Origin of the sequence: Burkholderia sp. IDO3 (genome assembly GCF_003366075.1) — a bacterium.
Taxonomy (GTDB): domain Bacteria; phylum Pseudomonadota; class Gammaproteobacteria; order Burkholderiales; family Burkholderiaceae; genus Burkholderia; species Burkholderia anthina.
Window position 1 is genome coordinate 854634 of sequence record NZ_CP028962.1, and the last position, 56440, is coordinate 911073.

General features: G+C 67.3%; 53 protein-coding genes (1 of these 53 running past the window's edge). 34 read left to right on the plus strand and 19 right to left on the minus strand.

Annotated elements, in window-relative coordinates; translation table 11 throughout:
* On the minus strand, nt 1-839 hold the start of the coding sequence (locus DCN14_RS39110) for a hypothetical protein (protein WP_346265274.1). The gene continues 1519 nt to the left of window position 1, outside the view; 839 of the gene's 2358 nt are visible here — the first part of the coding sequence; its start codon is at nt 837-839; its stop codon lies off the left edge, out of view.
* On the opposite strand from DCN14_RS39110, the gene DCN14_RS39115 reads away from it, so the two are divergent.
* The 12 genes from DCN14_RS39115 (at nt 802) to DCN14_RS04020 (ending at nt 11770) form a co-directional block, all read left to right on the plus strand.
* Nucleotides 802-2073 (plus strand): YadA-like family protein, encoded by a 1272-nt coding sequence (locus DCN14_RS39115; RefSeq protein ID WP_239007881.1) that lies wholly within the window; start codon nt 802-804, stop codon nt 2071-2073. The genes DCN14_RS39110 and DCN14_RS39115 overlap by 38 nt on opposite strands.
* Before the next feature lie 436 nt (nt 2074-2509).
* Complete coding sequence (locus DCN14_RS03975) at nt 2510-3283, plus strand: ABC transporter substrate-binding protein (RefSeq protein WP_096505658.1); 774 nt, start codon at nt 2510-2512, stop codon at nt 3281-3283.
* 175 nt (nt 3284-3458) lie between these two features.
* On the plus strand, nt 3459-4148 hold the full coding sequence (locus DCN14_RS03980) for an ABC transporter permease (RefSeq protein ID WP_096505656.1): 690 nt from the start codon (nt 3459-3461) through the stop codon (nt 4146-4148).
* Nucleotides 4145-4858 (plus strand): ABC transporter permease, encoded by a 714-nt coding sequence (locus DCN14_RS03985; RefSeq protein ID WP_096505654.1) that lies wholly within the window; start codon nt 4145-4147, stop codon nt 4856-4858. The genes DCN14_RS03980 and DCN14_RS03985 overlap by 4 nt, the downstream gene beginning before the upstream one ends.
* Nucleotides 4859-4891: 33 nt before the next feature.
* Nucleotides 4892-5659, plus strand: a complete 768-nt coding sequence (locus DCN14_RS03990) for an ATP-binding cassette domain-containing protein (protein WP_096505652.1) — start codon at nt 4892-4894, stop codon at nt 5657-5659.
* A gap of 289 nt (nt 5660-5948) precedes the next feature.
* Nucleotides 5949-6086: an HHHH-motif protein gene (locus DCN14_RS38360; RefSeq protein WP_006488624.1), complete on the plus strand. Its 138-nt coding sequence runs from the start codon at nt 5949-5951 to the stop codon at nt 6084-6086.
* A 69-nt stretch (nt 6087-6155) separates the two neighbouring features.
* Entirely contained in the window at nt 6156-6611 is a 456-nt protein-coding gene (locus DCN14_RS03995; protein ID WP_096505650.1) for a DUF3761 domain-containing protein, read from the plus strand.
* Nucleotides 6612-6894: 283 nt separating this feature from the next.
* The gene (locus DCN14_RS04000) at nt 6895-8757 is read left to right on the plus strand and encodes a methyl-accepting chemotaxis protein (RefSeq protein WP_096505648.1); all 1863 of its coding nucleotides are present in this window, start codon (nt 6895-6897) and stop codon (nt 8755-8757) included.
* A gap of 101 nt (nt 8758-8858) precedes the next feature.
* Complete coding sequence (locus DCN14_RS04005) at nt 8859-9647, plus strand: hypothetical protein (protein WP_096505646.1); 789 nt, start codon at nt 8859-8861, stop codon at nt 9645-9647.
* A 214-nt stretch (nt 9648-9861) separates the two neighbouring features.
* Nucleotides 9862-10323 (plus strand): TIGR02594 family protein, encoded by a 462-nt coding sequence (locus DCN14_RS04010; RefSeq protein WP_240327267.1) that lies wholly within the window; start codon nt 9862-9864, stop codon nt 10321-10323.
* An 83-nt stretch (nt 10324-10406) separates the two neighbouring features.
* Nucleotides 10407-11039: a glutathione transferase gene (gene yfcF / locus DCN14_RS04015; RefSeq protein ID WP_096505642.1), complete on the plus strand. Its 633-nt coding sequence runs from the start codon at nt 10407-10409 to the stop codon at nt 11037-11039.
* Nucleotides 11040-11146: 107 nt separating this feature from the next.
* Entirely contained in the window at nt 11147-11770 is a 624-nt protein-coding gene (locus DCN14_RS04020; RefSeq protein ID WP_096505640.1) for a LysE family transporter, read from the plus strand.
* Between the two features lie 112 nt (nt 11771-11882).
* On the opposite strand, the gene DCN14_RS04025 is transcribed toward DCN14_RS04020, so the two are convergent.
* From DCN14_RS04025 to DCN14_RS04045, 5 genes are all read right to left on the minus strand, one after another.
* Nucleotides 11883-13319, minus strand: a complete 1437-nt coding sequence (locus DCN14_RS04025; protein WP_096505638.1) for an efflux transporter outer membrane subunit — start codon at nt 13317-13319, stop codon at nt 11883-11885.
* Nucleotides 13320-13334: 15 nt separating this feature from the next.
* Nucleotides 13335-14909, minus strand: a complete 1575-nt coding sequence (locus DCN14_RS04030) for a DHA2 family efflux MFS transporter permease subunit (protein WP_096505636.1) — start codon at nt 14907-14909, stop codon at nt 13335-13337.
* 13 nt (nt 14910-14922) lie between these two features.
* Nucleotides 14923-16017 carry an HlyD family secretion protein gene (locus tag DCN14_RS04035; protein ID WP_096505634.1) on the minus strand — a complete coding sequence of 365 codons (1095 nt, stop codon included), beginning with the start codon at nt 16015-16017 and terminating at the stop codon, nt 14923-14925.
* A 67-nt stretch (nt 16018-16084) separates the two neighbouring features.
* On the minus strand, nt 16085-16516 hold the full coding sequence (locus DCN14_RS04040; protein ID WP_096505632.1) for a MarR family winged helix-turn-helix transcriptional regulator: 432 nt from the start codon (nt 16514-16516) through the stop codon (nt 16085-16087).
* 107 nt (nt 16517-16623) lie between these two features.
* Nucleotides 16624-17544, minus strand: coding sequence for a LysR family transcriptional regulator (locus DCN14_RS04045; protein ID WP_096505630.1), 921 nt, complete (start codon nt 17542-17544; stop codon nt 16624-16626).
* 103 nt (nt 17545-17647) lie between these two features.
* Between DCN14_RS04045 and DCN14_RS04050 the strand changes: the two genes are divergently transcribed.
* From DCN14_RS04050 to DCN14_RS04060, 3 genes are all read left to right on the plus strand, one after another.
* On the plus strand, nt 17648-18082 hold the full coding sequence (locus DCN14_RS04050) for a MarR family winged helix-turn-helix transcriptional regulator (RefSeq protein WP_096505628.1): 435 nt from the start codon (nt 17648-17650) through the stop codon (nt 18080-18082).
* Between the two features lie 300 nt (nt 18083-18382).
* On the plus strand, nt 18383-19630 hold the full coding sequence (locus DCN14_RS04055; protein WP_096505626.1) for an aconitase X: 1248 nt from the start codon (nt 18383-18385) through the stop codon (nt 19628-19630).
* Nucleotides 19623-20072, plus strand: a complete 450-nt coding sequence (locus tag DCN14_RS04060) for a DUF126 domain-containing protein (RefSeq protein ID WP_096505624.1) — start codon at nt 19623-19625, stop codon at nt 20070-20072. Before DCN14_RS04055 ends, DCN14_RS04060 begins: the two co-directional genes overlap by 8 nt.
* Before the next feature lie 18 nt (nt 20073-20090).
* Here DCN14_RS04060 and DCN14_RS38365 read toward each other — a convergent pair whose 3' ends face one another.
* From DCN14_RS38365 to DCN14_RS04075, 3 genes are all read right to left on the minus strand, one after another.
* Complete coding sequence (locus tag DCN14_RS38365; protein WP_172441908.1) at nt 20091-20693, minus strand: hypothetical protein; 603 nt, start codon at nt 20691-20693, stop codon at nt 20091-20093.
* Nucleotides 20690-21235, minus strand: a complete 546-nt coding sequence (locus tag DCN14_RS04070; protein WP_096505622.1) for a hypothetical protein — start codon at nt 21233-21235, stop codon at nt 20690-20692. The genes DCN14_RS38365 and DCN14_RS04070 overlap by 4 nt, the downstream gene beginning before the upstream one ends.
* 110 nt (nt 21236-21345) lie before the next feature.
* Nucleotides 21346-22401 carry an AraC family transcriptional regulator gene (locus tag DCN14_RS04075; RefSeq protein ID WP_096505620.1) on the minus strand — a complete coding sequence of 352 codons (1056 nt, stop codon included), beginning with the start codon at nt 22399-22401 and terminating at the stop codon, nt 21346-21348.
* 104 nt (nt 22402-22505) lie between these two features.
* Between DCN14_RS04075 and DCN14_RS04080 the strand changes: the two genes are divergently transcribed.
* Nucleotides 22506-24539 (plus strand): NADPH-dependent 2,4-dienoyl-CoA reductase, encoded by a 2034-nt coding sequence (locus DCN14_RS04080; protein ID WP_096505618.1) that lies wholly within the window; start codon nt 22506-22508, stop codon nt 24537-24539.
* Nucleotides 24540-24716: 177 nt separating this feature from the next.
* On the opposite strand, the gene DCN14_RS04085 is transcribed toward DCN14_RS04080, so the two are convergent.
* Both DCN14_RS04085 and DCN14_RS04090 read right to left on the minus strand, forming a co-directional pair.
* On the minus strand, nt 24717-25121 hold the full coding sequence (locus tag DCN14_RS04085; RefSeq protein ID WP_096505616.1) for a DUF2471 family protein: 405 nt from the start codon (nt 25119-25121) through the stop codon (nt 24717-24719).
* 175 nt (nt 25122-25296) lie between these two features.
* Nucleotides 25297-26190, minus strand: coding sequence for a LysR family transcriptional regulator (locus DCN14_RS04090; protein ID WP_096505614.1), 894 nt, complete (start codon nt 26188-26190; stop codon nt 25297-25299).
* 86 nt (nt 26191-26276) lie between these two features.
* Between DCN14_RS04090 and DCN14_RS04095 the strand changes: the two genes are divergently transcribed.
* On the plus strand, nt 26277-27062 hold the full coding sequence (locus tag DCN14_RS04095; protein WP_096505612.1) for an NAD(P)H-dependent oxidoreductase: 786 nt from the start codon (nt 26277-26279) through the stop codon (nt 27060-27062).
* Nucleotides 27063-27183: 121 nt separating this feature from the next.
* On the opposite strand, the gene catC is transcribed toward DCN14_RS04095, so the two are convergent.
* Genes catC through DCN14_RS04110 form a run of 3 tightly spaced genes read right to left on the minus strand, consistent with a single transcriptional unit; the run spans nt 27184 to nt 29590 of the window.
* Nucleotides 27184-27474: a muconolactone Delta-isomerase gene (catC, locus tag DCN14_RS04100; RefSeq protein WP_027790983.1), complete on the minus strand. Its 291-nt coding sequence runs from the start codon at nt 27472-27474 to the stop codon at nt 27184-27186.
* Between the two features lie 43 nt (nt 27475-27517).
* Nucleotides 27518-28420, minus strand: a complete 903-nt coding sequence (gene catA, locus DCN14_RS04105) for a catechol 1,2-dioxygenase (RefSeq protein WP_096505610.1) — start codon at nt 28418-28420, stop codon at nt 27518-27520.
* A 36-nt stretch (nt 28421-28456) separates the two neighbouring features.
* On the minus strand, nt 28457-29590 hold the full coding sequence (locus DCN14_RS04110; RefSeq protein ID WP_096505608.1) for a muconate/chloromuconate family cycloisomerase: 1134 nt from the start codon (nt 29588-29590) through the stop codon (nt 28457-28459).
* Nucleotides 29591-29681: 91 nt separating this feature from the next.
* Here DCN14_RS04110 and DCN14_RS04115 point away from each other — a divergent pair, with 91 nt between their 5' ends.
* Nucleotides 29682-30572: a LysR family transcriptional regulator gene (locus DCN14_RS04115; protein ID WP_096505606.1), complete on the plus strand. Its 891-nt coding sequence runs from the start codon at nt 29682-29684 to the stop codon at nt 30570-30572.
* 151 nt (nt 30573-30723) lie between these two features.
* On the opposite strand, the gene andR is transcribed toward DCN14_RS04115, so the two are convergent.
* On the minus strand, nt 30724-31680 hold the full coding sequence (andR, locus tag DCN14_RS04120; protein WP_096505604.1) for an anthranilate 1,2-dioxygenase regulatory protein AndR: 957 nt from the start codon (nt 31678-31680) through the stop codon (nt 30724-30726).
* 214 nt (nt 31681-31894) lie between these two features.
* Here andR and andAc point away from each other — a divergent pair, with 214 nt between their 5' ends.
* The 5 genes from andAc (at nt 31895) to DCN14_RS04145 (ending at nt 36676) form a co-directional block, all read left to right on the plus strand.
* A complete protein-coding gene (gene andAc, locus DCN14_RS04125) occupies nt 31895-33166 on the plus strand; it encodes an anthranilate 1,2-dioxygenase large subunit AndAc (RefSeq protein ID WP_096505602.1) in 1272 nt (423 codons plus the stop codon).
* Nucleotides 33167-33179: 13 nt separating this feature from the next.
* Nucleotides 33180-33668, plus strand: a complete 489-nt coding sequence (andAd, locus tag DCN14_RS04130) for an anthranilate 1,2-dioxygenase small subunit AndAd (RefSeq protein WP_059601577.1) — start codon at nt 33180-33182, stop codon at nt 33666-33668.
* 16 nt (nt 33669-33684) lie between these two features.
* Nucleotides 33685-34011 carry an anthranilate 1,2-dioxygenase ferredoxin subunit AndAb gene (gene andAb / locus DCN14_RS04135; protein ID WP_044847551.1) on the plus strand — a complete coding sequence of 109 codons (327 nt, stop codon included), beginning with the start codon at nt 33685-33687 and terminating at the stop codon, nt 34009-34011.
* Nucleotides 34001-35221 carry an anthranilate 1,2-dioxygenase system ferredoxin--NAD(+) reductase gene (gene andAa / locus DCN14_RS04140; protein WP_096505600.1) on the plus strand — a complete coding sequence of 407 codons (1221 nt, stop codon included), beginning with the start codon at nt 34001-34003 and terminating at the stop codon, nt 35219-35221. The genes andAb and andAa overlap by 11 nt, the downstream gene beginning before the upstream one ends.
* 168 nt (nt 35222-35389) lie before the next feature.
* Complete coding sequence (locus DCN14_RS04145) at nt 35390-36676, plus strand: DUF445 domain-containing protein (protein ID WP_096505598.1); 1287 nt, start codon at nt 35390-35392, stop codon at nt 36674-36676.
* A gap of 48 nt (nt 36677-36724) precedes the next feature.
* Here the strand turns inward: DCN14_RS04145 and DCN14_RS04150 are convergent, their stop codons facing one another.
* Both DCN14_RS04150 and DCN14_RS04155 read right to left on the minus strand, forming a co-directional pair.
* A complete protein-coding gene (locus DCN14_RS04150) occupies nt 36725-37024 on the minus strand; it encodes an addiction module antidote protein (RefSeq protein WP_096505596.1) in 300 nt (99 codons plus the stop codon).
* A gap of 3 nt (nt 37025-37027) precedes the next feature.
* Entirely contained in the window at nt 37028-37345 is a 318-nt protein-coding gene (locus DCN14_RS04155; RefSeq protein ID WP_346265271.1) for a type II toxin-antitoxin system RelE/ParE family toxin, read from the minus strand.
* A gap of 382 nt (nt 37346-37727) precedes the next feature.
* Between DCN14_RS04155 and DCN14_RS04165 the strand changes: the two genes are divergently transcribed.
* From DCN14_RS04165 to DCN14_RS04220, 10 genes are all read left to right on the plus strand, one after another.
* Nucleotides 37728-39368: an acetolactate synthase large subunit gene (locus DCN14_RS04165; RefSeq protein ID WP_096505592.1), complete on the plus strand. Its 1641-nt coding sequence runs from the start codon at nt 37728-37730 to the stop codon at nt 39366-39368.
* A 28-nt stretch (nt 39369-39396) separates the two neighbouring features.
* On the plus strand, nt 39397-40830 hold the full coding sequence (locus tag DCN14_RS04170; RefSeq protein ID WP_096505590.1) for an aldehyde dehydrogenase family protein: 1434 nt from the start codon (nt 39397-39399) through the stop codon (nt 40828-40830).
* Between the two features lie 251 nt (nt 40831-41081).
* A complete protein-coding gene (locus DCN14_RS04180) occupies nt 41082-42665 on the plus strand; it encodes a Na+/H+ antiporter (RefSeq protein ID WP_096505588.1) in 1584 nt (527 codons plus the stop codon).
* 512 nt (nt 42666-43177) lie between these two features.
* Nucleotides 43178-44311: a hybrid sensor histidine kinase/response regulator gene (locus tag DCN14_RS04185; protein ID WP_096505586.1), complete on the plus strand. Its 1134-nt coding sequence runs from the start codon at nt 43178-43180 to the stop codon at nt 44309-44311.
* Nucleotides 44312-44435: 124 nt separating this feature from the next.
* Entirely contained in the window at nt 44436-46112 is a 1677-nt protein-coding gene (locus DCN14_RS04195) for a methyl-accepting chemotaxis protein (RefSeq protein ID WP_096505584.1), read from the plus strand.
* A complete protein-coding gene (locus DCN14_RS04200) occupies nt 46109-46621 on the plus strand; it encodes a chemotaxis protein CheW (RefSeq protein WP_096505582.1) in 513 nt (170 codons plus the stop codon). The genes DCN14_RS04195 and DCN14_RS04200 overlap by 4 nt, the downstream gene beginning before the upstream one ends.
* Complete coding sequence (locus DCN14_RS04205) at nt 46618-48042, plus strand: protein-glutamate O-methyltransferase CheR (RefSeq protein ID WP_096505580.1); 1425 nt, start codon at nt 46618-46620, stop codon at nt 48040-48042. Before DCN14_RS04200 ends, DCN14_RS04205 begins: the two co-directional genes overlap by 4 nt.
* 52 nt (nt 48043-48094) lie before the next feature.
* Nucleotides 48095-48808 (plus strand): chemotaxis protein CheW, encoded by a 714-nt coding sequence (locus tag DCN14_RS04210; RefSeq protein ID WP_096505578.1) that lies wholly within the window; start codon nt 48095-48097, stop codon nt 48806-48808.
* Nucleotides 48805-51114, plus strand: coding sequence for a hybrid sensor histidine kinase/response regulator (locus DCN14_RS04215; protein ID WP_096505576.1), 2310 nt, complete (start codon nt 48805-48807; stop codon nt 51112-51114). The genes DCN14_RS04210 and DCN14_RS04215 overlap by 4 nt, the downstream gene beginning before the upstream one ends.
* Nucleotides 51111-52130 (plus strand): chemotaxis response regulator protein-glutamate methylesterase, encoded by a 1020-nt coding sequence (locus DCN14_RS04220; protein ID WP_096505575.1) that lies wholly within the window; start codon nt 51111-51113, stop codon nt 52128-52130. Before DCN14_RS04215 ends, DCN14_RS04220 begins: the two co-directional genes overlap by 4 nt.
* Before the next feature lie 107 nt (nt 52131-52237).
* On the opposite strand, the gene DCN14_RS04225 is transcribed toward DCN14_RS04220, so the two are convergent.
* On the minus strand, nt 52238-52951 hold the full coding sequence (locus DCN14_RS04225) for a riboflavin synthase subunit alpha (RefSeq protein ID WP_096505573.1): 714 nt from the start codon (nt 52949-52951) through the stop codon (nt 52238-52240).
* A gap of 205 nt (nt 52952-53156) precedes the next feature.
* Complete coding sequence (locus DCN14_RS04230) at nt 53157-55019, minus strand: ABC transporter ATP-binding protein (RefSeq protein ID WP_096505571.1); 1863 nt, start codon at nt 55017-55019, stop codon at nt 53157-53159.
* 520 nt (nt 55020-55539) lie between these two features.
* Here DCN14_RS04230 and DCN14_RS04240 point away from each other — a divergent pair.
* Entirely contained in the window at nt 55540-56421 is an 882-nt protein-coding gene (locus DCN14_RS04240) for a Dyp-type peroxidase (RefSeq protein ID WP_096505569.1), read from the plus strand.
* Nucleotides 56422-56440 lie beyond the last annotated feature (19 nt).

Consider the following 56440-nt stretch of genomic DNA (forward strand, 5'->3'; position numbering starts at 1 on the left):
AACGACACGGTGACGAGCCTGTCGACGTCGACCGCGACAAGCGTTGATTCGTTGTCGACGGGTCTGAGCACGACCAACGATACGGTGACGAGCCTGTCGACCTCGACCGCGACGAGCGTCGGTTCGCTGTCGACGGGTCTGAGCACGACGAACGATACGGTGACGAGCCTGTCGACCTCGACGGCCACGAGCGTTGGCTCACTGTCGACGGGCTTGAGCACGACGAACGACACGGTGACGAGTCTGTCGACGTCGACCGCCACGAGCGTCGGTTCGTTGTCGACGGGCCTGAGCACGATGAACGACACGGTGACGAGCCTGTCGACGTCGACTGCAACGAGTGTTGGCTCGTTGTCGACGGGTCTGAGCACGACGAACGACACGATCACGAGCCTGTCGACGTCGACGGCAACGAGTGTTGGTTCGCTGTCGACGGGTCTGAGCACGACGAACGACACGATCACGAGCCTGTCGACCTCGACGGCCACGAGCGTCGGTTCGTTGTCGACGGGCCTGAGCACGACGAATGACACGGTGACGAGTCTGTCGACCTCGACGGCCACGAGCGTCGGTTCGTTGTCGACGGGTCTGAGCACGACGAACGATACGGTAACGAGCCTGTCGACCTCGACGGCCACGAGCGTTGGTTCGCTGTCGACGGGCCTGAGCACGACGAACGACACGGTGACGAGTCTGTCGACGTCGACGGCCACGAGTGTCGGTTCGTTGTCGACGGGTCTGAGCACGACGAACGACACGATCACGAGCCTGTCGACGTCGACGGCAACGAGCGTCGGTTCGTTGTCGACGGGCCTGAGCACGACGAACGACACGATCACGAGCCTGTCGACGTCGACCGAAGCCGGCCTCGGCTCGCTGTCGACCGGCCTCAGCACCGTAACCGGTTCGGTCAGCAGCCTGAGTACGAGCCTGTCCAGTATCCAGGCAGCAGTCGGCAATACCGTGTCGTACGACAGCGCGGCGATGGACAGCGTGACGCTTGGCGGCGTGGGGGCGGCCGCGGCGGTGCGTCTGACGAACGTCGCGGCGGGCGATCTGTCCGCGACCAGCACCGATGCGGTGAACGGCAGTCAGTTGTATGCGCTGCAGAGCCAGTACGACGCGCTCGGCACGCAGGTTTCGGCGATCAACACGACGATCGCCGCGATGCAGACCGTGTCGGGCTCGGCATCGAACGAAAACAGCACGGCGATGGGCGTCGACTCGACGGCGTCGGGGGCAAACAGCACCGCGACGGGCGGCAACGCCACGGCGACAGGCGACAACGGAACCGCGACGGGCGGCAACGCGCAGGCAACGGGCGACAACAGCACGGCAACCGGCGGCAATGCGCTGGCATCGGGCGGCAACAGCACGGCAACCGGCGGCAACGCGCAGGCGTCGGGCGACAACGGCACGGCAACCGGCGGCAATGCGGTGGCATCGGGCAGCAACAGCACGGCAACCGGCGGCAATGCGATCGCCTCTGGCGAGAACGGCACGGCGACGGGCGGCAACGCGATCGCATCGGGCAGCAACAGCACGGCGACCGGCGGCAATGCGATCGCCTCCGGCGAGAACGGCACGGCGATGGGCGCCAACGCGGTGGCGAGCGGAGCGAACAGCACCGCGATCGGCCAGAACGCGACGTCGTCGGGGGCGAACTCGGTCGCCCTGGGTGCGGGCTCCGTCGCGAGCGCACCGAACACGGTGTCGGTCGGCTCGCCCGGCAACGAGCGGACGATCAGCAACGTTGCGCCGGGCGTCAACGGCACCGATGCGGTCAACGTCAACCAGTTGAATCAGGCAATGGGCACCATGCAAGGCCAGATCAACGAGGTCGCGAAGAACGCGTATTCGGGCATCGCCGCGGCGACCGCGCTGGCGATGATCCCGTCCGTCGACCCGGGCAGGACGCTGTCCGTCGGCATCGGCGGCGGATCGTATCGCGGGCAGCAGGCCGTCGCGCTCGGGGGCACCGCGCGGATCACGCAGAACATGCAGGTCCGCGCCGGAGTCGGCTTGAGCGGCAACGGCACGGCGGTTGGTGTCGGCGCGTCCTATCAGTGGTGATCGCCCGCCCCGCCCGCGGCGGGGCGGCCGCGGCAGCAGGCAGATGCCGCGGCTCGGGCTGCTGACGAACCCCGCGTTTTTCGAAACGCGGGGTTTCGTTTTTCCGGAACCCGGGCGGGAGGCGGCCGCATCGGTCATCTCGGCCAGGAAGTATAGACAGGCTCGCCGACCGTGCCGCCAGCCGGCCTGCGCACCGGGAAAGCCGGAATTCAGCGCGGCGTAATCTGTAATTAATTGAAATGCATGACTATTCCTGACCCACGGTCATAATCCGCCGACAATTAGAGATAAACACGGATTGCTGGCACCGGCCCGGAAAAGGCAAAGTTGTATGTACAACTTGGGTGCCGTCAAACGGACGGCTCCCGGGTTGGAAGGGTTCACGGCGGCGACGCCCGGCGGGACCCGCGCCCAGTTTGCCTATGACAGGAACGCCATGAAGAAACTCGCGCTCAGTATTGCCCTTGCCTGCATCGCGGTCGGTGCCCACGCCAAGGATTGGTCGACGATCCGGTTCGGCGTCGACGCCAGCTATCCGCCGTTCGAGTCGAAGGACGCAAGCGGCAAGGTCGTCGGCTTCGACGTCGATCTCGGCAACGAAATCTGCGCGCGCCTGAAGGCGAAATGCGTGTGGGTCGAGAACGACTTCGACGGAATGATCCCGGCGCTGAAGGCGAAGAAGTTCGACGGCGTGCTGTCGTCGATGTCGATGACGCCGGCGCGCGCCGAGCAGATCGCGTTCTCCGACAAGCTGTTCAACACGCCGACGCGCCTCGTCGCGAAGAGGGGCTCGAATCTCCAGCCGACGGCCGAATCGCTGAAGGGCAAATCGGTCGGCGTCGAGCAGGGCACGATCCAGGAAACCTATGCGAAGACCTACTGGGCGCCGAAGGGCGTGCAGGTCGTGCCGTATCAGAACCAGGACGGCGTGTACCAGGACCTGATGTCCGGCCGTCTCGACGCCGCGCTGCAGGACGCGGTGCAGGCCGACCTCGGTTTCCTGAAGACGCCGCGCGGCGCGAACTTCCAGTTCGCGGGCGGCGACATCGACGATCCGAAGACGCTCGGCAACGGCGCCGGCATCGGGCTGCGCAAGGACGACGCCGACCTGAAGGCGAAGCTCGACCACGCGATCGCCGACATCATCAAGGACGGCACGTACAAGAAGCTCGAGAAGAAGTACTTCGCATTCGACGTCTACGGCGGCTGATCGCCGATGCGGCGCGCATCGGCTGCGGCGCGCGCCGCGTCAGTTCCCGGGTGCCACTTGCTTCGCATGGTGCGTCTGGCTTGATGAGTGGACGGCATCAGGTCGTGCGCAGATATCGTTTGATGCGTGGTTAATGGCTATTGACAATCCAGCCACATCGTTCTGGACCCCTTACATGATCTTCCAAGGATTTGGCCCGCTGCTGTGGGCCGGCACGGTCGAGACCGTGAAGCTCGCGGTGCTGTCGCTGGCCGCGTCGCTGATACTGGGTCTCGCCGGCGCCGCCGCGAAACTGTCGACCAACCGCGTGCTGAAGTCGGTCGGCACGTTCTACACGACGCTGATCCGCGCGGTGCCCGACCTCGTGCTGATGCTGCTGCTGTTCTACGGGATCCAGATCCTGCTGAACAACGTGACCGACATGCTGGGCTGGGACCAGATCGACATCGATCCGTTCGTCGCCGGCGTGATCACGCTCGGCTTCATCTACGGCGCGTACTTCACCGAGACGTTTCGCGGCGCGTTCCTCGCGGTGCCGCGCGGCCAGCTCGAAGCGGGCTTCGCATACGGGATGAGCGGCTGGCGCGTGTTCCACCGGATCCTGTTCCCGCAGATGATGCGCTTCGCGCTGCCGGGCATCGGCAACAACTGGCAGGTGCTCGTGAAGGCCACCGCGCTGGTGTCGATCATCGGCCTTGCCGACGTGGTGAAGGCGTCGCAGGACGCCGGCAAGAGCACGCTCGATTTCTTCTTCTTCACGCTCGCGGCCGGCGCGATCTACCTCGCGATCACGACGGTGTCGAACGTCGTGCTGCACCACCTCGAGAAGCGTTATTCCGTCGGCGTCCGGAGGCTTGCACTGTGATCGAAATCATCAGCCAGTACTGGCAAAACTATCTGTACACCGACGGCTACCGCTTCAGCGGCCTCGCGATCACGCTGTGGCTGCTGGTCGTGTCGATCGCGCTCGGCTTCGCGCTGGCCGTGCCGCTCGCGATCGCGCGCGCGTCGTCGAACCGCTGGATCTCCGGCCCGGTGTGGCTCTATACGTACGTATTCCGCGGCACGCCGCTCTACGTGCAGCTGCTGATGTGCTACACCGGCATCTACAGCCTGCAGGTCGTGCACAACCACGTGCTGCTCGACACGTTCTTCCGCAACGCGATGAACTGCACGCTGCTCGCGTTCGTGCTGAACGAATGCGCGTATGCGACGGAGATTTTCGCGGGGGCGATCAAGGCGACGGCGGCCGGCGAGATCGAGGCCGGCATGGCCTACGGGATGTCGCGCTTCAAGCTCTATACGCGCATCATCTTGCCGTCCGCGCTGCGCCGCTCGCTGCCGAGCTACAGCAACGAAGTGATCCTGATGCTGCACGCGACGACGCTCGCGTTCACCGCGACCGTGCCCGACATCCTGAAGGTCACGCGCGACGTCAATTCCGCGACGTACATGTCGTTCCAGGCCTACGGCGTCGCAGCCGTGCTGTACGCCATCGTCGTGTTCACGCTCATCTGGGCATTCCGCAAGCTCGAGACGCGCTGGCTCGCGTACCTCTCGCCGCGTGGCCACTAACGCATTCGCAAGATTCGCAACGAAGGACCAAGCATGTACAAGCTCACCGTTGAAAACCTCCACAAGAAGTTCGGCGACAACGAAGTGTTGAAGGGCGTGTCGATGAAGGCGAAGGCCGGCGACGTGATCAGCATCATCGGCTCGAGCGGCTCCGGCAAGAGCACGTTCCTGCGCTGCATCAACTTCCTCGAACAGCCGTGCTCGGGGCAGATCACGATCGGCAGCGAGCCGATCCAGACCGCGCGCGACCGCAACGGCTCGCTGCGCGTGGCCGACCAGAAGCAGTTGCAGCGGATGCGCACGAAGCTGTCGATGGTGTTCCAGCACTTCAACCTGTGGGCGCACATGACGGTGCTCGAGAACGTCATCGAGGCACCGATGGCCGTGCTCGGGGTCGGCAAGGACGAAGCCATCGCGCGGGCCCGGAAATATCTGGAGAAGGTCGGCTTGCCGACGCGCGTCGAGAGCATGTATCCGTCGCACCTGTCGGGCGGCCAGCAACAGCGCGTGGCGATCGCGCGGGCGCTCGCGATGGAGCCCGAAGTGATGCTGTTCGACGAGCCGACCTCGGCGCTCGATCCGGAACTGGTCGGCGAAGTGCTGAAGGTGATGCAGAAGCTCGCCGAGGAAGGCCGCACGATGGTCGTCGTCACGCACGAGATGGGTTTCGCGCGCAACGTGTCGAATCACGTGATCTTCCTGCACCAGGGGAAAATCGAGGAGGAGGGCGATCCTCAGGAGATTCTGGTGAACCCGAAGAGCGAACGGCTCGGGCAATTCCTGTCGGGACGCCTGAAGTAAGCTTGCAGTAATGTGTGCCGCATGCGCGTCGGCCCGGCGCTCGCGTGCGGCACACGCCGGTTTTTTGTGCCTTCCTTTATGGCTGCGCGATGACATCCATCGTCGCGAAGTCTCCCCGTTCCTCCGTCACGAGCACGTCCGCTCGCCCCGCCGCCGAAAGCATCGAAAGACTGTGGGCATTCGATGTCAAACATCGTCAATTCAGCGCAAGCGCGGTACACCGGGATCCGTTGACCGGCGTTAAGGAGATACCAGCCGGATGACCGGCTGACCTACCCGGGAGAGTTCCATGAACCGCATCGCGAAGATTCTGACCGCCACGGCACTGGCTTGCGCCGTTCTCGTTCCGGCACTTGCCGAGGCGCATTCGCACCGTGTGTGCCATTTCGATCACCACCACCACCGCGTGTGCCGCTGGGTGCGGTAATCGCGTAATCGCGACTTTCCTCGGGTGCGCCCGGGACGCTGTCGACATTCAGGCAAATCAGGAGAGGAAATGAAAAAGACGATGTTGATCGCCGTGCTCGCTGCCGGCATGGGGCTGTCGCTCGGTGCGTTCGCTCAGGTTCCGGCCAGCGCGCCGGCCGGTACGACCGGCCTGTGCAAGGACGGCTCGTTCTACTCGGGCGCGTCGAAGAAGGGCGCATGCGCGGGTCACAAGGGGGTGAAGACGTGGTACGGCGCGTCGGCGGCCGCGGCAGCCAGCGCACCGGCCGCGGCTGCGCCTGCCACGGCGGCTTCGACGTCCGCCGCTGCAACCGCGACGACCGCACCGGCGACGACCGCGGCAGCCGGCGGCGGCGCAGGCAAGGTGTGGGTCAACGACAGCACCAAGGTCTATCACTGCTCGACCGACAAGTACTACGGCAAGACGAAGCACGGCAGCTACATGTCGGAAGCGGATGCGAAGGCGAAGGGCTTCCATCCGTCGCACGGCAAGGCCTGTTCGTAAGCCGGCCGCGCGACGTACGTCGCGCGTTGCCTGCAGTCCGGCAGGACTCGCGCCCCGCCACCTCGGCGGGGCGCTTTTTATTGCGCCGCCGCGAACGTGCATTCGCGCCGGCGCGCACTTTCGATTCCGCTACACGGGATGCGCTGAAATCGGTTTCGTGATGCCGTCCGGCGACGATATATAAATTCCGATATGTCGAACATCTGAAAGCGGCGATGCGATTCCGCGCCCGCGTGCCGATAACCCGAACTGGCTCAGACCGAGCGGTTATCGAGGGTACCCCATGCATTTCTGGCGCAAGCTTTCCATTCAGAACAAGCTGATTCTCAGCATGACGAGTTGCCTGCTCGTATTTGTCGCAATTTCGAGCGGGTTGAGCGTCCGTTTGATCGGCGATGCGGTGCGCGATCGCGTCGTGCGCGACGAGCTGCCGACCGCCGTGAACGGCATTCGCGCCGACGTGCAGCGGCAGATGGCCGGCCCGATCGCGGCGTCGCGCATGCTCGCGCGCGATGCGTTCCTGCTGCAGTGGGAAGCCGACGGCGAACCCGACGCCGGCACGCGCAACTGGATTCAACTTGCGAAGAACGTGAAGGACGAGCAGAAGGCGGCGTCCGTGCAGTGGGTGTCGCTGAAGAGCGGCAACTACTACAACGAAGCCGGCCTGCAGCGCAAGGTCACCGACAAGGATCAGTGGCTGACCACCTTCCTCGCGTCGGGCAAGCCGTTCGACGTGAACATGGATCACGAAGTCACCGTCGGCGGCTACATGATGTTCATCAACAGCCGCGTCGAGCTCGACGGCGTGCCGGTCGGCGCGGCCAGCATGAGCCTGTCCGTCGATGCGCTCGCGAAAGGGATCGCCGCGTACCGGATCGGCGACACCGGATTCGCGTATCTCGTGCGGCCCGACGGCGCGATCATGATGCATCGCGATACGTCGCTGATCGACGGCAGGCATTTCCTGAAGGATGAGCCGGGCCTGCCCGGCGATGCAGCGTCGACGCTGCTGGCCGGCAAGCCGTATGCGTACCTGAGCTACGACGGCGACGGCGGCGCGCGTTTCATCGCGACGTCGTTCATCCCGGAGCTGGATGCGTACGTGGTCGTCGAGGTGCCGCAGGTGGAGTTGCTCGGCCCGGTGACGCGCGCGATTCGCAGCGCGGCGCTGGTCGCGGCGGTGGTGGGCCTCGGGGTGGCGCTGATCGTGATCTGGCTGGTCGGCCGCGCGATCGCCGCGCCGATCCGGCGTGCGGCGACGCTGCTGTCCGAGATCGCGAGCGGCCAGGGCGACCTGACGCGCCGGATGACGGTCGAGAGCGAGGACGAGATCGGGCAGCTGTCGGATGCGTTCAACCGCTTCGTGTCGTCGTTGTCGACGCTCGTTCACCGGATCCGTGCGGCTTCCGCGTCGATCGCGACGGGCTCGGCGCAGATCGCGTCGGGCAATGCGGATCTCAGCGAACGCACCGAAGGGCAATCGGGCAACCTGGAGCGCACGGCGTCGTCGATGGAGGAGATCACGGCCGTCGTGCGCAACAACACCGAAACGGCGACGACGGCCGCGAAGCTGATCACCGGCGCATCCGATACGGCGGCGCGCGGCGGGCAGGTCGTCGGCGAAGTCGTGACCACGATGGAGCAGATCAGCGACGCGTCGCAGCGGATCTCCGAGATCATCGTGATGATCGACAGCATCTCGTTCCAGACCAACATTCTCGCGTTGAATGCGGCGGTCGAGGCGGCGCGCGCCGGCGAGCAGGGGCGCGGGTTTGCGGTCGTCGCATCCGAAGTGCGCAATCTCGCGCAGCGCAGCGCGCAGGCGGCGAAGGAAATCAAGGCGCTGATCGAGCACAGCGCGGGAACCGTGAACGCCGGATCGCGGCTCGTCACCGAGGCGGGTAGGGTGATGAGCGATGTCGTGTCGCAGGTGCGGGGCGTCAGAGCGATGATGAGCGAGATCGCCGAAGCGAGCCTCGAGCAGAGCGCCGGCATCGACCAGATCGGCGACGCGGTGCAGTCGCTCGACCAGATGACGCAGCAGAACGCGGCGCTGGTCGAGGAGAGCGCGGCGGCCGCGGAAAGTCTGAAGCAGCAAGCGGCGGAACTGACGCGACTGGTATCGGCGTTCAAGGTGGACGAGTGAATTCCGCGCGACGATAGAATGACGCGTTTCTGAGGGACGGCTGCCGCGGGTGCGCGGCGGCCGTTTTAGCGATCGGCGCGGGATTCGGTGACGTCATAAAAATGAAGCGCATTTCACGATTGAAGGTCGGTGTGGGGGCCGCGGTGGCGGCGGCGGTGCTCGCCGGGGTCGGGGTGAAGGTGATCGCATCGCCGGCCGATTCGTATCTCGCCTACCGGAAGAAGGCCGCGGCGGCCGTGACGGCGGCCCGAACGGAAGATCGGGCGGGTCTCGACAAACAGTACACGGCCGACGTGAATGCCCGGCTTGCCAAGCTGATCGGCCCGGTTCGGGCGAGAGGGTTTGCCGCGGCGTCCGAGAGCACGGTGCAGGGCGTCGGCCCCGTCGACGGGATGCAGCCGGGGCCGGACGGGCTGGCCTTCAAGTCGGAAGACGGCAAGACGAATCTCGTCGTGACGACGGTTCCGCTGTTGAAGGCCTGGGCCGCTACCGCGGACGCGGGCATCGAGCCGACCGACGAGGTCGCCACGATGTTCGACAATGAAACGCTTTACACGGAGGTATTCGGCGACGATGCCGCCGCGTTTCGCTTCGCCGAGTTACCCGTCAAGCGGCAGCCGGCCGACGGCGTGGTGAAGGCGTGGCTGCTCGGTGAAAGCCAGGACGGCGTGCCGGACGGGCCGGACACGCTCGCCGTGTCGGTCCGGGAGGGCCAACGCGTGTATATCCAGTGGAAGCGCGTGACGCTTCGTCCGATCGCGGCGTGCAGCGCGGCGCGCGTGCCCGAGGACGCGCGGCAGGCGTGTTTCGCCAAACAGGTGGTGTCGCAGCGGATTTATCAACGGCTGGTCGCGCAGGCGCAATCGATGGCCGATGCGGTGGTGCGATAGCGGACGGCGACTTGCCGTTCGAACCAACGCCTTCGTCGATCGTGCGGGGCGGCAGCGACGCGCCGGCGCCGGCGAGGAGTACGCATCGCCGCTCGCGCCGGGCGCCGACGCCGTCACGTGACCGGTCTGATGGTCGATGATCGCCCGAGCCCGGAATCCCGATGAATCGAATTCGTGCGAAGATCGACCATCCATCCCGGAAGCCGAGACCGTCGTGATCCGATCGAACCCCGAGGGCAACCCGCAAGCTGCCCACCCGCCGTGGATGCCGGTCGCGCTGGCCGAGCTGGGCATCCGCCGGTTCCCGCCCGGCAGCATCAATCCGCGCATCGTCGAATACAACAACCATACGAACCTCGTCGGCTACGACGACAAGATTTCGTGGTGTTCGTCGTTCGTCAACTGGTGCATGACGCATGCCGGGATTCGCGGCACGGGTTCCGCGCTCGCGCGTTCGTGGCTCGAATGGGGGCGCCCGCTCGAGCGTCCGGTGTACGGCTGCATCGCCGTCCTGACGCGCGACGACCCGGCGAGCTGGAAGGGCCACGTCGGCTTCTATCTGCGCCACGACGACGCACACGTGCATCTGTTCGGCGGCAATCAGCTGGAAGCGGTGCGCGAGCTCGCGTATCCGGTCGGCGAGGTGATCGGATACCGGTGGCCCGACGCCGGCTGAACGCACCGTCCGCATCGATCCATTCCGAGTTCGCCGGCACGCCAGGTCATGGCGCCCGAACTCCCACCCACGAGGAGCCTGCAGTGCAAACCGGTCATCTCCGTCTCTACGCGGACGCGCAATACGCGAGCCCCTACGCGATGTCCGTGTTCGTCGGGCTCGAAGAAAAATCGCTGCCCTACGATCTGGTGACCGTCGATCTCGGCAACCGCGCGCATTTCGCGCCCGACTACGCGGCGACGTCGCTGACGCAGCGCGTGCCGACGCTCGTGCACGACGACTTCGCGCTGTCGGAATCGTCGGCGATTACCGAGTATCTGGACGATATCTTCGCGGGCGAGCGGCTCTATCCGGCCGATCCGCGCCAGCGCGCGCGGGCGCGGCAGGTGCAGGCGTGGCTGCGCAGCGACCTGATTCCGGTGCGCTCGGAGCGGTCGACCGAAGTGCTGTTCTACGGCCCGTCGAGCGAGCCGCTGTCGAACCTCGCGCGGATCGCCGCGCAGAAACTGTTCGCCGCTGCCGACAAGCTGCTTGCGCCGGGCGCGGCGAATCTGTTCGGCGCGTGGAGCATCGCCGATGTCGACCTGGCCGTGATGTTGAACCGTCTGGTGCTGAACGACGATCCGGTGCCGCAGCGGCTCGCCGACTATGCGCGTGCGCAGTGGGAGCGGCCGTCGGTGCAGCGCTGGGTGAAGCTGAAGCGGCCGCCGCTGTAACGCGCGCCGCGCGTCCGGCGGCCCGCACGTGGTGAAAATCGGCATGCTACAGTGAGCCGGCCCGCGTTCTTCGCCTGAATAATTCATCCGAATCCTCCCGAACCGCCATGAGCTATCTTCCCCAACTCGCCGCAGTCGGCGGCGTGATGTTGCTGGCCTGCGTCAGCCCCGGCCCCGATCTGATCGCGGTGTCGTCCCACGCGCTCGGCAACCGCCGCGCGGGGCTGCTGGCCGCGTTGGGCATCGCGTCGTCGCACGCGGTCTGGGCCGCGATGGCGATTTTCGGGCTCGGGCTGATCGTCGCGAAGCTCGCATGGCTGTACGAGGCGATTCGCATCGCCGGCGCCACGTACCTGATCTATCTCGGCATCAAGTCGCTGTCGAGCCTGCGCCAGTCCGCGCAACAGCCCGAATCCGCGAGCCGGCCGGCCGTACGCGGCGGCGTGCACGCCTATCGGAAAGGGCTGCTGGTCGGCCTGACGAACCCGAAGGCCGCTGCATTCTTCGGCAGCCTGTTCGTGACGCTGCTGCCCGCGCACGCGCCGGCCTGGGTGCACGGCGCGACGCTGGGCGTCGTGGTTGCCGTGTCGCTGACGTGGTTCTGCACGGTCGCCGTGCTGTTCTCGACGAATCGCGTGCAAGTCGGCTACGCGAAACTGCGCAAGCCGATCGACGCGGTGATGGGGACGATCCTGCTGGGGCTCGGCGCGAAGCTGGCGCTGGACCGGTAACGGCGTGATGCGCGTTGCCGCCGATCGAACATCCCGGATGAGCGCTTGACGAGCGGGACGCCGGCCGGTGTCGAAGCCGGCGTCGTATCGCGCTCGCAATCGCGCTTGCGGCTCAATTCTTCGCCACGGCGTCGATCGGCGTCCCGCCCGCCGCATCGTTCCTGCTCCACCCGCCTCCGAGCGACCGATACAGCGCGACCGCCGCCAGCGCGTGCTCGCGCTTGACCTGGTTGAGCGCATCCGCGTCGCGCAGATACACCTCCTGCGCCGACAGCACATCGAGAAAGTCCGTCGCGCCGCCCTTGTAGAGCTGGTTCGCCAACCCGAGCGCTTTATTCGACGCGGAAAGCGCGCTGTCGAGCCGCCGCGTCGCGTCATCGCTGCCGACGAGATTCGCCCGTGCATCCTCGACTTCCCGCAGCGCCTGCAGCATCGTCTGCTTCAACCCGAGTTCCGATTCGCGCATCCGGCTTTCGCTCTGCGTGATATCGGCGGTGATGCGTCCGGCGTTGAAGATCGGGCTCGTCGCGCTCAACGCCGCGCTGAACAGGTTGTCGGTCAGCGTCGGCAGCCCGAGATACGACGCCGCCAGAATCCCGTCCGTCAGGTTCAGCGAGAACTTCGGATACCGCTCGGCTTTCGCGACACCGACCTGCGCCGCGCGCCGTTCGACCTGCGCATAGGCTGTGAGCACGTCCGGCCGCCGCAAGAGCGCCTGCGAAGGCAACGTATCGGGCGAGCCGGCCGGCGGCGCGGGAATCTCGCCGGCCTGCGCGAGCACGAGCCGGTCGATCGATTCCGGCGTGCGTCCCGAATACACGGCGATCAGGTTGAGCTGGTGCGCGATCTGCGCGCGCGTCGGCGGAATCCGCGCTTCGAGCGCATCGAGCTGGTTCTGCGCGCGCGTGACGTCGAGCTCCGTCGACAGTCCGAACGCCTGCCGCTTGCGCGTCAGTTCGAGCGCATGCCGCCGAATCGTTGCGTTATCCTGAAGGATCTTCAGTTCCTGCTGCGCCCAGCGCAGGTCGACGTACGCGGCCGCCGCATCGGCCGCGAGCGCGAGCCGCATGGCGTCTTCCGCATGCTGTTGCCCGACCAGCGCGGCCTGCGCGGCCAGCAGATCGAGCCGTTCGCCGCCGAACACGTCCGGCGACCAGCTCAGTGCGAGCCCCGCGCCGGCCTGCCGCACGTAGCCGAGCGGCGGCGGCGTGTTCTGGCGTGCGTCGGCCGCGTGCGCGGTCGCGTCGAGCTCGGGCAGCAGGACCGCGCGTTTCTGCACGGTCAGCGCCTGGGCCTGTTTCACGCGTTCCGCGGCGGCCTGCAGGTCGAGGTTGCCGTCGAGCACGGTTGCGATCAGCCGGTCGAGCACGGGATCGTGAAACTGCGCCCACCACGCGGCGGCGTCGATGCCGGCGCGCGGGACGTCGGCGTCCCATCCGGCGGGTGCAAGCGCTTGAACCGAATCGTGCAGCGCCGGATGCTGCGCGGGCTGGACCGCACACCCGGCGGCGAATGCGCTGACGGCCAGCGCGACGAGTAGCTTTTTCATGACGATGACCTTGGCTCAGTGCGCGTCCGGCGGCGGCGCGTTCAGGGTAATGGGTTTGGAAAACGCGACGGCAACCAGCGCGACGACGAAGCACAGCGACAGCGCGTAATACGCATCCGCGTAGGTCAGCGTCAGCGCTTCGCGATAGATCAGCCGGTGCAGGTTCGCGAGGCCGGCCTGCGCGGTATTCAGCGTGTCGCCGGCCACCGCTGTCCAGTACGCGGCCTGGCGATCGAGCAGCGATGCGACCTGCGGTTCCCCGGCACTCACGTGCTCGTTCAGGCGCAGGTAGTGGAAGTTCAACCGGTCGTTGAGCATCGTCGCGCTCACCGCGATGCCGATCGCGCCGCCGAGATTGCGCATCAGGTTGAACAGGCCGCTCGCCGATTTGAGCCGTGACTGCGGCAGCGAGCCGAGCGCCATCGTCACGATCGGCGGCACGCTGAACTGCTGGCCGATCCCGCGCAACGCCTGCGGCAGCAGCAGTTCGCGCCAGCCCCAGTCGTGCGTGACCGGCGTGTACAGGTAACAGCCGAGGCCGAAGCAGACGAGCCCGAACACGAGCAGCGCGCGCATGCTGACGTAGCGCGCGGCGAACGCATACGCGCCCAGCGCGAGCAACTGGAACGCGCCCACCGACAGCAGCGCGATGCCGATCTGCAGCGAGCTGAATGCGCGCACCTGCGACAGGAACAGCGGCGTGAGGAACACGGTCACGAAGATCCCGATGCCTGTCACGAACGACAGCAGGCTGCCGATGCCGAAGTTGCGCACGACGAGCGCGCGCAGATCGACGATCGGATCGTCCGCGGTCAGCGCATGCACGATGAACAGCAAGCCGCAGATGCCGGAGATCCACGCGCAGATCAGGATCGCGTCGTCGCTGAACCAGTTCTTGCGCGGGCCTTCCTCCAGCACGTATTCGAGGCAGCCGAGAAAGCCCGACATCAGCACGATGCCGAGATAGTCGCCTCGCTTGACGAGGCCGGGATCGGGCTCGTCGATATGCACGTAGCGCGGCACCAGCGCGGCCACGACGATGCCCGGCACGAGGTTCAGGTAGAACAGCCAGTGCCACGACCATTGGTCGGTGATCCAGCCGCCGATCACGGGCCCGATCGCCGGGGCGAGCGATGCGAGCGCGCCGATCGTCGTCGACGCGATCAGCCGCTGCTTGCCCGGGAACAGCACGAACGCGGTCGTGAACACGGTCGGGATCATCGCGGCGCCGAGCGCGCCCTGCATCCCGCGAAACAGGATCATCGAGTTGATGTCCCACGCGAGCCCGCACAGCATGCTCGTGATCGTGAAGCCGATCGCGGATGCGACGAACAGCCAGCGCGTCGACATCACCTTCGACAGCCAGCCCGACATCGGGATCACGATGATCTCGGCGATCAGGTACGCCGTCTGCACCCACGACAGTTCGTCCTGGCTCGCGGACAGGCCGCCGCCGATGTCGCGCAGCGACGACGCGACGATCTGGATGTCGAGCGTCGCCATGAAGAAGCCGACGCACATTAGCGCGAACGCGAAGACGCGCTGCTTCGTCGGTTGCGACGCGGGGTCGCCGGAAAACGCGGTGGTCATCGTCGGCTCCCGTTCAGTTCGCGTGACCGGTATGCACGGTCACGACCGCGGACAGGCCGGGGCGCAGCACGTGGTCGATGCCCGGCTGCGGATCGAGATGCACGCGCACCGGCACGCGCTGGACGATCTTCGTGAAGTTGCCGGTCGCGTTCTCGGGCGGCAGCACGCTGAAGGTCGCGCCGGTCGCGGGCGCCAGGCTGTCGACGCGGCCATGCAGGCGCGTGCTCGACGCATCGAGCGCGACGTCGACGCTGTCGCCCGCGTGCATCTTGCGCAACTGGTCTTCCTTGAAGTTCGCATCGATCCACAGCCCCGACGCCGGCACGATCGTCAGCAGCGGCACGCCGACGTTCGCGAGCATCCCGACGCGGCCCGTGCGGTTGCCGACGTAGCCGTCGACCGGCGAACGGATCGTCGTGTATTCGACGTTCAGCGTCGCGACGCGCTGCGCGGCGAGCGCGGTGTTCACGCGCGCCCGCGCATCGGCGAGCTGCGCGCCGAGCACGTCGAGCTGCCGCTTCGACGCGAGCAGCGCGGCATCGCTGCGCGCGACGGCGGCGTCGGCCTTCGAATAGTCGGCGTCCGCGCGCTCGACGATCTGGTTCGACACCGCATCGGATTTCACGAGCTCGCGGTAGCGAACGCGATCGGATGCGGCCCGCGTGAGTTCGGCCGACGACGCATTCCTGTCCGCCGCATGCTGGCCGATCACCGCGTATTGCAGTTGCTGCTTCGCATCGAGTTCGGCCACGGCGGAGCGCGCGCTGTCGACTTCCGCGGATGCCTGCGCGAGCTTCGCATCGTAGTCGCGCGCATCGAGCTGCACGAGCACGTCGCCGGCCTTCACGCGCTGGTTGTCGGTCACGAGAATCCGGTCGACGAAGCCGTTCACCTTCGGCGCGAGCACCGTGACGTCGCCGCCGACGTACGCATCGTCGGTGCTTTCCTGGAAGCGCAGCACCAGCAACCAGTCGAGCACGGCGGCCGCGACCGCGACGACCACGACGGCCACCGCGATCCGCATCCACGGCACGCGGCGTCGCTGCTTCGCGGGCCGCTCGGTTGTGACTGCCTCGCGTGATGCGGCAGCGGTTCGGGTCGTATCCATCGATTCACCTATGTATATGCACTTATTGAGTCGAGCGACGACGGGATGTCGTCGCTCGGGGAAGGGGCTAACGCGCCGGCAGGTTGTGCGCGATCCGGAACAATTCGTCTCTGAGGCGGGCCGCCTGCGCCGGCCCGAAGCGCCGCTCGAACGCTTCCTGCGCGGCGCGCCAGTGCACGTGCGCAGCGGCGACCTTCGCTTCGCCGTGCGCGGTCAGCGCGAACGTCTGGCGGCGGCACGGCGGCTCGATCGTGCCCGCAACCAGCGCCGCGGCGACCAGCGGCTTGAGCGCGCGCAGCAGCGCGGTGCGCTCGATCACCAGCGCGGCCGACAGCGTCGCCATCGTCAGGCCCGGACGCTCCCGCAGCAGCGCGAGAATGCTGTACTGCGACGGCGTGACACCGGCACGCGACAGATAGCGCTCGTAGAACTGCGAGATCCGCCGCGCCGCTTGCCGGACCGCGAAGCAATCGTCATCGGTGAGGGGTGGCGTGTGCATGTGCACATGTTAGGCGGCGAGACGGCGCGAAGCGAGCGGCGGGGCGGGATCAGATTGGTGTCGTGGCTGTACCAATCGGCGGCAGGCCGGCGCGTTCGGGCGCCGGGTCAGGCCGCCGCCGGAACGCGCCGGCCTTCGCGGTCGCTGTATGCGGCCGTGTAGTCGATGAACGCCTTGACCTTCGCGGGCAGGAGCGCGCGGTTCGCGTACGCGAGCTTGATTTCCACGAACGCATCGACGAGATCGGCGTCTTCCAGCAACTGCACGAGCGCGCCCGACGCGAGTTCGGCATCGACGAGCGTTTTCGGCACGACGCCGATGCCGAAGTCGTGCATCACCATTTCGCGGTTGAAGACGGGGCTGTTCGACGAGATGTCGAAGCGGAACGGCACGGTGAGCGTGTTGCCGTCGACGCGGAACGACAGCGCGGGCCGGCGCAGCGACGGCGACAGCGGCACGAACGGATGGTCGGCGAGTTCGGCCGGCGTTTCGGGGCGCGAGTGCGCGCGCAGGTAGGCAGGCGTCGCGACGAGCACCACCGGAATGCGTTCGATCAGCCGCACGATGGTCGTCTCGCTCGTCAGCATGTACGGCACGACGATGCCGATGTCGTAGCCTTCGCCGACGAGATCGACCGGGCGTTCGGTCAGCGTGACGTCGAGGCGCACCTTCGGATGCGCGACCTTGAAGCCGGCGATCAGCGGCACCAGCCGGTTCAGCGCGGCGGTCGTGTGCGCGACGAGGCGCAGCAGGCCCTCCGGCTCGCGCGTGTGCGACTGCGCTTGCGCCTCGAGCGAGTCGAGTTCGTCGAGCACGGCCGCGCAGCGCTCGTAGATCCGCTCGGCCGTTTCGGTCAGCGAGACCTGGCGCGTGGTCCGGTGCAGCAGGCGGCTGCCGAAGCGCGCTTCCAGATCCGCGACCGCCCGCGATACGACCGGCCGCGCGAGGCCGTGCATGTCGGCGGCGCGCGTGAAGCTGCGCATCTCGACCACCGACCGGAAAATACGCAGCTTGTCGATGTAGTCCATGTCCGTCTCCTCGGGGCGATGACGGCGCGCCGAAGGCACGCGGCCGGCCGTTACGGCGGAGTGTACATTGACTTTATGCATATGCACATATAAATTGCGGATCATGAACGATATCCAGATGGCCCAGGCCTGCAATTGCCTCGCGCTGCGTCAGGCGGCGCGCTTCGTCACGCAACTTTACGAGCGTCATCTGGCCCCGGTCGGCGTGACGCCCGCGCAGTTTTCGATCATGGCGAACCTGTCGTACCGGCCCGGCCTGGTGATGAGCGAACTCGCCGATACGCTGGTGATGGATCGCACGACGCTGCTGCGCGCGCTGAAGCCGCTGCAGCGCGACGGCTTCGTCGCTGCGGCCGCGTCCGAGCATGATGCGCGCGCGCATGCGCTCAGCCTGACGAAGCTCGGCGAGCGCACCTATGCGCAAGCGAAGGTCGCATGGCAGGCCGCACAGGACGAGTTCGACACGCAGTTCGGCCGCGACCGCGCCAAGGCATTGCGCGACGAGCTGTTCAGCCTGACGGCGATGCGCGACGCCTAGGGCCTGTTCACGCTAATAACGGGCTTGCGCTGGCCCCCAGAAGGGCCGAGCGCAAGGAATGCGACGAAGCGAATACTCAACGTATTCGTGAGGAGCATGACGCCGCGATCGGCCCTTCTGGGGGCCAGCCCCACGAATGAATTTTCCCAAACAGGGGAACGTGCCTTTCCGCCCGTCCCCTTGGGGGGCGGACGGAAAGGCACGTTCGCAAGCCCGTTATTAGCGTGAACAGGCCCTCACGCGCACGGTAGTATTGCAAAAGCGATCCGGATCCACCGGACGAGACACGAGGAGCCCCCCATGCTGCAGTTGAGCGAGCGCGACGAGGCGATGTTGCGCGGCGCATTCGGCGACGGCGTCGCACGCGCGATGCGGATCGTCGCCCGCACGGCCGGCGTGATGTCGGCGCCGCATCTGATCGACATCACGTCCGCGCATATCGACGGCTGTCTCTATCACGGCCGGACCAGCCTCGACTTCGTCGAGTATTTCGTCGACACGGGCGCGAAAGTCGCGGTGCCGACCACCCTGAACGTCGGGTCGCTCGACCTGATCCATCCCGAGCTGTATCACGGCGACCGCACGATCCAGCGCGACGCGCAGCGCCTGATGGACGCGCACCTGCAGCTCGGCTGCGAATCGAGCTTCACGTGCGCGCCGTATCAGCTGAAGAATCGTCCGCGCCTGGGCGAGCAGATCGCGTGGGCCGAATCCAATGCGATCGTGTTCGCCAATTCGGTGCTTGGCGCGCGCACCAGCCGCTACGGCGACTTTCTCGATCTGGCCGCCGCGATCACCGGGCGCGCGCCGTACGCGGGCCTGCACGTCGAAGCGAATCGCGCCGCCCAAATCGTGTTCAATGCGCCGGACTTCGGCAGCCGCCCGTCGCGCGACATCTATTTCGCGGCGCTCGGGCTGTTGATCGGCAGAGTCGCCGGCGCGATCGTGCCCGCGATCGTCGGGCTGCCCGCGGACACCACCGAGGACGAACTCAAGGCGCTCGGCGCCGCCGCCGCATCGAGCGGCGCGGTCGCGCTGTTCCACGCGGTGGGCGTGACGCCGGAGGCGCCGACGCTCGATGCCGCGTTGCACGGGCGCGCCGCGCAGCGGAGCGTCGATGTCGCGCTGGCCGATCTCGACGAGATCCGCCGCACGCTGAACCACGGTGCCGACGGCGATGCGCTCGTCGCGGTCGCGCTCGGCACGCCGCATTTCTCGCTGGCCGAATTCCGCACGCTCGACGCGCTGCTCGATCGATTCGACGGCAAGCCGACGTGCGATTTCTACGTGAACACGAGCCGCTTCATCCTGTGGGAGCTGGGCGAGCTCGGGCTCGCGGACAAGTTCGAGGCCCGCGGCGTTCAGATCGTCGTCGATACCTGCACGTACATCACGCCGGTGATGAAGCAGCTGTCGGGCCTGGTCATGACCAACTCGGGGAAGTGGGCGTCGTATGCGCCCGCGAACATCGGCGTCACGGTGGCGTACGGCAGCATGCGCGAGTGCGTGCGCTCCGCGTTCGAAGGAAAGGTGCGATTCGATGACTGAAACAAGGGCGGGGGGATTCGCGGGCGACACGCTCGTGCCGGGCAGCGCATGCGCGCGCACGCTCGTGCTCGGCAAGCCGCTCAGCTTCTGGGGCGGCTACGATTCGGGCGCGGGGCGCATCGTCGACCGCGGGCATCCGCAGACGGGCGCGAGCCTCGCCGGCCGCATCATGGTGATGCCGCACGCGAAGGGCTCGAGTTCGAGCAGCAGCGTGCTGGCGGAAGCGGTGCGCAACGGCACGGGGCCGGTCGGGATCGTGCTGAAGGAGCGCGACCTGATCATCTCGATCGGCGCGATCGTCGCGGCCGAGCTGTATGCGATCGCGGTGCCGGTGGTGTGCGTGACGGACGACGTGTATGACGCGATCGTCGCCGCGACCGGCGACGTGCGGATCGACGCGGGCGACGGGGACGGCGGCGCGCGGATCGACCTCGGCGCCTGATGCGTTGCGCGTGCCGGTTCAGATGAAGCGAATGTGCGGCGTCTCTTTCGGCGCGAGCGGCAGCGCGTTGCTTGCCGCGGTCATCTCGCGTTTGCCGCCGGGCTGATTGAGCCGCCGGATGTCGGGCCAGACGATCACGCCGAACCCCGAACGCAGGATCGTGCTCAGCACGAAGAAGCCGATCGCGGTTCCGCCGAACCGCGCGAACATGTCGAGCATCCCGTCCGTGCTGCGGGCCAGCGCGGACATGAGGCCGATGACGAACGCCACGACGATCAGGACGCAGATCGTCACGATCCGATCGATTCGGGCGGCGAGGACGCGTGCGGGGCGAACGAGATACACCGAACCGTCGGTCACGTTGCGGATGCCGTAGATCGCCAGGTGATCGCGGTCCGCCGCATAGGCGACATTCAGCCGGTCGCCCGCGACGATGAACAGGTTGCGCGTTGCGTCCGTTCTGAGCGTGAGCGGTGCGTCGCAGGTGTCGAGTCGAAGCGCGATCTCCTCGATGTCCTGGGTGGTCCAGCCGAGATTGTTGCTCCAGACTTTCGTACTGATGGTCTTCTGGCCGACGGATGTGACGCAGCCGGATGCGATCTGCATGGAACGATCGGTCATGCGTTGCTCCGTTCGAACGCGAAACTGGACGGCTGGCATTGCCACTTTTCCTGGGCTTCTCGCCGTTGCGGCCGGAACACCCGCTCGGACAAGCCGCCGATCGAGAGCAGCGTGCCCAGCAGGCTGATGATGCCGACGAACACGGTCAGCGCGACGACGAGCGCCCAGCCGGCCTTGAACGCGGCGCTGCCGATCAGCAGGCTCAGCACGAACACGCACGACGCCCAGGTGAGCAGCGACAGGTTGCGTTCCTTCTGCGCGAGCGCGTCGTAGGGCCGAATCGTCAGATCGTTGCTGGCGATCCACGCGATCCGGCGGCGGCCATGATCGTCGAAAACGCACGCGCGCACCGCCATTCCGGGCTTCAACAGGTCGACCTGCTTGAACGCGTCGGCGTCGATATCTTCGGCGCACAGGAAGTAGCAGACGTCCTGCATCGTCACGCGATAAAGCGGCACCTTCTTGATGTCGATCGCGATACGGACGAGGTTCGTATCGATATGGTCGATCGTCGACTCGATCACGGTGGTGTGACTGGACATGGCTGGCAGCGGGTGGAGGCCCGTATCGCGTTGGCGTGGCATTCATCATACCGATGAAAATGCCGGGAGGACCACGCGTGTGGCGGTACGGCGCCGCCCGCGTTTTCCCGTCATTCGTGCGCGGTTCCCGTCGCCGCCTCCCGATACGCGCTCGGCGTTTGCCCGGCCCACCTCCGGAACGCGCGCGTGAAATTCGCCGGGTCGGTGAATTGCAGCCGCTCGGCGATCGTCTTCAGGTCGAGATCCGACGCCGAAAGCAATTGCTTCGCATCGCGAAACCGCGCTTCGTCGAGCAGTTGCCGGTAGCTCGACCCGGCTTCCTCGAGCCGGCGCCGCAGCGTGCGGGTCGACACGAGCAGCGCGTCCGCGAGCGCGTCCGGGCTCGAATAGTCGCCCGCGCTTTTCGCCAGTTCCGCGCGCACGCGCTCGACCAGATCGCCTTCCTCCTGGCGCACTTGCGCATACTCGCGCTCGACCTGCACGAGCGCCTGCCGGTGCGCGACTTCGTCCGCGAGCGGCAGCGGCCAGTCGAGCACGTCGTGCGCGATCCACAGCGCGTTGGCCGCGCAGCCGAATTCGACCGGCGGCAACTGGCCGCGATAGCGCGCGAAATAGTCGGGTTGCGGCCACGTGAAACGCAGCGCGATCGGCGGCGCCGCGCGCCCGGACCATTGCGAGATGTTCTGCGCGAGCCCCGTCAGCACGAACTCGAACATCACGTGGTGCTGCAGCACGGGGCTCGCCTGCACGCCGTGCAGTTCGAGGGTCGCGCCGCGCGCGTCCTCCGCATAGGTCAGACGATATTGACGGTTGCGCATCCGGAAGTAGCGTTGCGTGACGACCAGCGCTTCGCGGATGTCCCGCGCGGTCAGCGTCGCATAGCCGAGAAAGCCGTGCACCGTCGGCTTCAGCAGCAGCCCGAACGCGAGCCCGATGCCGGCGTCGCCACCGATCTCGATCGCGTTGAGCACGAGCCGCCCCCATTGCGACGGTGCGACGCGCGCATCCGGTTCGGCCAGCACCGCGTCGCGCAGCCCGGTGCCGGCGCGTACCGCGGCCAGATCGACGCCGCGCGCGGCCAGCGCCTGCAGCAGCAGGCGCGTATAGGCGACCGGAATCGTCGGCCGGCGCAGCCCGAGGTGGTCCTTGCGTGGCGGGGAAGTCATGTCATTTTTGGCCGAAAATGACAAGCATTATGGCTGTTTGCCCCCTCACGTTCAAGGCGGCGCGCGGCCTACGATGATACGCATCGCTTACCGGCAGAATCATCATGACGACTTCGTTCCCCCACCTGCTCGCGCCGCTCGACCTCGGCTTCACCACGCTGAAGAACCGCGTGCTGATGGGCTCGATGCACACCGGCCTCGAGGACAGCCGCAAGACGCTGCCGCGGCTCGCCGACTATTTTGCCGAGCGCGCGCGCGGCGGCGTCGGGCTGATCGTGACCGGCGGCTTCGCGCCGAACGTGGCCGGCTGGACCAAGCCGTTCGGCGGCACGCTGATGACGTCGGCCGGTGCGCGGCGTCACCGCGTGATCACCGATGCCGTGCACGCGGACGACGGCAAGATCGCGCTGCAGATCCTGCATACCGGCCGCTACGGCTATCACCCGTTCGCGGTCGCGCCGTCGAAGATCAAGTCGCCGATCTCGCCGTTCACACCGCACGAACTCGGCGCGCGCGGCGTCGAGCGTCAGATCCGCGCGTTCGTCCGTTGCGCGCAGCTCGCGCGCGAAGCCGGCTACGACGGCGTCGAGATCATGGGCTCCGAGGGCTACCTGATCAACCAGTTCATCTCGATGCACACCAACAAGCGCACCGATCAGTGGGGCGGTTCGTACGAGAACCGCATCCGCCTGCCGATCGAGATCGTCGAGCGCACGCGCGAAGCGGTCGGGCGCGACTTCATCCTGATCTACCGGCTGTCGATGCTCGACCTGATCCCGGACGGCAGCGACTGGGGCGAAACCGTGCAGCTCGCGAAGGCGGTCGAGCGCGCGGGCGCGACGATCATCAACACGGGGATCGGCTGGCACGAGGCGCGCGTGCCGACGATCGCGACGTCGGTGCCGCGCGGTGCGTTCGCGTGGGTGACGAAGAAGATGAAGGGCGAGGTCGGCATTCCGCTCGTGACGACCAACCGGATCAACCGGCCCGAAGTGGCCGAGCAGATACTCGCCGACGGTTGCGCGGACATGGTGTCGATGGCGCGGCCGCTGCTCGCGGACGCCGAGTTCGTCGTCAAGGCCGCGCAGGGCCGCGCGGACGAGATCAACACCTGCATCGGCTGCAACCAGGCGTGTCTCGACCACGCGTTCAAGAACAAGATTGCATCGTGCCTGCTGAATCCGCGTGCCTGTCACGAGACGGAACTGATCTACACGCGTGCGCAGCGGCCGAAGCGTATCGCGGTGGTCGGCGCGGGGCCGGCGGGGCTCGCGTGCTCGACCGTGCTCGCGCAGCGCGGGCATCAGGTCGACCTGTTCGATGCGGCGCCGGAGATCGGCGGCCAGTTCAACATGGCAAAGCGGATTCCGGGCAAGGAAGAATTCGATGAAGCGCTGCGCTACTTCGGCCGGCAAGTCGAGCTGACCGGCGTGAACCTGCATCTGAACCGGCGTGTCGACGCGAGCGACCTGATCGCGGGCGGCTACGACGAGATCGTGCTCGCGACCGGCGTCGCGCCGCGCGATCCGAAGATTCCGGGGCAGGACGGGCCGAATGTGCTCAGCTATATCGACGTGCTGGCCGGCCGGCAGCCGGTCGGCCGGCGCGTCGCGGTGGTGGGCGCGGGCGGGATCGGCTTCGATGTCGCCGAATATCTGGTGCAGGACGGCGAGTCGCCCACGCTCGATCTGGACGAATGGAAGGCCGAGTGGGGCGTGACCGATCCGGCCGTGACGCGGGGCGGCGTGACGCGCGCGCAGGTCGCGGCGCCCGCTCGCGAAGTGACGCTGCTGCAGCGTAAAGCCGCGCCGCTCGGCAAGGGGCTCGGCAAGACGACCGGCTGGATTCACCGCGCGACGCTGAAGATGAAGCAGGTGAAGATGATCGGCGGCGTGAACTACGAACGGATCGACGCGCGTGGGCTGCACGTGTCGTATGGCGAGCAGCGTACCGATCACGCGTGCATCGAAGCCGATACGATCGTGCTTTGCACGGGGCAGGAGCCGCAGCGCGCGCTGCTCGCGCCGCTGCAGGCGGCCGGACGCCCGGTGCACCTGATCGGCGGTGCGGAACTGGCTGCCGAACTCGATGCGAAACGCGCGATCGACCAAGGGTCGCGGCTCGCGGCGCGCTTGTAACGGGCGTGGCTTCGGGCATCGGCACGAAGCCACGTTGCGCGGCGATAGCTTGCGTGCGCCACGCTTCGCGACTGTCATGCCGATGTCTCGGCATTGCGGTGCGGCCGGCAGAACGGAAGGGGGCTCCCGCGTCGCCGCGCAACGTGGCGACGCGATCCCGCAGCCGGCCGGTGCGCGTCAGGCCGCTTCGGCCCGTTCTTCCTCTTCCGCTTCGAGCATCGCCTTGACGATCAGGTAGACGGCCGGCAGATCGTCGTCGTCGCGACGCCAGTCGACCGATTCCTCGACGTCCGCGGCCACCAGCCGGCTGTCGCGCAGCCGGATGAACGCGTCGACGACCGTCGGGTCGTTGCGGTTCAGGAAACCGGCGTTCGAGAACGCGAGTTCCTCGACGTTCAGCAGCGCCTGCCAGCTCATCGTACGGACGGCGGCCGGATGGGTGCGGCGTCGCAGGCCGAGCGCGCGCTGCGCGGGGCCGCCGACGACACGCTGCAGATCGACGACCGCCCGCTGCGCGGCGCGTTCGAAGTGGGCCGGGTTGAAGCCGGGTTGCTCGGGATCGAATGCGGATGACTGGAACATGGTCGCCTCACAAAGGTCCGTCCGTCATGGATGACGGAATTCGGGTCAAATGGTGCAAAAGCACTGTAAATATATACAGTGTTCGTGGCGGTTTCAAGTCCCGAGTGAACGTGTTTGTGCGGCGACCGGTTTCGGACGGTTGGCGACGCGCAGTTGCGTCCGTCCGGCGGGTGATTCATACCGACGCGGCGATCGTCTCCCGCAGCCATCGATGGGCCGGATCGCGATGCACGCGCTCGTGCCACAGCATCGACATTTCGTAGCCGGGGACTTCGACCGGCGTATCGACCACGCGCAACGCGGGCGTGTTGCGCACCAGCCGCTCGGGCAGCATCGCGACGAGGTCGGTGGTGGCGACGGCCGATAGCACGAACAGGAAATGCGGAACCGACAGCACGACATGTCGTGAGGCGCCCGCTTTCGCGAGCGCTTCGTCCGTCACGCCGAAGAAGCCGCCGCCGTCGGGCGACACGATCACGTGTTCCAGCCCGCCGAACTGCGCGAGTGTGGGGCGCCGCTTCAGCTTCGGATGACCCGCGCGGCCGACGAGCACGTATCGCTCCGTGAACAGCGGCAGGCGCCGCATTCCTTCCGGCGATCCTTCGGTCGTATGGAACGCGAGGTCGATCCCGTTTCGTTCCGCGTCCTGCTCGATGCGCGGCGGCACGAGTTCGACCACGGCGAGCCGCGTCTCCGGTGCAGCCGAACGCAACGTATTCAGCGCGGGCAGGACGATCGTCGATTCGCCATAGTCGGTCGCGGCTACACGCCACGTGTTCGTCGCGGTCGCCGGATCGAACGGCGTAGCCGTCAGCACCGCGCGTTCGATCGCGTCGAGCGCATCCCGCAGCGGCTCGCGCAGCGTTTCCGCCCGCGCGGTCGGCCGCATGCCCCGCGGCCCCGGCAGCAGCAACGGGTCGCCGAACAGGTCGCGCAGCTTTTGCAACTGCACGCTCACCGACGGCTGCGACATGTTCAGCTTTTCGGCGGCGCGCGTGACGTTGTGCTCCGCGAGCAGCACGTCCAGCGTGACCAGCAGGTTCAGGTCCAGCCGTCTGAGATTGTTCATCGCTATACCTGGAATATCCGGAATTCATTTCCAATATACCTTCGGCAGCGGCATCCTGCAGTCATTCAATCAACGGAGCTGTGAACATGAACGTGCTGATCGTCTATGCCCATCCCGAACCGCGCTCGCTGAACGGTGCGCTGCGGGACTTTGCGGTCGAACATCTGGAAGCGGCGGGCCATGCCGTGCAGGTCACCGATCTGTATGCGATGAACTGGAAGGCCGCATTCGATGCGAACGACGTGACCGACCGCGCGCCCGATGCGCGCTTCGATCCGGCGCTCGATTCGAAGCATGCGTTCGAGACGGGCACGCAGCGCGACGACATCGCGCGCGAACAGGACAAGCTGAAGTGGGCCGACGCGGTGATCCTGCAGTTTCCGCTGTGGTGGTTCTCGATGCCGGCGATCATGAAGGGCTGGGTCGAGCGTGTGTATGCGTACGGTTTTGCGTACGGCGTCGGCGAGCATTCCGACCGGCACTGGGGCGATCGTTACGGCGAAGGTTCGTTCGCAGGCAAGCGCGCGATGGTGATCGTCACGACGGGCGGGTGGGAATCGCACTACAGCGCGCGCGGCATCAACGGGCCGATCGACGACGTGCTGTTCCCGATCCAGCACGGCATCTTGTATTACCCGGGATTCGACGTGTTGCCGCCGTTCGTGATCTACCGGACGGGAAGGATGGACGACGTGCGTTTCGACGAAACGCGTGCGGCGCTCGGCAAGCGTCTCGACGCGCTGTGGACTGCGCAACCGATCCCGTTTCGGCGGCAGAATGCAGGCGACTACGAGATTCCGGCGCTGACGCTGAAGACGGAGATCGCGCCGGAGAAGGTGGGGTTTGCGGCGCATCTGGCGCACGGGCAGTGATCGTCGCCGCATCATCGTGATGCGAGGGGCTGCAAACGACACGGGCGGCAGGCGAGAACATCACCTGCCGCCCGTGTCGCGTTTCTCGCGGCCGTTCGGTAACGGCGCGCTTCATCTTCACTTACCGGTCATCCTCCCGCACCGAAGACGGATGCCGGCACAGCGCCCGCACTTCCATCTCCATATACGGAAACAACGGCAACTGGCTCAGCAGATCATGCAACTGCTGCACGCTCTCGACATCGAAGATACTGACGTTCGCATACTGCCCCGCGATCCGCCACAGATGTCGCCAGACGCCTTCGTTCATCAGCCGCTGGCACATCGCCTTTTCTTCGGCCTTCAGCGTGGCCGCCTTGACCGGATCCATGTCCGTCGGCAGACGGACGGTCATTTCCACATGAAACAGCATCCTGCACTCCTTGCGTTGTCGATTCGTCGAACGGGACGGCCGCTCAGGCCTGTGCACGCGCCCGCTCGACGTCGCTCGCCGGCACGTCCTGCTTGTCCTTGAGCAGCGAGAAATCGAAGTCGATCAGCGCGAACTGCCCGTCGACGCCATACGGCTTGCCTTCCGCGCCCTCGGCCTGCTTGATCTGCGGGATCAGCCCTTCGCGGGTCGCGAATGCGAAGTCGTCCCAGATGTGCGGATCGCCTTCGATGTTGATCTGCGTCGTCAGCTTACGATATCCGTCCGCGGAAACGAAGAAGTGGATGTGCGCCGGACGATGACCGTGACGGCCGAGCTGGTCGAGCAGCTGCTCGGTCTTGCTGCCCGGCGGCACGCTGTAGCCGACCGGCAGCACGCTGCGGAAGCTGTAGCGGCCTTCCGCATCGGTGCGGATCGAGCGGCGCAGGTTGAACGCGGGCTGCGACTGGTCGAAGTACGAGTAGTTGCCCAGATGGTTCGCGTGCCAGACCTCGACGAGCGCATTCGCGATCGGCGCACCGTCGTTGCCGAGCACCTGGCCGCGCATGATCAGCGTCTGGCCCGGATCGGTGCCGTCGTCGAGGCGCGCATGGCCGACCGACTCCGGTGCGCCGGCGACATACAGCGGCCCCTCGATCGTGCGCGGCGTGCCGCCCTGGATGCCGGCCTTCTCCTCGGCCTCGTCCATGCGCACGTCGAGGAAGCGCTCGAGCCCGAGGCCCGCGGCGATCAGCCCGAATTCCCGGCCGGCTTCGTTCAGGTAGTTGAGCGCCGTCCAGAACTCGCTCGGCTGCACGTCGAAATCCTCGATCGTGTAGCAGATGTCCTTCACGATCCGGTTGACGATCGCGCGCACGCGCGGGTTGCCGGGTTTTTCCGCGGCGTCGTCGAAGGTCTTCAGCAGGGCGTCGATGGCTTGTTTGTTCATCTGTGTCTCCGGTTTCGGTTGTCGTGTCGTGTGGGATCAGCGGGCGTCGCGTCGCATCCGTTCGATGCGGGCCCAGTCGAAGGTGATGCCGAGGCCGGGCGTCGCCGGCAGGTGCAGCTTGAAATCCTCGTAGCGCAGCGGCTCGACGAGGATTTCCTCGGTGAGCAGCAGCGGGCCGAACAGTTCGGTGCCCCATTTCAGCGAGCCGAACGTGCTGAACAGTTGCGCGGACGCCATCGTGCCGGCCGCGCCTTCGAGCATCGTGCCGCCGTACAGGTCGATGCCGGCGGCCGACGCGATCGATGCGACGCTCGCCGCACCGAGCAGGCCGCCCGATTGCGCGATCTTCACCGCGAACACGTCGGCCGCGCGGTCCTGCGCAAGCGCGAACGCGTCGACGGGGCCGTGCAGCGCTTCGTCGGCCATGATCGGAATCCGTGCGAGCTGCGTGAGGCGCTTCAGCCCCGCGCGGTTGGTCGCGGCGATCGGCTGCTCGACGAGGCTGACGCCGGCATCCGCGAGCCGTGCGCCGGCCCGGATCGCGTCGGTTTCGTTCCATGCCTGGTTCACGTCGACACGCACGTCGCCGCGATTGCCGAGCGCGCGCTTGATCGCGATCACGTGCGCGACGTCGTCGTCGACCGCGTTCGAGCCGATCTTCAGCTTGAAGGCGCGATGCCGGCGCGCTTCGAGCATCGCCTCGGCTTCCGCGATGTCGCGCTGCGTGTCGCCGCTCGCGAGCGTCCACGCCACGTCGACCGCGTCGGTCGTGCGGCCGCCGAACAGTTCCGACAGCGGCACGCCGAGGCGGCGCGCCTGCGCATCGAACAGTGCGGTTTCGATCGCGCACTTCGCGAACCGATTGCCCTGGAACAGCTTGCGCGCACGCGCCATCGCGGCACCCGGGCGCGTCGCGTCCATGCCCTGCAGCAGCGGCGCGAAATACGTATCGATGTTGACCTTGATGCTCTCGGGGCTCTCCTCGCCGTATGCGAGACCGCCGATCGTGGTTGCCTCGCCGACGCCTTCGATACCGTCCGTGCATCGAACACGGACCAGCACGAGGGTCTGGCAATTCATCGTGGCGACCGACAGTTTGTGGGGCCGGATCGTCGGCACGTCGACGAGCAGCGTCTCGATGCGTTCGATGGTGGCGGCAGTTGCTATCATGCGATTCCTCCTGTTGGTGCACATGGTAGGAATTCCCGCCCGGCGTCGTCCAACACTCTTTCCGACTACTTCCATACCTTTGAGGCATGAAATGGAATTGCGCCAGCTCCGGTACTTCATCGCCGTCGCGGAGGAAATGAACATCACGCGGGCGGCGGAGCGGCTGCACATGACGCAGCCGCCGCTGAGCCGCCAGCTCCAGGCGATCGAGGACGAAGTCGGGTTGCCGCTGTTCGAGCGCGGCGCGCGGCCGCTGAAACTGACCGACGCGGGGCGCGTGTTCTATACGCAGGCGAAGCGCCTCGTCGACCAGGCCGACGAGCTCGGCCCGCTGACGCGCCGGCTCGCGCAGTTGTCGGAGCGGATCGTGATCGGCTTCGTGCCGTCGACGCTCTATGGCGCGCTGCCGGACGTGATTCGCGCGTTTCGCGAGGCGCAGCCGGCCGTCGAGCTGTCGCTGATCGAAATGTTCACGCTCGAACAGCTCGGCGCATTGAAGGGCGGGCGGATCGACGTCGGTTTCGGCCGTCTGCGCTTCGACGACGACCAGCTCGTGCGCGAGGCGCTGATCGAGGAAAAGCTGATCGCGGTGCTGCCGCTCGGCCATCCGCTCGCGGATCCGGACCGGCCGCTGACGCTCGCGGACATCGCGAACGAGACGCTGATCGTTTATCCGAGCACGCCGCGGCCAAGCTACGCGGACCAGCAGCTGTCCGCGCTGCGCGACGGCGGCCTCGTGCCGGCGGCCGTTCACGAGGTGCGCGAACTGCAGACGGCGCTCGGGCTCGTCGCCGCGCAGATGGGGGTATCGCTGGTGCCGGAAAGCGTGGAGGGGGTGCGCGTGAAGGGCGTCGTCTACCGGCGCCTGCCGGAACCCATGGCGACGTCGCCGATCATCATGAGCCGCCGGCTGCATGGCGAAAGCGCGGCAACCGCCGCGTTCTGCGCGATTGCGCGGGAGATGATCGCGCCGGCGGCGTGAAGCGCGTATCGACTTTCGTCGATTAATTGCAACTAACGGTCAAGTTTGGCGTCCACGGCCGAATCCGGATAGCGCGTCGCAAAACCATCAGCACTGGCGGCTCGGGTGACCAGCCGGCAAGCCGCGCGCAGGGCGGCGAGTCGATCCGCGCCTAGCGCTTCCCGTCGAGCGTCTCCGACGGCGACTCGCCGAATTTCTCCCGATACGCGAGCGCGAAGCGCCCGAGGTGCGTAAACCCGCAATCGAGCGCGATATCGGCGATGCGTCGATCGGACCCCGCCCCGCGCAGCAACTCGCGCGCGTGATCGAGCCGCGTTGCCCGCAGATATTGCATCGGGCTCATCCCGCGGAACTGCAGGAATGCATCCCGCAGCGTCCGTTCCGGCACGTTGGCGGCCTGGACGATATCGGCGAGCTGCAGCGGCTGCGCGTAGTGCGCGTTCACGAACTCCTGCGCGCGCCGCACGAAGCCCGGCGCCGGATCGCGTCGCCCGCGCAGCGCCGACGGCGGATGGCCTTCGATCAGCAGGTCGATCAGCAGGTGCTCGAGCTGCGACGCGACGCGCGGGTTCGCGTTCGCGCGTTCGAGCAGCTCCGGCGAGCGGGCGACGAGCATCAGTTGCTGGCGCCACGCGGCGAGCGCGGCGTCGCTGATATGCAGCACGGGGTCGAGCGTCGCGCGCGGGTTGCCGGTCAGCGAGCCGACAGTTGCCGCGTCGATGCGCAGCACGAACTGCTCGCAGTCGGCCGACAGCACCGCGTCGAAGCGCTCGCCGGGCGCGCACAGTACGCCGGTCTGCCCGTCGACGCCGAGCCGGCGCCCCATCGCGTGCACTTCCGCCTGCCCGGACAGGCAGAACATCAGCAGGTAATAGCCGTCGACGGCGTCGACCTGTACGCGCATGGCGTCGCCGAATGCGATGGTACCGATCCCGAGGCCGCCGAGCCGGACGAAATCCATGTGCGATGCGCCTTGCACGCGGCCGCTCGGCAGCAGCGCGTGCGGCTGCATCACGCGCGAGATCCGCTCGCGCGTCTCGTCGAGATCGCGGGATTCGAACAGCCGGTGCGCGCGCAGCGCATGCGGCTCGAACGACGTTGGGGACATGGGCATCGGCCTTGGTATGGACACGGGCGTCGATCCGGCGAATGGGCCGCGATCGTGTGTGGCGGCGCGCGTGCGTGTCGCCATGCTAGCGCAGAAATCCGCCGAAAGTGGATATTGCGCCGCCGCAATCGCACTTTCCGGATAGACGCGGAATATTAGCTTTTCAAAAATCGCCTCCATGCAATCAACGAAACGGAACCACAAGGAGTCCGACATGGAGCAGACAGAATCGCCCGTCGTATTCGCCGCGCGCGACGACGCGTCCGACGTGCGTTTTCCGCACGACGACGGCTCGCGCGTGCCGTACAAGGTGTTCAGTTCGCGCGCGGTCTACGATCGCGAGCAGGAGCGCATCTTCCGCGGCCCGACCTGGAACTTTGTCGCGCTGGAAGCGGAAATCCCGAACGCCGGCGACTTCAAGAGCACGTTCGTCGGCGACACGCCGGTGGTCGTCACGCGCACCGAGGACGGCACGCTGTCCGCCTGGGTGAACCGCTGCGCGCACCGCGGCGCGCAGGTGTGCCGCAAGTCGCGCGGCAACGCGAGTTCGCACACGTGCGTCTATCACCAGTGGAGCTTCGACAACCAGGGCAACCTGCTCGGCGTGCCGTTCCGGCGCGGCCAGAAGGGGATGACCGGGATGCCGGCCGACTTCGATCCGAAGCAGCACGGGCTGCGCAAGCTGCGCGTCGACAGCTATCGCGGGCTCGTGTTCGCGACCTTCAGCGACGACGTGATGCCGCTGCCCGACTATCTCGGCGAGCAGATGCGTCCGTGGATCGACCGCATTTTCCACAAGCCGATCGAATATCTCGGCTGCACGCGCCAGTATTCGAAGTCGAACTGGAAGCTGTACATGGAGAACGTGAAGGATCCGTATCACGCGAGCATGCTGCATCTGTTCCATACGACCTTCAACATCTTCCGCGTCGGGATGAAGGCGCGCTCGATTCCGGATGCGAACCACGGGCTGCACAGCATCATCACCGTGACCAAGACCGGCGACGACACGTCGGCCGCGTACAAGCAGCAGAACATCCGGTCGTTCGACGAGGGCTTCCATCTGGAAGACGAATCGATCCTCGATCTCGTGTCGGAATACGACGAAGACTGCACGAACCATATCCAGCCGATCTTCCCGCAGCTCGTGATTCAGCAGATCCACAACACGCTGGTCGCGCGTCAGATCCTGCCGAAGGGGCCGGACAATTTCGAGCTGATCTTCCACTTCTTCGGCTACGCGGACGACACGCCCGAGCTGCGCGCGCTGCGCATCAAGCAGGCGAACCTCGTCGGGCCGGCCGGCTATATCTCGATGGAGGACACGGAGGCGACCGAGCTCGTGCAGCGCGGCACCGTGCGCGACGCCGACGCGACGTCGGTGATCGAGATGTCGCGCGGCAATCCGGACCAGCAGGACACGGTGATCACTGAAAGCCTGATCCGCAAGTTCTGGGTCGGCTACCAGAAGCTGATGGGCTATTGAGGCGGAGCGCGGAATGATGGAAAACCTGACGGAAGACATGAAGACGTGGTTCGAGATTTACATGCTCCAGAACCGCTACATCGGCCATCTCGACAACGACCGGCTCGAACACTGGCCGGAGATGTTCACCGAGGACTGCACGTACGAGATCGTGCCGAAGGAGAACGCGGATCTCGGCCTGCCGGTCGGGATCGTCCACTGCACGAACCAGCGGATGCTGCGCGACCGCGTGGTGTCGCTGCGGCACGCGAACATCTTCGAGGAGCATACGTACCGGCACATGACGTCGGGCCTGACGATCGTCGCGGAGCGCGACGGCGAGATCGACACCGAGAGCAACTACGTGGTCGTGCAGACGCGCAGCAACGGCGAATCGAACGTGTACCAGGCCGGCAAGTATTACGACACGGTCGTGCGCACGCCCGACGGGCTGCGCTACAAGACCAAGCGCGTGATCTACGACACGTCGCGCGTGCAGACGCTGCTCGCCACCCCGATCTGACAGGCAAGGAACCGACATGACCGAAGCTACGCTCGCCGAATGGCATCCGCTGGGCACATTCGACGAATTCTCCGAAGACGAACCGGCGGCGCGCGTCGCCGGCCAGAAGCCGATCGCGGTGTTCCGGATCGGCGACGAACTGTTCGCGATGCACGACCTCTGCTCGCACGGTCACGCACGCCTGTCCGAAGGCTACGTGGAGGACGGCTGTGTCGAGTGCCCGCTGCATCAGGGGCTGATCGACATTCGCACCGGCGCGCCGAAATGCGCGCCGATCACCGAGCCGGTCCGGACCTATCCGATCCGGATCGTTGACGGACAGGTGGAAGTCAATGTCGGCTGATCCGTTCGTGATCGTCGGCGCGGGCCACGCGGCGCGCCGCACGGCCGAAGCGCTGCGCGCGCGCGACGCCGAAGCGCGCATCGTGATGATCGGCGCGGAACGCGAGCTGCCGTACGACCGGCCCGCGCTGTCGAAGGATGCGCTGCTCGGCGACGGCGGCGAGCAGCGCGCGTTCGTGCGTGACGCGGCGTGGTACGACGCCGAGCGCATCGAGTTGCGGCTCGGCACGCGCGTCGAGGCGATCGATCGCGCCGCACAGCGCGTACAACTCGACGACGGCGCGACGCTGCCGTATGCGCGGCTCGTGCTCGCGACGGGTTCGAGGGTGCGGGCGTTCGGCGGGCCGGTCGACGAAGGCGTCGCGCCGCATTACGTGCGTACCGTTGCCGACGCGCGTGCATTGCGTGTGCAGCTTGCCCCGGGGCGGCGCGTGGCGGTGCTCGGCGGCGGCTTCATCGGGCTCGAAGTGGCGGCTGCGGCGCGGCAGCGCGGTTGCGACGTGACGGTGATCGACCCGGCCGAGCGATTGCTGCAGCGGGCGTTGCCGGAAGTCGTCGGCGCATATGCGCGTCAGTTGCATGACGCGCGCGGCGTGAATTTTCAGCTGGCGACGCTGCCGCGTGCGATTCGTCGTGCGGCGGGCGGCGGTGCGACCGTCGAGACCGATCGCGGCGATGTGCAGGCGGACATCGTCGTGGTCGGTATCGGCGTCGTGCCCAACGTCGAACTCGCGCAGGCGGCCGGCCTCGACGTCGACAACGGGATTCGTGTCGACGCGGGCTGCCGCACGGCCGATCGCGCGATCTTCGCGGCGGGCGAGGTGACGATGCACTTCAATCCGCTGCTCGGCCGGCACGTGCGGATCGAGTCGTGGCAGGTCGCCGAAAACCAGCCTGCCGTCGCGGCCGCGAACCTGCTGGGTGCGGACGAAGCCTATGCGGAGCTGCCGTGGCTGTGGTCCGATCAGTACGACTGCAATCTGCAGATGCTCGGGCTGTTCGGCAGCGAACGGACGACCGTCGTGCGCGGCGATCCGGCGAGCGGGCCGTTCACGGTGTTCGGGCTCGGCGACGACGGGAAAATCGTGGCGGTTGCCGCGGCGAACCTGGGGCGCGACATCGGCGCATCGCGCCGGCTGATCGCGGCCGGGGCGGTGCCCGATCCGGTGAAGCTGGCGGATCCGGCGGTCAATCTGAAGACGTTTCTTTGAGGGGGCGCGCGAACGCGGCGCGTGCAGTCGCGTTCGCGCCGGTATCCGGCGGCGGATGAACGGGAGTCCGTTCCCGACAACCTTCCCGGCCTGCGCATCGCGTATGCGGGTTTGTCTCGGGTCGACGATCGGTGCATATTAGCGGCATTGCCGCTTCACCGGTCGCCCATGACGCCAGACAAAGCCCTCGAACTGAAACGAAGCAAGCGCCGCGCGCTGTGGCTGCTGCTCGCCGCCGTCGCGGTGTTCGTCACGACGATCCTGCTGCCGCGCGGCCCGTGGGTCGACGGTTTCAAGGCGGTGGCCGAGGCCGCGATGGTCGGCGCGCTCGCCGACTGGTTCGCGGTGGTCGCGCTGTTCCGCCGCGTGCCGATCCCGTTCGTGTCGCGCCACACCGAAATCATCCCGAAGAACAAGGACAAGATCGCCGACAATCTCGCGGTGTTCGTGCGCGAGAAATTCCTCGGCCCCGATGCGCTCGCCGCGCAGATCCGCCAGCACGATCCCGCCCGGAAGCTCGGTGCGTGGCTCGGCGAGCCGGCGAACACCGATGCGCTCGGCAGCTACGTGACGAAACTGACGAGCTTCGCGCTCGACATGACGGACGACGCGCGGATCCAGTCGTTCGTCCACGACGCGTTTCGCGCGGTGATCGACCGGGTCGACCTGTCGCAATCGGCCGGCGCGATCCTCGATACGCTGACGAAGGACGGCCGCCACCAGGCGCTGCTCGACGATGCGATCGAACAGGTGGTCGACGTGCTCGACAAGGAGGAGAACCGCGAGGTGATCGCGGGCTTCATCGTCGAATGGCTGAAGACGCAATATCCGAAGGTCGAGAAGATCATGCCGACGCAGTGGTTCGGCGAGAACGGCGCACGCATGCTGGCGAGCGCGGTGAGCCGCGTGCTCGAAGGCGTGGCCGACGATCCGGAGCACGAACTGCGGCAGCGCTTCGACCGCACCGTCGTGCGGCTGACGGAGCGGCTGAAGCATGATCCCGCGTTCATCGCGAAAGGCGACGAGATCAAGCGCTACATTCGCGACGGCGACGCGTTCAACGAGTATGTACGCGATCTGTGGGATCAGTTGCGCGCGTGGCTGAAGGCCGATCTCGCACGCCCCGATTCGGCGCTGCACCGGCAGGCCGCGACGCTCGGCGGCTGGCTCGGTGCGCGGCTCGCGGAAAGCCCGGCACTGCGCACATCGCTGAACGAGCACATCGAGAAGGCCGTGCACGAGATGGCGCCGGATTTCGCCGATTTCCTGATGCGTCACATCCGCGACACGGTGCGCAACTGGGATGCGCGCGAGATGTCGCGGCAGATCGAACTGAACATCGGCAAGGATCTGCAGTACATCCGCATCAACGGCACGCTGGTCGGCGGGCTGATCGGGCTCGGGCTGTATCTGGTGTCGCTGGTGCCGCGCTGGGCGGGCGGATGGCTGCATTGACGCGGCCGCGGGCATTGCGCCGGTGGGGCGCCGCCGCGTGCGGCCGGCTCACGCGTGCGCCTTGGTGCCGTGCAGTTGCAGGCCGAGTGCCTTGATGACCTTCAGGATCGTGCCGAAGCTCGGATTGCCGTCGTGCGACAGCGCCTTGTACAGCCCTTCGCGCGACAGGCCCGCGTCGCGCGCGACCTGCGACATGCCGCGGGCACGGGCGATCACGCCGAGCGCATGCGCGATGAAGGCCGGGTCGTCGCCGGCTTCCCGCAGACAGGCATCGAAGTATTCGGCCATGTCGTCGTCGGTTTTCAGGTGTTCGGCCGAATCCCACGGCCGGGTCTTGATCTTGTCCATCGGTCACTCCAGGTCGAGCCGCGCGAGCATCGCGTGCGCGGCGCGGATATCCGCCTGTTGCGTCGACTTGGCGCCGCCGCAGAGCAGGATCACCCATATCGTTCCGCGCCGCACGTAGTAGACGCGATAGCCGGGCCCGTGGTCGATACGCATTTCGACGATGGGCGAGCCGGCGGATTTCCAGTCGCCGGGATTGCCCATCGACAGGCGGTCGATGGGCGCCTGGATGCGGCGCCTGGCGACACGGTCGGGCAGGCCGGCGAACCACGCGTCGAAGACGTCGGTGGTCCGGATGCTGAATGTTGGGGCACTGTAGGGCATGGATCGCAGTATGTCAACCATGGTTCACATATCGGGTGATGGGACTTGCCGCTACAGTAGGGCCGCACGCGTCGTTTGACGTCGAAATGGCCATCGGGCCGACCTTTCCCGGTCCCCGGACCCGGCCATCCGGTCGAGGCCGGAATTTCCCGAATCCGTCTACAATCAAAAACGTCTTTGCTGCCCGTGCTTGTCGCGCGGGCGGATCCGTTTGTCCTCCGTCTCCCGGAGGTGCTGTCGCGCGTTGCCAATCCTGCTTCGCGCGGCGTGTCGTGCCGTGGTCTGTGTCCAGCAGGTAAAGCGTCCGCGTGCCGTAGGCCGGCGCGCGTTCTGAACGCCGCGCGTCCGTAAGCCGGGCAGGCGGCATCAACCGAGGTCCCCCATGAAAGCATCGGATTTGTTCGTGAAGGCGCTGGAAGCCGAAGGCGTCGAGTATGTGTTCGGCATTCCCGGCGAGGAAAACCTCGATCTGCTCGAATCGCTGCGGCGATCGAAGATCAAGCTCGTGCTGACCCGGCACGAGCAGGCGGCCGGGTTCATGGCCGCCACCTACGGCCGCCTGACGGGCCGCACCGGCGTATGTCTCGCCACGCTCGGGCCGGGCGCGACCAACTTCGTGACGGCCGCCGCGTATGCGCAGCTCGGCGGCATGCCGATGCTGATGATCACCGGGCAGAAACCGATCAAGTCGAGCAAGCAGGGCCACTTCCAGATCGTCGACGTCGTCGACATGATGCAGCCGCTCACGAAGTTCACGCGGCAGATCGTGTCGATCGGCAACATCCCGTCGGCGGTGCGCGAGGCGTTCCGCCGCGCGGAGGAGGAGCGCCCGGGCGCCGCGCACCTCGAGTTGCCGGAAGACATCGCGCACGAGGAAGGCGATGGCAAGCCGATCCCGCGCAGCTACAGCCGGCGGCCGGTGGCCGAGGAGAAGGCGGTCGCGCATGCGATCGACGCGATCCAGGCCGCGCGCCATCCGCTGTTGATGATCGGCGCGGGCGCCAACCGCAAGACCACCTGCAAGATGTTGCTCGAATTCGTCGACAAGACGGGCATCCCGTTCTTCACGACGCAGATGGGCAAGGGCGTGATCGACGAAACGCACCCGCTGTGGCTCGGCAATGCGACGCTGTCCGACGGCGACTTCGTGCACCGCGCGATCGAGCATGCGGACTGCATCATCAACGTCGGCCACGACGTGATCGAGAAGCCGCCGTTCTTCATGCGCGCGGACGACAAGACCGTGATCCACGTGAACTTCCTCGGCGCGCAGGTCGATCCGGTCTACTTCCCGCAGATCGAGGTGGTCGGCGACATCGCGAACGCGGTGTGGCAGATGAAGGAAGCGGTCACACCGCAGCCGCACTGGGATTTCGAACGCTTCGCGATGATCAAGGCGCATTTCGACGCGCACCTGCAGAAGGGCCAGCACGACCCGCGCTTCCCGATGTATCCGGTGCGGATCGTCAACGATCTGTACACCGCGCTGCCGGTCGACGGGATCGTCTGTCTCGACAACGGGATGTACAAGATCTGGTTCGCGCGTTACTGGCGGGCGCACGAACCGAACTCGCTGCTGCTCGACAACGCGTTGGCATCGATGGGCGCGGGCCTGCCGTCAGCGATCGCGACGAAGATCGTGCATCCGCAGCGCAAGGTGATCGCGGTGTGCGGCGACGGCGGCTTCATGATGAATTCGCAGGAACTCGAGACGGCCGTGCGGCTGAAGCTCGACATCGTCGTGATGATCCTGCGCGACGATGCGTTCGGGATGATTCGCTGGAAGCAGGAAAACATGAATTTCCCCGATTTCGCGATGACGCTGAAGAACCCCGATTTCGTGTCGTATGCGCAGAGCTATGGCGCGCACGGGCATCGCGTCGAATCGGCCGACGATCTCGAGCCGCTGCTGCGCGACTGCTTCGCGACGCCGGGCGTGCACGTGATCGACGTGCCGATCGACTATTCGGACAACGAGCGCGTGCTCAACCGCGAAATCAAGCGCCTGTCGGCGCAACTCTGAATCCGCAGTTCACCGGAAGGAGCGTTCCATGCTGAAGGATACCTATCCGTACTATCTGGCCAACGAAGCGGTCTACGCGAACACGGATCTCGACGTGACCGACAAGTTCAGCGGCAAGGTCGCGACGCGCGTCGCGCTGGCCGACGCGAAGGCGATCGATGCGGCCATCGGCGCGGCGGTGGCGGCCGAGAAGCCGATGCGCGAGTTGCCGGCCTACAGGCGGCAGGCGGTGCTCGACCATTGCGTCGCGCGCTTTCGCGAGCGTTTCGATGAACTGGCCGAAGCGCTGTGCATCGAGGCCGGCAAGCCGATCAACGATTCGAAGGGCGAAGTCACGCGGCTGATCGACACGTTTCGCGTCGCGTCCGAGGAGTCGGTGCGCATCGACGGCGAAGTGATCAACCTCGAGATCTCGGCGCGCGCGCAAGGCTACACCGGCTATACGCGGCGCGTGCCGATCGGCCCGTGCTCGTTCATCTCGCCGTTCAACTTCCCGTTGAATCTCGCCGCGCACAAGGTCGCGCCGGCGCTGGCCGCCGGCTGTCCGTTCGTGCTGAAGCCCGCGAGCCGCACGCCGATCGGCGCGCTGATCATCGGCGAAGTGCTCGCGGAAACCGATTTGCCGAAGGGCGCGTTCTCGGTGCTGCCCGCGCATCGCGACGGCGCGGATCTGTTCACGACCGACGAGCGCTTCAAGCTGCTGTCGTTTACCGGCTCGCCGGCCGTGGGCTGGGCGCTGAAGGAGAAGGCCGGCAAGAAGAAAGTCGTGCTGGAACTCGGCGGCAACGCGGCGGCGATCGTCGACGCGGATCAGCGCGACCAGCTCGATTACGTGGTCGATCGTCTCGCGTTCGGCGCGTATTACCAGTCCGGCCAGAGCTGCATCGGCGTGCAGCGGATCCTCGTGCATGCGGACCTGTACGACGCGCTGCGCGACAAGCTGATCGCGAAGACGCGTTCGCTGAAGATGGGGGACCCGAAGGATCCGTCGACGTTCGTCGGCCCGATGATCTCGGAATCCGAATCGCGCCGGCTGTCGGGCTGGATGGACGCGGCCGTCGCGGCAGGCGCGAGGATCGTCGCGGGCGGCAAGGTCGACGGCGCGATGTTCGAGGCGACGCTGCTGGAAAACGTGGGCCGCGAGCAGGACCTGTACCGCAAGGAGGCGTTCGGCCCGGTTGCGATCCTCGAGAAGTTCGACCGCTTCGACGATGCGCTCGCGCGCGTGAACGACAGCGATTTCGGGCTGCAGGCCGGCGTGTTCACCGATTCGCTCGCGCATGCGCAGCGCGCGTGGGACGAGCTGGAGGTGGGCGGCGTGGTGATCAACGACGTGCCGTCGTTCCGCGTCGACAACATGCCGTATGGCGGCGTGAAGGATTCGGGGCTCGGCCGCGAAGGGATCCGCTACGCGATCGAGGACATGACCGAGCCGCGGCTGATGGTCGTGCGGCGCCGCTAGCGCGTTTACGGGCGGCGCGCTGCCACGGCGGCACGCGGGCGGGCGATCGTGCGGGCCTGCGTGCCGCTTTTCATTTCGGCGTGCGAATCCGGGCACGACGGTCGTTTGCCGCGCACCGTCGGGCGACACCGCGTGCCGCGTGTGCCGAACGCGCTCGACTGCATGCATCGCATCGTGATGTAATCGCGCGAAATGGCCGTCGGGGTACGACACCCGAAGGCGTGCGTATTCATTCTTCACGAGGTCGATTCATGTCCCCCGTCTCGGCATTCAAGCTGGTTCTGTTGTCATTCCTCGCGATCGTCGCGCTCGAATGCATCGCCAAGCGGCTGCGGCTGCCGCCCGCGGCCGCGTTGCTGATTGGCGGCATCGGCATCGCGTTCATTCCCGGCCTGCCGCCGATCAATCTCGATCCCGATCTCGTGCTGCTGGTGTTTCTGCCGCCGCTGCTGATGGACGGCGCGTATTTCTCGGTATGGGAGGAGTTCAAGCGCAACGTCGGCGGCATCCTGATGCTCGCGATCGGCGCGGTGGTGTTCACGACGTTCGCGGTCGGCTTCGCCGTGCACTGGGTCGTGCCGTCGCTGCCGTGGGCCGCGTGCTTCGCGCTCGGCGCGATCGTGTCGCCACCCGACGCGGTGGCCGCGAAGGCGGTGCTCGAACGCGTCGCGCTGCCGCGCCGGCTGATGGTGCTGCTCGAAGGCGAGAGCCTGCTGAACGACGCGGCCGGCCTCGTGCTGTTCCGCTTCGCGGTCGCCGCCGCGCTGACGGGCGCGTTCAGCCTCGAGCATGCGGTCGTGCGCTTCGCGGAACTCGGGCTCGGCGGTGTCGTGGTCGGCTTCCTGGTCGGCAAGCTCGTCGTGTGGTTCCTGAAGCTGCTCGACGACGACTATCTGGTGGTCACCGTCGCGGTGATCGCCGGCTGGATCGCGTACATCGCGGGCGAGATGGTCGAGGTGTCGGGCGTGATCGCGACGGTCACGGCCGGCATGATCGTCGGCTGGCATCAGCACGAGGTGTTCTCGGCGGCCGTGCGCACGCGCGGCACCGCGTTCTGGCAAGTCATCGTGTTCCTGCTCGAGGCGCTGGTGTTCGTGCTGATCGGGCTGTCGCTGCGCGGCGCGATACACCGGCTCGGCGGTTTCGAGCAGGTGCTCGCCACGATGGTGCCGCCGGTGCTCGCGGTGCTGGCGGCGGTGGTCGTGTCGCGCTTCGTGTGGATCTATGCGGTCGAAGTGCTGAAGGTGCCGGTGCGCGGAATCGTCCGGCGTGGTTTCGCGCCCGACTGGAAGGCCGCGACCATCATGAGCTGGGCTGGGATGCGCGGGGTCGTGACGCTGGCGATCGCGCTGTCGTTGCCGGAGGCGATGCCGGGCCGCGACGTGATCCTGGTCGCGTCGTTCGCGGTGATCCTCGTCACGGTGTTGCTGCAGGGCACGACCATCGGTCCGCTGATCCGGCTGCTGCGGCTGCCGCAGCACGAAGCGCGCGCCGCGCACCACTTGACCGAGCCGCAGGCATGGGCACATATCGAGGCGGCGCAGCTCGCGGCGATCCAGCCGCTGGTGCGCGACGAGAGCGGCAAGGTGATTCACCCGCGCCTGCTGGAGCAATACACCTATCGCGCGGAGCTGACCGAGCGGACGAAGAACGAGCCGGCCTATCCGGCGGAGGTGCGCATCGCGCACTACGACGTCGTGCTGGCCGCGATCAAGGCCGGGCGCACGGAACTGTTGCACCTGCATCGTTCGGGCCGCATCCACGACGAGATGCTGCACATGCTCGAGCGCGATCTCGATCTGCAGGAAGTCTCCGCGCAGCACGCGCGCGGCTGACGGCCGACCGCGCGGCGGCGGGGCGTTGGCGCATCGCCCGCCACCCGCCACCCGCCACCCGGCGTCCGGCGTCCGGCGTCGGTGTCGGTGTCGGCGTCGCGGCCCACCGCCGTGGCGTCATGCCCCCCTCATTTCCCCGATTCGGCACGTCCAGATCCGGCCCCGATACGGCCGGCGTACCGGCCTTGCGGCGTATGCAAACCTCGCGGCACCGCCCGCGCAAACGTTCCCGTCTTTCGAATCCGGAAATGATCTGATTTATCTGAATCCCGCTCTTTCACTATATTTGGCAAAACTAAACCGGAAGGAGATAGATGCTGTGTTCTAATTTCATTTAGAATCAGCCGGTTATCTTTATTGAGAGAAAGCACGCGGAGGTAATGCGACCGTCGACGGGGAAAAATCGGCGTTCGAATCCCCGTGAGGCAATGCCGACAGGCCAGATCGGCAACAACGGGTGAATTGCTCAGCCGCCAAATTAAGATGGCGCCCAAGTCAGATAAACAACTCCTATGAAAGAATCAATTGGAGATTTGGCGTTTGAAACGGTATTTATGAAAGAATCGAGCGGTGAAAATGCGCCGGATTGTCTTGAATCGGGGCTGTCGGTCCTGCTCGTCGACGATCAGCCGTTCGTCGGCGAGGTAATCCGGCGCGCGCTGCGCAGCGAGCACGATATCGACCTGCATGTGTGCACCGATGCGCACAGGGCGATGGCGGTCGCGCGCGACGTGAAGCCGACGGTGATCCTGCAGGATCTCGTGATGCCGGAAATCGACGGCCTCGATCTCGTTCGCGCGTGGCGCGCCCACGCCGATACCGCGCGCGTGCCGATCATCGTGCTGTCGGCGAAGGAGGAGCCGATCGTCAAGCGCGAGGCGTTCATCGCCGGTGCGAACGACTATCTCGTGAAGCTGCCGGACGCGATGGAGCTGACCGCGCGAATCCGCTATCACTCGAATTCGTACCTGATGTCGCGACAGCGCGACGAGGCACTGGATTTCCTGTCGCACGACATGCGTTCCCCGCAGACGTCGATCCTCGCGCTGCTCGAGGTCTACCGGAGCGAGCACGGCGACATGCCGGCGATCATGGAGCGCATTGCCGGCCACGCACGCCGGGCGCTCGCACTCGCCGACGGCTTCATCCACCTGACCCGCGCGCAGTCGGAGCGCCGCGCGCACGAGGTCGTGAGTCTCAACGAAATCGTGCTCGACGCCGTCGACCAGTTGTGGGAGAAGGCGGCCGGATTCGGCAGCCGCGTCGTCGCGCACGTGCCCGACACCGCGTGCGTGACGATGGGCGACCGCATGATGCTCACGCGTGCGGTCGCGAACCTGATCGACAACGGACTGAAATACGGTCCGGCCGGCACCGTCGTGCACTGCACGCTGAGCGACGACGGCGGTGCATGGCTGATCGGCGTCGAGGACGCCGGCGCCGGCATTGCGCCCGAGCAGCGCACGGCCGCGACCGAGTCGTTCGTGCGGCTCGAATCCGCGCACGGCGCGGCGCGCAGCGGCTTCGGCCTCGGCCTGGCGTTCGTCCGCGCGACGGCGGCGCGGCATCGCGGCCAGATCCTGATGCGCAATTCGCCGCGCGGTTTCATGGTCGGGCTTCGACTGCCGGCGCAGGCGGAGCGGTAATATCGCGGCGCGGCCTGCCGGCGCCGCATCGTCCGCTGGCCCAGATGCGCTCGTGGCGCGCCGTTCGGCGCGCGGGCGGGCGCGAATTTTTTTCAACGCTGATTCTAGAAAGCCCATAACGAACATGGCCACCGTGACGCCCCGCGCAACCAATGAAAGCCTGCACCCGACGATCGGCGCTGCCCGGCTGACGCTCGGCAACCGCATCCTGCTCAGCTTCGGCGTGCTGTTCGTGCTGATGCTGGTGACCGCCGGCGTGTCCTACGAGCGCCTGCGCGCGATCAACAGCGAAGCCGTCAGCATCGAACGCGATTCGCTGCCCGGCGTCTATCTCGCGGCGTCGCTGCGCGCGTCGGTCAACGAGTCGTTCTCGCTGCTGCAGCAGGCGACGTTCGTCGATACCGACCCCGACACCGTCCAGCACAATCTCGCGAAGATCGCCGATTCGCTGAAGGACATCGAATCGCTGTCGGTCGACTACCAGAACACGGCGTTTCGCGACGAGGACCGGCAGCGTTTCGCGACGTTCCGCGGCGCGTACGACCGCTACGTGCCGCTGCTGAACGATGCGATCCAGAAGACCCGCACGTCGCACGAGGAAGCCACCGCCGCCTACGCGAAGGCGGCGCCGGTCTGGACCGAGGTCGTGCGCAACGCGAACACGCTCGTGCAGGAAAACCGCAAGTTCGCCGACAACTCCGCGAAGGTGATTCGCCAGTCGGTGCAGGACACCGAGGTCGTGCTCGCGCTTGCGCTGGGCATCGTGCTGCTGTCCGCGCTCGGGCTCGGCTACGGGCTGTTTCGCGCGGTGACCGTGCCGATGGCGCGGCTCGTCGAAGTGCACGACGTGATGCGCACCGGCAACCTGACGCGTCGCCTGGACCTGCGCCGGCACGACGAATTCGGCACGCTCGAGACGGGCTTCAACCGGATGGCCGACGAATTGACCGAGCTCGTCGCCCGCGCGCAGCAGTCGTCGCTGCAGGTGACGACGTCGGTGGCCGAAATCGCGGCGACGTCGCGCGAGCAGCAGGCGACCGCGAATGAAACCGCGGCGACGACCACCGAGATCGGCGCGACGTCCCGCGAGATCTTCGCGACGTCGCGCGACCTGCTGCGCACGATGAACGAGGTGGCCGGCGTGGCCGAACAGTCGGCGACGCTCGCGGGCGTGAGCCAGAGCGGGCTCACGCGGATGGGCGAGACGATGCGCAGCGTGATGGACGCGGCCGGCTCGGTGAACGCGAAACTCGCGATCCTCAACGAGAAGGCGCTGAACATCAACCAGGTCGTCGCGACCATCACCAAGGTGGCCGACCAGACCAACCTGCTGTCGCTGAACGCGGCGATCGAGGCCGAGAAGGCCGGCGAATACGGCCGCGGCTTCGCGGTCGTCGCGACCGAGATCCGCCGCCTGGCCGACCAGACGGCCGTGGCGACCTACGACATCGAGCAGACGGTGAAGGAGATCCAGTCGGCGGTGTCGGCGGGCGTGATGGGGATGGACAAGTTCTCCGAGGAAGTGCGCCGCGGGATGCTCGACGTGCAGCAGGTCGGCGGGCAACTGTCGCAGATCATCGCCGAGGTGCAGACGCTCGCGCCGCGCTTCCAGATGGTCAACGAAGGGATGCAGACGCAGGCGAACGGTGCCGAGCAGATCACGCAGGCGCTGTCGCAACTGTCCGAAGCCGCGCAGCAGACGGCCGAATCGCTGCGCCAGTCGTCGCAGGCGATCGACGACCTGACGCTCGTCGCGAACCAGCTGCGCACCAGCGTGTCGCGCTTCAAGGTCGACGCGTGACGCGCGCCGAGCCGCACGGCGGCGTGCACGCGCTGTTCCTGATGTTCGAGCTCGACGGCGAGCGCTATGCGCTGGACGCGGCCGACATCGAAGAGGTGCTGCCGCTCGCGGCCACCAAGGCCGTGCCGGGCGCGCCCGAATGGATCGCCGGGCTGCTGATGCGCAGCGGCCAGCCGGTGCCCGTGATCGACGTGCCGATGCTGGCGCTCGGGCGGCGCGCGCATGCGCTGCGTTCGACGCGGCTCGTGATGGTTCGCTATCTCGCCGGGCCCGCCGGGCGCGGGCGCGTGATCGGCCTGATCGTCGAGCACGCGACGCAGACCCTGCGGATCGATCGCACGACGTTCCAGGCGAGCGGCGTATCGACTGCGCGCACGCGCTGGCTCGGGCGGGTCGCGAACACGCCCGACGGCATCGTGCAGCAGGTGGCGGTGGCCGACCTGATCGACGACGTTGCACGCCTGTATCTGTTCGACGGCCAGCCGGGCCATGAAGGGGAGTCCGCATGAAAGCGTCCGAATCGCGATTTCGCGGCTGGCTGTTGCGCGAGACCGGCATCGACCCCGATTCGCTCGGCAACGATTTCCTGAGCCGTGCGCTGACCGAGCGCGTGCATGCGCTGCAGGGCGACAGCGAGCGGCTGCCGTCGGCGGCGCGGCCGCCCGTGACCGCGGACGCGCTCGACGCGTACTGGCAGCAGCTCAACGCTTCGGCCGACGAGCGGCGCGCGCTGATCGAACTGTTCGTCGTGCCGGAGACGTGGTTCTTCCGCGACCGCGAGGCCTTCGCGACGCTCGTGCGGCTCGCCGCCGAGCGGCTTGCGGCCACGCCCGGGCGCGTGATCCGCGTGCTGAGCGCGCCGTGCTCGAGCGGCGAAGAGCCGTATTCGGCGGCGATGGCGCTGCTCGACGCGGGGCTCGATCCGGCCAGCTTCACGATCGACGCGATCGACCTGAGTGCCCGCGCGATCGAACAGGCGCGGCTCGGCTGCTACGGACGCAATGCGTTTCGCGGCACGGCGACCGAGTTTCGCGCCCGGCACTTCACGCAGGCCGCGGACGGCTGGCTGCTCGACGAGCGCGTGCGCGCATGCGTGCAGTTTCGCCAGGCCAACCTGGTCGAACCGGGCGCCGACACGGGCATTCGCTACGATTTCGTGTTCTGCCGCAACGTATTGATCTATTTCGATCGCGACGTGCAGGATCGCGTGATCGGTTCGCTCGAAAGCTGCCTCACCGACGACGGAACCTTGTTCGTCGGTCCGGCCGAGACGGGCGTCGCGATGCGGCACGGAATGCGCTCGGCACGCGTGCCGCTGGCGTTCGCGTTTCATCGCGCGCGCACCGGTGCGGTGGCGGACGGATACGCGGCCCGGCATGCGGCTCCGGTGCCCGCGGTTGCGCCGTACCGGCGCGCGGAGCGCTTCACGGTGGCGCCGGCGGCCGCCGCGCGTCCGATGCTGGCCGTCGTGCCGCCGACATGGATCGGTGCCGCGCAGCAACCGGTCGCGGGGCTCGCGGCGGCCGAGCGCCCGATAGCGGTCGAGCCGCATTCCGATGTCGGCGCTGAAATACGGGCCGACATGCGCGGCGAGCTGCTCGACGCGGCCGCGCCGGTTGCCGATAACGTCGCGCCGACGCTCGAGGAGGCACAGGCGCTCGCGAACGCAGGGGCGTTCGACGAGGCCGAGCGCGTGCTCGCGCTGTTTTCGGCGCGGGTGGGGCCGCACGCCGATGCGTTCTACCTGAACGGGCTGATCGCGGATGCACGCGGGCGTGCAGCGGAAGCCGGCGACTTCTACCGGAAGGCGCTGTACCTGCGGCCCACGCACCACGAAGCGCTGACGCATCTTGCGACCTTGCTCGATGTCGGCGGCGATGGCGCCGGCGCGCAATGGCTGCTCGAGCGTGCGCGGCGCTCGGCCGGATAAGAGACTATGAGAATACGGGTTGGGAGCCGAGATCGGGATGACCGAGGAAAGAATGAACAGCGACGCCGTTGTCACTGACGGCACGACGATCGGCGTCGACGATTGCTGGAACCGGATCGGCACGCGCGGCGACCGTTCGTGCGAGCGGCTGGCCGACTGTCTGCGCTGCCTGAACTGTCCGGTCTACGCGTATCACGCGGCGAAACTGCTCGAGCGTCCGCTCGGCGCGGCCGAGATGGCCGACGCCACGCGCCGGATGAGCGCGTTCGACGCGACCCGCGCGCACGGCGACGACGATACGCGCCAGGCGGCGCTGGCGTTTCGCGTCGCCGACGAATGGCTCGCGCTGCCGATCGGCGTGTTGCGCGAGATCGCCGGCACGCGTCCGGTCCATTCGCTGCCGCATCGTCGGCACTCGGCCGTGCGCGGCGTGGTCAACATTCGCGGCACGCTGCGCATCGCGATCTCGATCGGCGCGCTGCTCGGCCTCGATGCGGGCGAGGGCGGCAAGGACGCCACCGGCGACGCGGACGGCCGCTTCACGCGTCTGCTGGTCGTCGCGCACCAGGGCGAGCCGGTGGTGTTTCCGGTCGACGAAGTCGAGGGCGTGCTGCACTTCGGCGCATCCGAATGGGTACCCGTGCCGGCGACGGTCGGGCGCGCGAGCGCCGGCCTGTCGCGCGGCGTGCTGTCGTGGCGCGGCAAGTCGGTGGGCCTGCTCGACGACGATCGTCTGTTCGACGCCGTGACCCGGAGCATGCGATGAGCGGCGATGACGATCTGAGCCACCTGTCGCTGCTCGAGCTGTATCGCGAGGAGACGCGCACGCAGACCCAGGCGCTGTCCGAGCGTCTGCTCGCGCTCGAATCGGGCGAGCCCGACTCCGTCGCGCTGGAGGCATGCATGCGCGCCGCGCATTCGCTGAAGGGCGCGGCGCGCATCGTCGGCGTGCCGCTCGGCGTCGACATCGCGGGACGCATGGAGGAATGCTTCGTCGCCGCGCAGGCCGGCACGATCGCGCTGACGGCCGCGCACGTCGACGTGCTGCTGGCCGGCGTCGATCTGCTGGTGCGTGTCGCCGATCCTCATGCGCCGATCGTGTCGTCGGCCGAGATCGAGGCGTTCGCGCTGGCGCTCACTGGCGCGGACGGCGTGCAGGCGATGCCGGCATCGACGTTCGCGCAGCCGCCGGCGCCGCCGTCCGTCGTGCCGCTGCGCGAGCACGACGGCGCCGCGAACGAACCGGTGGGCGCGGGGGCCGAGGTGCCGCCGCTGGCCGTATCGGCGGCCGTGCCGGATTCGGTCCAGGCTGGCCGTGCGGCCGGCGCGGGCGCGATGCGTCGCGTGCGGGCCGATACGCTGAACCGGCTGCTGAGCCTGTCCGGCGAATCGCTCGTCGAATCGCGCTGGCTCAAGCCGTTCGCCGAATCGATGCTGCGCGTGAAGCGCGCGCAGCGCGACGCGGCCCGTTCGCTCGATCTGGTGTACGAACAGTTTGCCGATGAGCTCGGCGCGGGCGTGCTCGCGTCGGTGAACGAAGTGCGGCACATGCTCAACGACCTGCAGCGTGCGCTGGCCGAGCGGATGGACGAATTCGACCGCTTCGAGCGACGCAGCACGCACATCGCCGAGCAGCTGTACGACGAGGCGCTGCAGTGCCGGATGCGGCCGTTCGGCGACGCGACGCGCGCGTATCCGCGCATCGTCCGTGATCTCGCGCGCTCGCTCGGCAAGCAGGTGCGCTTCTCGATCGTCGGCGAAGGCACGCAGGTCGACCGCGACATTCTCGACCTGCTCGATGCGCCGCTCGGCCACCTGCTGCGCAACGCGCTCGACCACGGCGTCGAGTCGCCGGATGCGCGGCGCGCGCGCGGCAAGCCGGCCGAGGCGAGCGTGACGCTCGAAGCGCGTCACAGCGCCGGTTCGCTGCTCGTCAGCGTGATCGACGACGGCCCGGGTGTCGACATGGACGCGCTGCGCGCGGCCGTCGTCCGCCAGCGCCTGACCGACGACGAGACGGCTGCGCGATTGTCCGATCCCGAACTGCTCGAATTCCTGCTGCTGCCGGGCTTCTCGATGCGCGACGCGGTGACCGACGTGTCCGGGCGCGGTGTCGGCCTCGACGCGGTGCAGGAGATGGCGCGCGGCGTGCGCGGCGCGGTGCGCATCTTCAACGAGCCCGGTGCGGGCATGCGTTTCGTGCTGCAGCTGCCGCTCACGCTGTCGGTGATCCGCAGCCTGCTGGTCGAGGTCGGCGGCGAGCCGTATGCGTTTCCGCTGGCCCACGTGCGGCGCACGCTCGAACTCGCGCACGAAGACATCGACGTGCTCGAAGGCCAGCCGCATTTTCCGTTCGACGGCCGGCGCGCGGGCCTCGTTTCCGCGCATCAGCTGCTCGATGCGGGCGAACCCGATGTCACGCGCACCAGCACGGCGGTGGTGGTGGTCGGCGGCGAACCCGAGTTGTACGGCGTCGCGGTCGACCGCTTCCTCGGCGAGCGGATGCTCGTCGTGCAGCCGCTCGACAGCCGCCTGCACAAGATCCAGAACATTGCGGCCGGCGCGCTGCTCGAGAACGGCGACCCGGTGCTGATCGTCGATGTCGAGGACCTGATCCGCTCGGTCGACAAGCTCGTGCGCGGCGGGCAGCTCGCGAAGCTCATGCGCGATCCGCAATTCGCGCTCGCCGACCGGCGCCGCCGCGTGCTCGTCGTCGACGATTCGCTGACGGTGCGCGAGCTCGAACGCAAGCTGCTGGAGAAGCGCGGCTACGACGTGACCGTCGCGGTCGACGGGATGGACGGCTGGAACGCGGTGCGCAGCGACGCGTTCGATCTGGTCGTGACCGACGTCGACATGCCGCGCATGGACGGGATCGAGCTCGTCACGCTGATCAAGGGCGATCCGATGCTCACGCGCGTACCGGTGATGATCGTGTCGTACAAGGATCGCGACGAGGATCGCCGGCGCGGGCTCGATGCCGGCGCCGACTACTATCTCGCGAAGAGCAGTTTCCACGACGAGGCGCTGCTCGATGCGGTGCACGACCTGATCGGGGATGCGCGCGGATGAACATCGGTATCGTCAACGATCTGCCGCTTGCCGTCGAGGCGCTGCGCCGCGTGATCGCGCTGCGCACCGATCACCGGGTGCTGTGGGTGGCGACCGATGGCGACGAGGCGGTGGATTTCTGCGTCGCGCATCCGCCCGATCTCGTGCTGATGGACCTCGTGATGCCGAAGCTCGACGGCGTGGCCGCGACGCGGCAGATCATGGCGCGCGCGCCGTGCGCGATCCTGATCGTGACGGCGAGCGTCAGTGCGAACACGTCGTCGGTCTACGAGGCGATGGGCGCCGGCGCGCTCGATGCGGTCGACACGCCGACGCTCGCGCTCGGCCTGCCGTCGGATGGGGCGCGGCAGCCGCTGCTCGCGAAGATCGACCAGATCGGCCGGCTGCTCGAAAGCCGCACGGCCACGCTCGTGCCGCCGGGGCCAGCGCCCGCGCGCGGCCAGCCGACGCTCATCGCGATCGGTGCGTCGGCGGGCGGCCCGACCGCGCTCACCGCGCTGTTGCGCGCGCTGCCGGCCGATTTTCCGGCCGCGCTCGTGATCGTGCAGCACGTCGACCAGGCATTCGCGCTCGGCATGGCGGACTGGCTCGACGGCTATACGCGGCTGCCCGTGCGTATCGCGCGGCAGGGTAGCGTGCCGCAGGCGGGCGAGGTGCTGCTCGCGGCGACCAACGATCACCTGTGCCTGTCGCCGCGCGGCGTGCTCGGCTATACGCGGCACCCGGCCGAAACGCCGTACCGGCCGTCGATCGACGTGTTCTTCAACAGCGTCGCCGATGGCTGGCAGGGCGATGCGCTCGGCGTGCTGCTGACGGGAATGGGGCGCGACGGCGCACTCGGGCTGAAGGCGATGCGCGCGAAGGGCTGCTACACGATCGCGCAGGACGAGGCGACGAGCGCCGTCTACGGGATGCCGAAGGCGGCCGCGGCCATCGGCGCGGCGTCGGCGATCCTGCCGCTCGACCGGATCGGGCCCCAGCTGATCTCGCGCGTGACGCGCATGCCGCGCGACTGACGGCGCGCCGGGGCCGCGCGTGGGCCGGCGTGCGAGGCGGCCGAACCGGGGGCAGAACGCAGGCCGATACCCGGTGATCCGGGGATCGCCGGGTAAAGCGGCGTTCGTTACTGCTTCGGCAGCCGCGCGACGTTGCGCGCGAGCAGTTCCTCGATGTCGATGCCTTTTTCCGCCAGCAGCGTCGTGACGACGCCGGTCAATTCACCCAGCGTTTCCTTGACCGATTCGCGGATCGTATCGACGACCACCTGCGTGCTGCGTTCGATCTCGATGTTGACCTTGTCGCTGGCGCCCTTCGCGTCGAAGGTCGTCGCGCGGCGCGTTTCCGGAATCAGCCACACGTCGAACCAGCCTTCGTCGCGGTTGACGTCCGACACGGTGAGGCTGCAGCCGTTGATCGCGATATAGCCCTTCGCGAACACATAGCGCTTGAAATCGGCCGGCACGGCGATCCGGATCATCCGGTTGTGCTCGGACGACGCGATGTCCGCGATGGTCCCCATGAAGTCGACGTGGCCGGACAGCGGATGCCCGCCGATTTCCGCGCCATCCTTGGCGGCGCGCTCCACGTTGACGCGCGCGCCGGTCGTGAGGTCGGCCAGCGTGGTGATGCGCAGGCTCGGCAGCATCACGTCGAAGTCGATCAGGGCCGGGGAATGGATCGTCGTCACGGTCAGGCAGACGCCGTCGACCGACACGCTCGCGCCGATCTCGATGTCGGTGGTGAAGCCCTCGGGGAACGCGATGCTGAACGTTCGCAGCTCGCCGTGATCCTTGATGGTCTCGATGACGCCAATACCCTGAACAATGCCTGTAAACATGATCTGCCTTTCGTCGCAAATTGCCTGGCCGGTATGATAAGTGATCCGGGGAATCCCCATCGCCGACGTGGTTGCGGCGCGGTGGCGTCCACGGAAGCCGGCAGTAAAAAAGGCCGTGCATCGGCACGGCCTCGATCCCAATCCGATGACGGCGTGAGCCGACGGCAACGACGTCGCCATCGGCTCACGTCACCGCCTGCCGGCATCAAACCGCCGCCGGCTCCCCCAACGGCCCCGCATCGTCATCCACCATGCGCCCCGGCGAATCGATCAAGCCTTTCGCCAGTTCCAGCGCCTGCCGTTCGAACAACCGGCGATAGATCCCGCCGTCGATGCGGATCAGCGCGTCGTGGCTGCCTTCCTCGATCACCTTGCCGCGATCGAGCACGAGCAGGCGGTCGAGCGCGCGCACCGTCGACAGCCGGTGCGCGACCACCAGCGTCGTGCGGCCGACCATCAGCCGTTCCATCGCCTGCTGGATCAGCACCTCGCTTTCGCTGTCGAGGCTCGACGTCGCTTCGTCGAGGATCAGGATCGGCGCATCGGCGAGGAACGCGCGCGCGATCGCGACCCGTTGGCGTTCGCCGCCCGACAGCTTGATCCCGCGTTCGCCGACGAGCGTGTCGTAGCCGTCCGGCAGCGCGACGATGAAGTCGTGCGCGCTGGCCAGGCGCGCGGCGCGCTCGATGTCGGCGCGGCTCGCGTCGGGACGCGCATACGCGATGTTCTCCGCGAGCGTGCGGTGGAACAGCACGGGCTCCTGCTGGACGATCGCGATCTGGCTGCGCAGCGAATCCTGCCGTACCTGCGCGATGTCCTGGCCGTCGATCGTGATGCGCCCGCCCGACACGTCGTACAGACGCTGGATCAGCTTGATGAACGTCGTCTTGCCCGATCCGGAATGGCCGACGAGGCCCACGCGCTCGCCGGGCGCGATGCGCATCGAGAAATTGTCGTACAGCGCGACCGGATGGTTGCCGTAGCGGAACGTCACGTGCTCGAAGCGGATCTCGCCCTGGCCGATCCGGATCGCCGGCGCGTCGGGGCGATCGTCGATGCCGAGCGGCTGACGCTCGAGCGCGACGAGTTCTTCCATGTCGTTGACCGAGCGCTGCAGGTTGCGGATGTGCATGCCGACGTCGCGCAGATAGCCCTGCAGCATGAAGAACATCGTCAGCGAGAACGCGATGTCGCCGACGCTCGCCTCGTCGTTCGCCCACAGCCGCAGCGCGACACCGATCATCGCGGCCTGCATCGCGACGAGCATCGCACCCTGCAGCCCGCCGTTGAGCGTGCCGCGCACCCACGTGCGGCGCGTGCGCTGACGCCACTTGCCGATCACGCGCGCGAGCCGCGCTTCCTCGCGCGTTTCCGCGCCGAACGCCTTGACGACGGCGTTGCAGCTCACTGCGTCGGCAAGCGCGCCGCCCATGCGCGTGTCCCACAGGTTGCCGAGCCGCGCGGCCGGCGCGACGATGCCGAGCGACACGGCGACCGTCACCGAGATGTACAGCAGCGAACCCGCGCCGACGACGAGCCCCATCACCGGCCAGTGCGTGCCGAGCAGCACGGTCGCGCCGACGAGCATCGTCACCGACGGCAGCAGCGCGATCAGCACGGTGTCGTTGAGCAGGTCGAGCGCCCAGATCCCGCGCGTGATCTTGCGCACGGTCGAACCCGCGAAGCTGTTCGCGTGCCAGTCGGTCGAGAAGCGCTGCACGCGATGGAACGACGCGGCCGCGATCTCGCTCATCATCTTCAGCGTGAGCGTGATGATGTTCAGGTAGACGCCCTGCCGCAGCAGCGTCGCGCCGATGCCGAGCGCGGCGAGCGTGCCGAACGCGACGAGGGCCGAATGCCACGCGGCGGCGCGGTCGGCCAGGCCGGTCGACAGCGCATCGACGAGGCGGCCGGCGAACAGCGGCGTGAGCACGTCGGCGAGTGCGCCGAGCAGCGCGAGCGCCGCGATCGCCGCGGTGCGCACCGGCTGTTTGCGCCAGTAGCGGAAAGTGAAGCCGAAGACGGCCTGGAATGCCTGGCCGCCCGGACGGGTGGTTTTTCTGGTCATGTGTCGTTGCCCGGCGCATCGCGCGACGGGACTTTCCGGTTCGGAGAACGTCGAAAACGCAACAGCCGGCCGCACGAGCGACGCGGACAAAACGAAACGGGCTGTCGGGAAAAAAGCGCGGGCTGGCGGGTTAGCGAAGCATCCGGGAGCCGGCGCGGACGACGGGCTGGATCAGCCGCGCCGTGGGACCACGTTCGGGAAGGTTGCTGGCATGGGGGACATCCGCACCTCCCTGAAGTGAACGGTTGAAAGGACGCCGAAAAGACGTGAACGGATTTTATCAGCAGTGCAGGACTCGCCGCAACGTCTGACGAATACGGCGTTGCAGCGTCGATACGGTTAGTATTCGGGGTTCCGGCCCTTCTTCGTGGCACGTGCCGCGCAGCGGTGGCGCAGGGGGCGGCCGCCCGCATCGATTACACTTTCGCGTTGCGCGGCGTGCGGCGCGGCGAGTGCCCACGCGCCACGCGCCGGCCGGCACGGCCCCGCGGATTCACCCCGATACATTCCTGAGGAAACGATGAGCGACGTTCAGCAAGGCATCCTGGCTCCGATCGACACGGCGGCCCGATACCTGACTTTCACGATTTCGGACAACGGCAACGTGGCGGCGGCGCTCACGGCGCTGCGCGCGCTCGTCGACGGGCGCGACACGGTCGTCGGCTTCGGACATTCGCTGGCCGCGCACCTCGGACGCCCGGTTCCGGGCCTCGCCGAATACCCGGCGTTCGCGGTGAACGACCGCACGCTGCCGGTCACGCCGGCCGACGTGTGGGTGTGGCTGCGCGGCGACGATCGCGGCGACCTCGTGCTGCGCGCACGCGCGATCGAGCGCGCGCTGGCGCCGGCATTCGCGCTGCAGGACGCGGTCGACGGGTTCCGCTATTCGAACGACCGCGACCTGTCCGGTTACGAGGACGGCACGGAGAACCCGGAAGGCGACGACGCGGTGGCCGCGGCGATCGTCACGGGGCAGGGCGCCGGGCTCGACGGGTCGAGCTTCGTCGCGGTCCAGCAATGGCTGCACGACTTCGATCAGATGGAGCGCATTGCGTCCGGCGACATGGATCACATCATCGGCCGCCGCCGCTCGGACAACGAGGAACTCGACGACGCACCCGAGTTCGCGCACGTGAAGCGCACCGCGCAGGAAAGCTTCGAGCCGGAGGCGTTCATGCTGCGCCGCTCGTCGCCGTGGTCCGATGCGCGTCGCGCAGGCCTCTACTTCGTCGCGTTCGGCTGTTCGTTTCGCGCGTTCGACGTGCAGATGCGCCGGATGAGCGGCGCGGACGACGGTATCGTCGACGGCCTGTTCCGCTTCACGCGGCCGCTGACGGGCGCGTATTTCTGGTGCCCGCCGGTGAAGGACGGCAAGCTGGATCTGTCCGCGCTCGGCCTGTAAGCGCCGGACGACATTCGCG

Bases quoted from the DNA above. Each gene is read 5' to 3' on its own strand.
- DCN14_RS04070 (WP_096505622.1), bottom strand. From the start codon at position 21,235: ATGTCCAGTCACACCACCGTGATCGAGTCGACGATCGACCATATCGAT.
- andR (WP_096505604.1), bottom strand. From the start codon at position 31,680: ATGTCCCCAACGTCGTTCGAGCCGCATGCGCTGCGCGCGCACCGGCTG.
- andAc (WP_096505602.1), top strand. From the start codon at position 31,895: ATGGAGCAGACAGAATCGCCCGTCGTATTCGCCGCGCGCGACGACGCG.
- DCN14_RS04060 (WP_096505624.1), top strand. From the start codon at position 19,623: ATGACTGAAACAAGGGCGGGGGGATTCGCGGGCGACACGCTCGTGCCG.
- DCN14_RS04205 (WP_096505580.1), top strand. From the start codon at position 46,618: ATGAAAGCGTCCGAATCGCGATTTCGCGGCTGGCTGTTGCGCGAGACC.
- DCN14_RS04050 (WP_096505628.1), top strand. From the start codon at position 17,648: ATGAACGATATCCAGATGGCCCAGGCCTGCAATTGCCTCGCGCTGCGT.
- DCN14_RS04240 (WP_096505569.1), top strand. From the start codon at position 55,540: ATGAGCGACGTTCAGCAAGGCATCCTGGCTCCGATCGACACGGCGGCC.
- DCN14_RS03990 (WP_096505652.1), top strand. From the start codon at position 4,892: ATGTACAAGCTCACCGTTGAAAACCTCCACAAGAAGTTCGGCGACAAC.
- DCN14_RS04095 (WP_096505612.1), top strand. From the start codon at position 26,277: ATGAACGTGCTGATCGTCTATGCCCATCCCGAACCGCGCTCGCTGAAC.
- DCN14_RS38365 (WP_172441908.1), bottom strand. From the start codon at position 20,693: ATGACCGATCGTTCCATGCAGATCGCATCCGGCTGCGTCACATCCGTC.
- DCN14_RS04155 (WP_346265271.1), bottom strand. From the start codon at position 37,345: ATGCCCTACAGTGCCCCAACATTCAGCATCCGGACCACCGACGTCTTC.
- DCN14_RS04090 (WP_096505614.1), bottom strand. From the start codon at position 26,190: ATGAACAATCTCAGACGGCTGGACCTGAACCTGCTGGTCACGCTGGAC.
- DCN14_RS04180 (WP_096505588.1), top strand. From the start codon at position 41,082: ATGTCCCCCGTCTCGGCATTCAAGCTGGTTCTGTTGTCATTCCTCGCG.
- DCN14_RS04170 (WP_096505590.1), top strand. From the start codon at position 39,397: ATGCTGAAGGATACCTATCCGTACTATCTGGCCAACGAAGCGGTCTAC.
- DCN14_RS04080 (WP_096505618.1), top strand. From the start codon at position 22,506: ATGACGACTTCGTTCCCCCACCTGCTCGCGCCGCTCGACCTCGGCTTC.
- DCN14_RS38360 (WP_006488624.1), top strand. From the start codon at position 5,949: ATGAACCGCATCGCGAAGATTCTGACCGCCACGGCACTGGCTTGCGCC.
- DCN14_RS03995 (WP_096505650.1), top strand. From the start codon at position 6,156: ATGAAAAAGACGATGTTGATCGCCGTGCTCGCTGCCGGCATGGGGCTG.
- DCN14_RS04145 (WP_096505598.1), top strand. From the start codon at position 35,390: ATGACGCCAGACAAAGCCCTCGAACTGAAACGAAGCAAGCGCCGCGCG.
- DCN14_RS04085 (WP_096505616.1), bottom strand. From the start codon at position 25,121: ATGTTCCAGTCATCCGCATTCGATCCCGAGCAACCCGGCTTCAACCCG.
- DCN14_RS04210 (WP_096505578.1), top strand. From the start codon at position 48,095: ATGAACAGCGACGCCGTTGTCACTGACGGCACGACGATCGGCGTCGAC.
- DCN14_RS04165 (WP_096505592.1), top strand. From the start codon at position 37,728: ATGAAAGCATCGGATTTGTTCGTGAAGGCGCTGGAAGCCGAAGGCGTC.
- andAa (WP_096505600.1), top strand. From the start codon at position 34,001: ATGTCGGCTGATCCGTTCGTGATCGTCGGCGCGGGCCACGCGGCGCGC.
- DCN14_RS04195 (WP_096505584.1), top strand. From the start codon at position 44,436: ATGGCCACCGTGACGCCCCGCGCAACCAATGAAAGCCTGCACCCGACG.
- catC (WP_027790983.1), bottom strand. From the start codon at position 27,474: ATGCTGTTTCATGTGGAAATGACCGTCCGTCTGCCGACGGACATGGAT.
- DCN14_RS03975 (WP_096505658.1), top strand. From the start codon at position 2,510: ATGAAGAAACTCGCGCTCAGTATTGCCCTTGCCTGCATCGCGGTCGGT.
- DCN14_RS04215 (WP_096505576.1), top strand. From the start codon at position 48,805: ATGAGCGGCGATGACGATCTGAGCCACCTGTCGCTGCTCGAGCTGTAT.
- catA (WP_096505610.1), bottom strand. From the start codon at position 28,420: ATGAACAAACAAGCCATCGACGCCCTGCTGAAGACCTTCGACGACGCC.
- DCN14_RS03980 (WP_096505656.1), top strand. From the start codon at position 3,459: ATGATCTTCCAAGGATTTGGCCCGCTGCTGTGGGCCGGCACGGTCGAG.
- andAb (WP_044847551.1), top strand. From the start codon at position 33,685: ATGACCGAAGCTACGCTCGCCGAATGGCATCCGCTGGGCACATTCGAC.
- DCN14_RS04110 (WP_096505608.1), bottom strand. From the start codon at position 29,590: ATGATAGCAACTGCCGCCACCATCGAACGCATCGAGACGCTGCTCGTC.
- DCN14_RS04055 (WP_096505626.1), top strand. From the start codon at position 18,383: ATGCTGCAGTTGAGCGAGCGCGACGAGGCGATGTTGCGCGGCGCATTC.
- DCN14_RS04115 (WP_096505606.1), top strand. From the start codon at position 29,682: ATGGAATTGCGCCAGCTCCGGTACTTCATCGCCGTCGCGGAGGAAATG.
- DCN14_RS04075 (WP_096505620.1), bottom strand. From the start codon at position 22,401: ATGACTTCCCCGCCACGCAAGGACCACCTCGGGCTGCGCCGGCCGACG.
- DCN14_RS04230 (WP_096505571.1), bottom strand. From the start codon at position 55,019: ATGACCAGAAAAACCACCCGTCCGGGCGGCCAGGCATTCCAGGCCGTC.
- DCN14_RS04025 (WP_096505638.1), bottom strand. From the start codon at position 13,319: ATGAAAAAGCTACTCGTCGCGCTGGCCGTCAGCGCATTCGCCGCCGGG.
- DCN14_RS04000 (WP_096505648.1), top strand. From the start codon at position 6,895: ATGCATTTCTGGCGCAAGCTTTCCATTCAGAACAAGCTGATTCTCAGC.
- DCN14_RS04040 (WP_096505632.1), bottom strand. From the start codon at position 16,516: ATGCACACGCCACCCCTCACCGATGACGATTGCTTCGCGGTCCGGCAA.
- DCN14_RS04225 (WP_096505573.1), bottom strand. From the start codon at position 52,951: ATGTTTACAGGCATTGTTCAGGGTATTGGCGTCATCGAGACCATCAAG.
- DCN14_RS04005 (WP_096505646.1), top strand. From the start codon at position 8,859: ATGAAGCGCATTTCACGATTGAAGGTCGGTGTGGGGGCCGCGGTGGCG.
- DCN14_RS04150 (WP_096505596.1), bottom strand. From the start codon at position 37,024: ATGGACAAGATCAAGACCCGGCCGTGGGATTCGGCCGAACACCTGAAA.
- DCN14_RS04030 (WP_096505636.1), bottom strand. From the start codon at position 14,909: ATGACCACCGCGTTTTCCGGCGACCCCGCGTCGCAACCGACGAAGCAG.
- DCN14_RS04045 (WP_096505630.1), bottom strand. From the start codon at position 17,544: ATGGACTACATCGACAAGCTGCGTATTTTCCGGTCGGTGGTCGAGATG.
- DCN14_RS04020 (WP_096505640.1), top strand. From the start codon at position 11,147: ATGAGCTATCTTCCCCAACTCGCCGCAGTCGGCGGCGTGATGTTGCTG.
- andAd (WP_059601577.1), top strand. From the start codon at position 33,180: ATGATGGAAAACCTGACGGAAGACATGAAGACGTGGTTCGAGATTTAC.
- DCN14_RS04035 (WP_096505634.1), bottom strand. From the start codon at position 16,017: ATGGATACGACCCGAACCGCTGCCGCATCACGCGAGGCAGTCACAACC.
- DCN14_RS04185 (WP_096505586.1), top strand. From the start codon at position 43,178: ATGAAAGAATCAATTGGAGATTTGGCGTTTGAAACGGTATTTATGAAA.
- DCN14_RS04220 (WP_096505575.1), top strand. From the start codon at position 51,111: ATGAACATCGGTATCGTCAACGATCTGCCGCTTGCCGTCGAGGCGCTG.